The sequence below is a fragment of the Paraburkholderia sp. Ac-20340 genome (assembly GCF_017104965.1).
Classification (GTDB): Bacteria; Pseudomonadota; Gammaproteobacteria; order Burkholderiales; family Burkholderiaceae; genus Paraburkholderia.
The window spans coordinates 57,672-114,925 of the sequence record NZ_JAAGPR010000001.1 but is presented as its reverse complement, the minus strand read 5'-3'; the positions used below and the strand labels follow the sequence as shown (position 1 = coordinate 114,925).

Sequence of the window (57,254 nt, the reverse complement as noted above, 5' to 3'; positions counted from 1 at the left end):
ATCACACGCACGCGGCCGTATTCGTCGACATCGACGCTGCCTGCGTCGCTGTTACCGGCAATCGTCGCCGTTTGAGGCGCCTGGATGCGCAGCGGCTCGCTGTTCTGGCCGCGTCCTGGACGCCACGGCGTATCGCGGCGCAGGGCGATGAAGCGGTTGCGGTACTCGGGTTTGCCCCCATCGGCCTGCAGATAGTTATTCGAAGCTTCGTGATGCGCTTCGAGAATCAGATATTCGTGGTCCTGCGCGCGCGCCGACGCGGCACTAAAATGATCGGCCAGCTCGAACCAGCGCCCCGGCATAATGCCGTGATGGTTGCCGACGGCTTCGAAGCGCTGTGACGCGGCCTCGATCTCTTCCATGCGTAGCCGCGTGACGGCGTCGCCCGCCTGGGCTTCTTTGCTGAAGCCGTAATGCCCAACGTACTCGTGATGGTCGACCGCAGGCGCCACCCCGGAGGCTTGAAGCGTCGGAAGTTGCGCATGAGCCGCGCGTGGCGATTTGAAATCGAACGCCGTGGCGCTATAGCTACCGGCCGACAAAACCCGCTTGCCCGACCAGCTGGAAATGGCGTCTTCCTCTTGAGGGCCGCCATGCGACTGGAAGCGGATCTGCGCAGACGCGCCATCGACCGGATTGCACTGCACCGTGCTGTCGTCGCCGATGACGAGCCGCATGCCCTGCTCGCCGTGCTCCCACCAATATAGATAGCCCGCAGCTTCGAGATGACGAACGACGTAATTCCAGTCGCTTTCGCCAAGGCCACCGCCCTGCACGTTCATCGTTCGCGACGGATCGTCGCCGCGCACGCGCCACTCCCACGCGGGAGCGAGAGCCGGATAGTCGGCGAGGATCGTGGCGATCTGCTGCTGCAACGGCTGCGCGAGAAACAGGCGATTGTTGATACGGGTCTTGAGGAATTCGCTCCAGGGACGCAGCACCGCGCGATATTGCGCAATCGAAACGTCACTGCCAACGAGCGCAAATTCAGTGCAATAACCGCTGAAATAGCGCGCACCGCCATCGGGGCGCACGAGCGCAACGGCCAGCAACTTGCCGAGCATGTCGTCGAGCATCACGCCGGCTTCGTTGCCGAGCAACGTCAGCTCGAAACGAAAGTCGATACCGAGACCTTCATGAGCGACGAGCCTCTCGACAACGAACGCGACCGTGCGACGCCGGCCATACGAATCAACGGCTGAAGGGGCGTCGTCGTGTGGAAAGCTCAAGGCGAGCAGGCGCTTGTCCTGCATGAAAAACGCACCGTGCGCAAACGCGGACAGATCATTCATGGTTGCATCAAGAGTGGTCAGGCTATGCCACAGCGAACTGCCAAGGCGCCGTTTATTAATGCGCCGAGAATATCTTACGAATCTGATTACAGCAATGCAGAAAGTCTTTTTAGTGTAAGAATTAAATCAGGCATTGGAAGCACAGGCTGGAAACTCTTGATCGGGAAAGTAAATAATGCCGCAATACGGAAAAGAATAAATCCGTCCGGAAACTATGACCGGCATTCTGATGCACCATGAATTAGCGCTTCAACAATGAAAGCGCATGTTGATCTTCTGGATTGAGTGCGCCTTTTGTTTTGATATGGCAGCTTGCGCCTGGATAAGCACCATTCCGTGTCATCGAGCCGCAGCACCAAAGCACCAAAAACAAAAAGCCCGCTCCGGCATCAAACCGGAGCGGGCTTTTTTAAAACTACGAGACTGCCTTATTCCTTATCGGTCTTCAGCAGCGGCAGCGCCGAATCATCGCCGCCTTTCAGCAGACCAACCTGCGAGTACACGCGCAGCTTGTCGCGCGTGTCGGTGATGTCGAGGTTACGCATCGTCAGCTGGCCGATACGGTCGCGCGGCGAGAACGTCGAGGCCACCTTCTCCATCGACAGACGTTCCGGCTGGTACGTCAGGTTCGGCGACTTCGTGCTCAGCAGCGAGTAGTCGTTGCCGCGGCGCAGTTCGATCGTCACTTCGCCCGTGATCGCGCGTGCGACCCAGCGTTGCGCCGTTTCGCGCAGCATGATCGCTTGCGGGTCGAACCAGCGGCCCTGGTACAGCAGACGGCCCAGACGGCGGCCGTTTTCGCGGTACTGCTCGATGGTGTCTTCGTTATGGATGCCCGTCACGAGACGCTCGTAAGCGATGTGCAGCAGCGCCAGACCCGGGGCTTCGTAGATGCCGCGGCTCTTCGCTTCGATGATGCGGTTTTCGATCTGGTCGCTCATGCCCAGACCATGACGGCCACCAATGCGATTGGCTTCGAGCAGCAGTTCCACGGCGTTCGGGAAGGTCTGGCCGTTCAGGGCGACCGGCTGGCCTTCTTCGAAGCGGATCGTCACTTCTTCGCGGTCGACCTTGACGTCGTCGCGCCAGAACGCCACGCCCATGATCGGGTTGACGATCTTGATGCCCGATTCCAGGCTTTCCAGATCCTTGGCTTCGTGCGTCGCGCCCAGCAGATTCGAGTCCGTCGAGTAGGCCTTTTCAGCCGACATCTTGTACGCGAAGCCTTGCTGGTTCATGAACTCCGACATTTCGGCACGGCCGCCGAGTTCGTCGATGAAGGTCTGGTCGAGCCACGGCTTGTAGATCTTCAGATCCGGGTTGACGAGCAGACCGTAGCGGTAGAAGCGCTCGATGTCGTTACCCTTGTAGGTCGAACCGTCGCCCCAGATGTTCACGCCGTCGTCCTTCATCGCGGCGACGAGCATCGTGCCGGTCACGGCGCGGCCCAGCGGCGTCGTGTTGAAGTAGGTGACGCCGGCCGTCGAGACGTGGAATGCACCGCTTTGGAGCGCGGCGATACCTTCGGCGACGAGCTGCGCGCGGCAGTCGATCAGACGTGCGCCTTCTGCGCCGTATTCGGTCGCGCGGCGCGGGATCGCGTCGTAATCTTCTTCGTCGGGCTGGCCGAGGTTGGCGGTGTAGGCGTAGGGCACGGCGCCCTTCTTGCGCATCCAGACCAGTGCGGCGCTGGTGTCAAGGCCGCCGGAAAACGCGATGCCGACTTTCTGGCCGGTCGGAAGAGATTCGAGAATCGTGCTCATGGTTGTTCATCCAGTCGATGCATTGACCCGCCGCCACGATACCGCGACGAGTGTGAAAAGTGGTCGTGCCGCGCAGGTCGAGCCGCGCCGGTGCTGCCTGTGCCGGACATCGCGCAGAGGCTGCGGAAACCGGTCGCGCAAGCCTTCTAGTTTAGCCGATCGCGCCCTGCCCTCCAGCGCCAGGCCTGGCGCCCGGGCGGTCCAGCCGCCGCGTCGATGCGTCCCCATCAGGCCTTCCGCGCCAGCGAAGGCAGCGGAAAAAGGCCGGGATCGGCACGGCGATCCTGCACGGAACGGGAGATTTTAAAGCCTTTCGGGATTTTCCCGAACCATTTCAGCGGATTTCGGGGAAAACAGGCGCTCTGGAGGGTCTTTTCCAGCCCGAAACGGGCCGATTCGAGAAGGGGCGCGATCGCCGCACAATGCAAAACGGCCGACGCTCAAGCGCGCCGGCCGTTCATTTCCCCTGTTTTACCTGCGCAAGCGCGGCTTACTCGGCGTACTCGCGCACACCCTGCACCGAACGCATGCCAGCCGTCTCGTGTTCGTCGCGCTGATGGCCGGTTTTCGTCACGGCTTGCGTCACCACGCGCGCCGTCACCGGCGTCACCTTCGCCGCCGCTGCAGCCTTGCCGCCGCGCACGAAGCGTCGGCCTTGCGGACCGTAGACGCCATCGGGTTCCGGGAACATCCACAGCAGCGCCAGATACAGCAGACCGCCCACCACAAACGACACCGGCACACTCAGATCGCAGCCGCCCGCAAGATTGCCCAGCGGTCCGACAAACTGGTCCGGCAGGTTCACGAACGACAGACCCAGGAACGCCGCCGGCAGCCACGCGCCCATCGCGCGCAGGTTCCAGCCATGCGTGAACCAGTAATGACCGCCGCGGCCGCCACGATTGAACACCTGCAGATCGTCGCCGAGATAGAAGCCGCGGCGCTGCATATAGCCGATCACCATGATCGCCATCCACGGGCAGCTGAACGTGCAGATCAGCGTCGAGAACGTCGACACGCTCTCCACCAGATTGAACGCGAAGCGGCCGATAAAAATGAACGCAATCGCCAGCGTACCGATCAGCAGCGTGGCGCCCACGCGGTTGAGGTACTTGGGGAACATGCTCGACATATCGAGGCCCGTGCCGTAGAGCGCGGTCGTGCCCGTCGACATCCCGCCGATGATCGCGATCAGGCACATCGGCAGCAGGAACCAGCGCGGCGACACGGCCAGCAAACCGCCCACGTAGTCGTTCGAAGTGATGAAGCTCGGTGCGTGCGTGGCGATGATGGTCGCCGTCGCGAGGCCGAAGAAGAACGGCACGAAGGTGGCGATCTGCGCGGCGTACACGGCGCCCATCACGCGATAACGCGGCGTGGTCTGCGGAATGTAGCGGGCCCAGTCGCCGAGCGTCGAGGCGAACGACACCGGGTTGCTCAGCGCCACCAGCACCGCGCCGATAAACGCGGCCCAGAAGCCCGCGCTGCCCTGATGAAGCGTGCCGGCGTAATGCACGTCGAACGTGCCCTTGAACGCAAACGCGCCGACCACGAACATCAGGCTCGCGGCCCACACGGCGATCTTGTTCACCCACAGCATGAAGCGGAAGCCGTAGATGCACACGACCAGCACGAGCACGGCAAACACCATGTAGGCGATGCCGAGCGTCCAGCCGTTCTGCGGCAGGCCCACCATATTGTGCGCGCCACCCACGAGCGCATCACCCGAACTCCACACGGCGAGCGAGAAGAACGCGACAGACGTAAGAATCGCGAGGAACGAACCGACGATCCGGCCATGAATGCCGAAGTGCGCGCCCGACGAAACCGGGTCGCTGGTGCCGTTGCGCGGGCCGAACGAACTCATCGGCGCGAGGATAAAGGTGCCGGCCAGCACGCCGATCACGATCGACCACAGGCTCGCCTTGAACGACAGGCCGACGAGCACCGGGAACGCGCCCAGCACCGAAGTCGAAAAGGTATTGCAGCCGCCGAACAGCAGCCGGAAAAGATCGATAGGTCGTGCATAGCGCGACTTGTCGGGAATACGCTCGAAACCGAAGGTCTCGATCTGCGTGATGCTGGTGTTGTCTGCCATGGTGTCTCACTCCTTGGGGCTTGGCTCTGGCGTTCTGGTGTCTTGCGCCTTGCCGGTATCCCGTCGCGCGGTCAGGGCCGCGCACTGTCCTCATCTCTGGCGGTCACTCTAATTCACTCGAATGCGCGCCATATTGCGTATTTCAAACGTTCACTTCATGCGCGGCCAATGTTTTCCCGGCCGCTTTTTTTATGGTTGCACGCACATCGATATCGATCAGGCACACGCGCGTTCTTCCTCCACGCTTTGTGCGCCATACACGTTGAGCAGGTCTTCGCAGAATGCGCGCACGATGGGTTTATCGGCGGCGCCGCGTTTGACGGCCAGATGCAGCGGCACATCGAAACCGAAAGCCGTGCGCCCCAGCACGCGAATCAATCCGCGTTGTTCGAAGGGTTGCGCGTGATGCTCGGGTAGATAGCCGATATGGCTGCCGGAAAGAATCAGCACCGTGGCGGCGTCGATACTGTCCGCAATCGCCGTGACCTGCCGTTCGCCGATACTCGCGAGTTCTTCGGGCACGGGATAACTGCGCCAGATCCAGTCGTGCACGCGCAGATCGTCGAGCGTCACATCCGGGCCTTCGTGAAAGAGCGGATGACCACGCCCGCAGCAGATCACCTGGCGTTCGCTGAAAAGCTCGGTATAGCTCAGCCCCGCCACGCGATGCCAGAAGTAGCCAATCGCCAGATCGAGCTGCTGGTTCACGAGGCTTTCTTCAAGCTCCTGCGGCGGCGCCACGCGCATCGCGAAGCGCACCGCCTGATCGCGTTTGCGAAACGCGCCAATTGACTCGGCAAGCCGCACGTTCTCCACATGCGAAGCCTGCCCGATCAGGCCGATCGACAGCGTGCCTACCAGTTTGCGGTCGATATCGCGCACCTGCGCGACGAACTGCGAAGTGGCGGACACCAGCGCACGCGCCGAACTCACGAAGCGCTCGCCCTTCGACGTCAGGCGAAAACCGCCGCGCCCGCGCTCGCAAAGCGTGAAGCCCACGCGCGCTTCCAGCGCGGAAAGCTGCGAGCTGATGGTGGACTGGCGTACGCCGAGCGTCGCTTCGGCGGCGGTAATGCCGCGCGCGTCCACCACGGCGAGGAAGACCCGCACGAGGCGCAGGTCGAGATCGGAAGTATTGGAAAACATGCCGCTGTCTACTCACTGCGGCGGCGCCCGTCGAATGCGAACGCCGCCTTGCGCTTCACATCACATCGGAAAGCCCAGGGCCTTGATGCCCTTGATCCAGGCCCGCTTCCAGCCGCCTTCGGCATCCGCGCCATCGAAGGCGTGGAAAGTGACCTTGGCCGCCAGCCAGCGCACCGGCTCCGGCGGAATATAGGTCGGGCTCAGTTTGGCGATGTCGAGATCGCGTTCCGGGCTCTGGCGATCGAACAGCAGGTTCAGACCCATGAAGGCGCCGAAGCGGCTCGCCGCCACGCCAAAGCCCGTATAACCGGCAACGAACACGGCCTTCTCGCCGAGATAACGCTTCGCAAACACCGAACCGCGCGAGCAGTAATCGATCGGGCCGCCCCACGCGTGCGAGAAGCGCACGTCGGCGAGCTGCGGGAAAGTGTTGTAGAACGCCTGCGCGAGCCGGTAATAGGTTTCGCGCTTTTCATCCTGAGGCGGATTGGGATCGCCATCGAAGTGATAGCTCACCAGACCGCCAAAGATAATGTTGTTGTTCTTCGTGAGGCGGAAATAATTGAGCTGCGTGCGCGTGTCGTAAATACCCTGACGATTCTTCCAGCCAATACGCGCGAGCTGTTCTTCGGTGAGCGGCTCGGTGGCCAGCACGTGATCGCGAACCTGCAGCACGCGGCGGTTGATATCGGCGATACCCACTTTGGCCGTGCCGCTGCCAAACAGCACGCGCGGCGCGCGCACGCTGCCTTCGGGCGTCTTGACGAAGACCGTCTGGCCTTCGTCGGTGACTTCGAGCAGCGGGCTGTATTCATACAGACGCACGCCCAGCGAAAGCGCCGCACGCTTGAGACCCCAGGCGAGCTTGGCCGGATGCACGATGCCGCTGCGATTGCGCGACCAGAGGGCGCCCGCGAACAGCGGCGAATCCAGTTGCTCGCGCGTGGCTTTGCCGTCGAGCAGTTCGACGTTATGGCCGTATTCGGTGTGCAGATCGTAATCGGCCTGCAGATGCTCGACGTGATCGGGATCGACGGCCACGGTCATCTCGCCGTTCCATTCGATATCGGCGTCGATGTTGTAGCGCTTGAGCGTCTCTTCGAAACCATCCAGATTGCGATGGCCGAATTCTTCGAGTTGCTTGATGTCGTTCGGGAACACGCGCACCGCATTGGGCAGGCCGTGCATCACCGAAGTCGAAATAATGCCGCCCGCGCGACCCGATGCGCCGTGTGCCACACGTCCCGCTTCGATCACCACGACATCCAGATCGGGCATCTGCTCCTTGGCCTGCACGGCAGCCCACAGACCCGTAAAACCGCCGCCGACGATCAGCAGATCGGCTTGCGTGTCGAAAGTGAGTTTCGGCTCGGCGGGCGGTTGCGCCGGATTGTCGAGCCAGTAAGGCGAAAGCTTCGTGCGCGACAGCGCCTCTTCGACGCCGAGTTCGACGGGCTTGCGCGACTTTTCGCGTGCGGCGGCGGGCGTGGAGGGCGGCGTGGCGATGCCGGCTTCGTAGAGTTGTGCGCTGTCACTCATGATGGCTTCACTGCATAAAGCGAGGGGGACGGCGCCGCGCCGTTCGCTATCGAAGCGGGGCGCGGCTTGCGATGAAAGTCGCGAGCGTGGCCGCGACGTTTATCGCAACGTTTATTGTTGCGGTTCGAGCAGGACGTAGAACTTCTTGGCGTCTTCGATGGTTTCCCACTTGCCTGCGAAGCCCTTCGGCAGCAGATAGCCCTGACCGGCCGAGAATTCCTTGCGTGCGCCATTGGCATCGGTCAGTGCGACCTTGCCCTCGACGAGCCAGCAGGCTTCGTCCGCGCCCGTCTCCGGGAATTCGACCGAACCGACCTTGCCTTCCCACCAGCCGATCACGTAGCCGCCGTTCTTGCCTTCGGCCGCGCGCCAGTCGCCTTCGTCCATGCCGTAGTCGAGCTTGGTGAAATCGCCCAGACCTGCGCCCAGTTCCTTGATGTCCTGAATCAGCTTGCTCATGTGTGTTCCTGTATCGGGCGTCGTTTTGACGCATTGATTGAATCGGTGCGGCCATGTTGCCGGGTCGCGCCGCGCCGGTATGCCCCCCCTCGGGGGGGGCAAGATGCGTTTTGCGTGATGCCGCCGATTCGATCTGGCGCTTTTTGGCGGCCTTTTCAGCAAACTTGCCGGGCAGCGCGAAAATCCCTGAAAACCCCGTCTAACGGGCGGTGCAGCCCTTCGGCTATAATGAATTCGCCTTCAATCTGGGGCACGCCATGCTGATTCCCGTACCCCTGCAAGAACACACCCAATTCCCGCTGTCGTTCAAAACGCTCGGCAACGTCATCGAAGCCGTCGGCACGCCGGATTTCGTCCCTCGCCTCACGCTTCTGCTCAATGAAGTCGTGCCGCTGAACGTCGTCCATATCGAGCGATCGCGCGCGGACAGCAACATGCCCAACGGCTATCGCTGCGAATGGGTGGGCAGCGGCGGCGTGGGCATGGATTCGGGCACGATTTCGGAAGTCATGACGCTCTACTACGATCGCTTTTACGAAAGCGATCCGTTGTTTGCGGGCATACGCGGCAAGATCGGCACGATGCTGGTGGTGCGCGACATCGGCGCGATCCCGCCGGGCGAATTCCGCCAACGACTGTTCGACGAAGCGCTGATTGCGCACGAATGCGTGCTCGCGCGCGGCACGCGGCACGCACAGCACTCCATTGCACTCGAACGCGCGCTGCATGCGCCGCCGTTTTCGCTCGCCGAAATGAATCGCTTTCGCCATGTGAGCGACTTTCTGTTTCCGCTGCTCGAATTGCACGCCTCCACCAGCGCGGCGCGGCGTGTGGCGCATCCCACCTCGTATCTGCATCCGCTTGCGCAATTCGACGCGCGTATTGCCGCCGATGGCGTGAAGCTCTCCAAGCGCGAATACGAAATCTGCGCGCACCTGATCACGGGCAAGACCGTGCCGGAAGCCGCGGAGATTCTGGGCGTGCGCACCGCCACGGCGGAGTCCTACGTCAAGCGCGCATTCGCCAAACTGGGCGTGCGCACCAAGCGCGAACTGATTGGCTGGGGACACGCTTCCCCCTGTCTCGCGGCGCTGTAAACGCCCTTTTGCATCGATTGCCATCGATGTGAACATCTCAACTTCGTGATTTGCGCGGCGCGCGCCTCGCCTACCATCGCCCGATCGCTTCAACTGCATTCCACTGCATTCCTCGCCTTACGCGAGAGCAATCAACGATCGGAGACACCCCACATGCAACGCGAACTTAACCAGCCGCTGGGCGGCAACGAAATGCCGCGTTTCGGCGGCATTGCCACGATGATGCGGCTGCCGCAAGCCGAAACGACGGACGGCCTCGACGCCTGTTTTGTCGGCGTGCCGCTGGACCTGGGCACCTCGAACCGCTCGGGCGCGCGCTTTGGACCGCGCCAGATCCGTTCGGAATCGGTGTTGCTGCGTCCGTACAACATGGCGACGCGCGCGGCGCCTTTTGATTCGCTGCAAGTAGCGGATATTGGCGATGTGGCGACGAATCCTTATGACCTGAAGGATTCGATCCGGCTGATCGAAGAGGCTTATGACGCTATTGTGGCCAATGGCTGCCGGCCGATTACGCTGGGCGGCGATCATACGATTGCGTGGCCTATTTTGCGGGCTCTGCACAAGAAGTACGGCAAGGTGGCGGTGGTTCATATCGATGCGCATGCCGATGTGAACGACACCATGTTCGGCGAGAAGATCGCGCATGGGACGCCGTTCCGGCGTGCGGTTGAAGACGGGCTGCTTCAGTGCGATAAGGTTACGCAGATTGGTCTGCGTGGGACGGGGTATCACGCGGATGACTTTGATTGGTGCCGGCAGCAGGGTTTTACTGTCGTTCAGGCCGAGGAGTGCTGGAATAAGTCGCTGGCGCCTTTGATGGCGCAAGTGCGCGAGCGTGTGGGCGATACGCCGGTTTATCTGAGTTTCGATATTGATGGGCTCGATCCGGCTTTTGCGCCGGGGACGGGGACGCCGGAAGTCGGCGGGCTTACCGTGCAGCAAGGGCTCGAAATCATTCGAGGGATGAAGGGGCTTAATGTGGTTGGGGCGGATCTTGTGGAGGTTTCTCCGCCTTACGATCAGGCGGGGACTACCGCGCTTGTGGGCGCTAATCTGGCGTTTGAAATGCTTTGCGTTATGCCTGGGGTTAATTACCGGTAAGCGATTTTTTTGATTTTTTTTGGGGTGGTTTTTTTTTGTTGTTGTTGGCATTTCCTTGAGTTCGTGTCGGTCTATTAGCGTTGCCCCTGTGCGGGGCGGCACCTACTTTCTTTGCGGCGGCAAAGAAAGTAGGCAAAGAAAGCCGCTCACACCGCCAATGTGACGCAGTCCACAACCAGCCTTACACGGGGAATGGTATAGGGGCATCCGGCATCCCGCACCTTCAAAGGTAGTGACAAAGCCGTCATTCATCCCGTTGCTCGCTACGCGCGCAACGGTTGGGTTTGCAAGGGAAACCAGCAAACCTTCGGTTTGCGTTATGCCCATCGGGGCGCATAGCGCCCCCGGGTGGGCGGGCGCCTTGTCACTAGCTTTGGTGGCGTGGGGGACCGGATGCTCCTATACCTTTCCCCCTAAAAGGCGGTTTGTGGACTGCGTCACACTGGCGGTGTGAGCGGCTTTCTTTTGCCTACTTTTCTTTGCCGCTGCAAAGAAAAGTAGGTGCCGCCCCGCACAGGGGCGACGCTAATAGACCGACACGAATTCAAGGAAATGCCAAAACAAAAAAAGAAACCAAACCAAACAGGAGACGAAACAATGACGACGACAACGACACATCAAGCAACCGCAGCAACCACCTTCACACTGCCAGCGGCAACAATATCGGGCACGCCCCATCAGATCGCAAACGCAGAAAAGACCCCCATCCACAACGCCGCCACAGGCGCCCTGATTGGCTGGCAAGAGCACGCCACAGCGACCGAGATCGACGCAGCGGTAAAAGCGGCACACGCATCCCTCCCCGCGTGGCGAGCCACATCCCCCACAACGCGCGGAAAGATACTAAAGAAAATCGCAGAACTAATAGAATCTGACCGCGACCGCCTGGCAGCAATGCAAATGCAGGTCAGCGGCAAACCGCCCTTCGAAGCGAACCTCGACGTCAGCGACGCCGCCGCCACGTTCTCCTACTACGCGGACCTGTGCGCCACCGCCAGCACCTTCGCCGCAGAGCCAATCGAACTCCCGGACAACACCGTCACCGGCGAACGCCACTATGAACCCGTAGGCGTCGCGGCCCTAATCGTGCCGTGGAATTTCCCGATGGTCACCACGGCCTGGAAAACGGCCCCCGCATTGGCCGCAGGCTGCACCGTCGTGCTCAAGCCATCGGAATTCACATCGCCCGTCGAGCACATGCTGGCCGCGATCATCGCCGAAGCCGGCGTGCCCGATGGCGTCGTCAATATCGTCAACGGCGGCGGCGCCGTGGGTGCGCAACTCACCGCCCATCCGCTCATCGACAAGATTTCGTTCACCGGCAGCACCGCATCAGGCAAGAAAGTGATGCAGGCCGCCGCTGAAGACATGAAACGCGTAACGCTGGAACTAGGCGGCAAATCCGCGCTGATCGTGCGCGCCGATGCCGATATCGAACGCGCCGTCTCGCTCGCCATCGGCGGCGCTTTTGCCAATGCCGGGCAGATGTGCTCGGCCACGGCACGCATCCTCGTGCACGACGATGTCTATCGCAAGTTCATGGCGGCGTTCGAAAGCGCCGTGCGCGCCATCGTGGTCGCGCCGCCCCGGGGCGATGACGTGGCGATGGGGCCGCTGGTCTCGGCCGCGCAGCGCGAACGCGTGCAGTCGCTACTGGCGCAAGGCGTGGATGCGGGCGCATCGGTGGCGTTCTCGGGCCAGCTCGACGCGGCCTGCGGCGACGGCTTCTTCATGGCGCCCGTGGTCGTAGCCGAGCCCGCCGCCGACAACGTTCTCTGGAGCGACGAAGTGTTCGGCCCGGTCGCCTGCGTGAAGTCGTTCCGCACCGACGATGAAGCCATCGCGCTCGCCAACGATACGCGCTATGGCCTGGTCGCAACCGTCGTGACCGCCGATCAGGACGCCGCGCGCCGCTACAAGGCGCAACTTCGCGCGGGCCTCGTGTGGATCAACACGCCGCAACTGATCTTTCCGCAGGTCTGCTGGGGCGGCCTGGGTCTGAGCGGTATCGGCCGCGAGCTGGGCCTTGCCGGTCTGCGCAGCTATCAGGAACTGCGCCATTCGATCGCCGATGCAAGCTGACACCGGCGGCACTCGCTGATTGACTTCAGTCCCGCGCCAGACCCGTCTGGCGTACCGGCGCGGGCGTCACCAGCGTTGCGCAGCAGGGCACCACGCACAGAAGCGCGAGCAGCATCCAGAAGGACGTCTCAAGGCCCACGGCCTTGGCGACAAAGCCCACCAGCGCCGGGCCCATCAGCACGCCCGCATAGCCCGTCGTCGTGATCGCTGCAATCGCGAGCGCGGCGGGCATGGTGTGCTGCGCGCCTGCACGGCGAAACAGCACCGGCACGATGTTCGATGCGCCCAGGCCAATCAACAGAAAGCCCGCCAGCGCCAGCGTCGCGACCGGCGCGACCAGCAACACCGCAAACCCGCCGACGGCCACGAGGCCGCCCCACACCAACGTGGCGCGATCCCCTATGCGGGCCGTCACGGCGTCGCCGGTCAGGCGCCCCACCGTCATTGCGATGGCGAACAGCATGTAGCCGAGACCGCCCTGCGTCGCAGCGACCAACCCTTTGCCCGTGATCAGCAACGCGCTCCAGTCGAGCAGCGCGCCTTCCGCAAGGAACGCAATGCAGGTGAGCGCCGCGATCAGCAGTACGATGCCGCGCGGCATGACGAATAGCGGCCCGCTCGCGGCCTGTACTGCTCGCAGCAGACGCGGTGTCGCGACAAACATCGCGATCAGCATCAGCACCGAACAGAGCGCCGTGCTTTCCAGCGCGCCAAGATGCAGCGACAGCAGAAACGTCATCAACGTCGAGCCCGCAAAGCCGCCCACGCTGAATAGCGCATGAAAGCCCGACATCAGCGGCTTCTTCGCCGCGCGCTCCACTTCGACTGCATGCACGTTCATCGCCACATCGAGCGAACCGAGCGCCGCACCAAAGGCCAGCAACGCAGCGCCGAGCGTGGCAGGCGAAGCCGCGACGGTGAGCAAGGGCAGAATCAGCGCGAGCGCAATGCCGCTCGTGACGATAATCGGCTTGCTGCCGTAACGCGCACTTAGCGCGCCTGTTGCGAGCATCGCCACGACCGAACCCAGGCCGATGCAAAGCAACAACACGCCGAGCGTGCCGTCGTCGACGGCAAGGCGTTGCTTTGCGAACGGCACCAGCGGCGCCCAGCAGGCGATACCGAAACCACCCACAAAGAAGGCCAGACGCGTAGCGAGGCGCGTGGCGGGACGATCGGCGAACTCCATCGGCGTGGCTCCAGAATCAGATTGTGAAAACGAGCGTCATTCGCTCGCAGGACGTTGTGCTTGCAGAACGGTCGTGCCCGCTTTCCTGAGCGCGGCGATCTGCGCACGCGCGACATCGTGCTCGACCACCAGACACGCGACAGCATCCAGCGCCGCGACACGATGCGAGGCATGTGCTTCGATTTTGTCAGTCATGCTAAGGATGATCGTGTGACGACTGCGTGAAAGCACGATGCGTTTGAACGTGGCATCCGCGAATTCGTACGCACTCACGCCCTCTTGCGCCGATACGGCGCACGCGCCCAGAAAGCAGCGATCGATATGCAGGTTCTGCACGCTTGCGACGGCTGCGGCATCGACGCTGCCACCCACCACGGGGTTGACCTCGCCGCCCATCACAATGAGGCGGATATCGGCCCGCCGCAACAGCGCAGCGGCAATGTCGATGGAATTGGTCGCGACGGTCAGTTCGAAGTCTTCCGGCAGCATGTCGACCAGCGCGAGATTCGTGCTGCCGCTGTCGAGAAACAGCAGCTCGCCGCGCTGCACCTGCGTCACGGCCGCCGCTGCGAGCGCCTGCTTGCGCTCGCGCGCTTCGTCCATGCGCGCGGCCATGGGCGCAGACGCGGGCGAGACCGGCAGCGCGCCGCCATAGACACGCCGACACAGACCTTCGGCAGCCAGCGCGCGTAGATCGCGGCGGATGGCGTCTTCGGATACTTCGAATTCGGCAGCGAGCGTGGCCGCAACAACCGCCTGCCCGGCGGCCAGGCGCGAGGCAATCAGTTCGCGACGGGCGATGGGAATATCATCAGTCATGCACCATCATAACGTGCACAAACGAGAATGTAAACGTGCACAAACGTGCACGATATGGGGTCACAGGCGGAGATGCGCCCTCATGGCGGCATCAGGATTTTTCGTCGACTCAATCCGTATTCGCGATTTGTGATTTTTGATGTCTCGCGACTTGATAACAGGATCGGCCCTGCGCTCTAAGTTGGAAAAACGCGGGCCGCTTAGTTAACGCAACCCGCGCAATTACCCCGAAGCGCCGATTTTCAGCGTATTCACCGCCGCCGAATAGACCGCTTCATTCGCCACGAAAACAATCAGCGCATCGCCGCTATTGAGTTTTTCACTGCGCGCACGCAGTTGTTCGGCGACGCGCTCGATCGAATCGAGCACAACGATTTCAATTTCACCGGCTGTGTGGATGTGGTCGAGGTCACTCAGTCTCGTCACGCCATCGCCATAGCGAATATCGACGAGAACTTCCCCGCACGGAAGGCTGCATAGGCGAGTTCGCTCTCCGCCGCCAGGGCGGGAAACAAACTTGTCGGTCATTGTAGGTCTCTCAGGTTCTAGCGCATCGCCGTTCATGATCGACGGCGTGAGAGCACGGTAAACGACCGTAACATTTGCTTCAACTATGCTAAATCGCTACAGCCAACACTTCGTTCAAGAAAATGCTAGACGAATCATTCGACGAAGAAAGCGGTAGCGCGAAAAGCGCGAATCAGGGTGATTGCGGATAGTGAGGAATCGATTGACTCAGGCAAACCCATGGTTGGGCGCTGGATGTCCAGATATCGAGCATCGGCTGAAACTGCGATGGATTGTCCAGCGTGGCGAAACGGATGGACATGACTTCTGGAGCCGCCTCGCCGCTAGTGAATAGTGGCGATCCGCAATCGGCACAAAAGCTTCGGGTTGCGAGTTTGCCGCTGCTGGCGTGAACGGAATAGGTTTTCGGCGAGCCGGAAATGGTGACGTCCGCTGCGCGCACAATGAAACCGGAAGCGAATGGCGCTCCGCTAGAGCGCTGGCAATCGAGGCAGTGGCAATTGAGTGTCGCCACTGGCGCGCGCGAGCAGACATAGCGGACCGATCCGCATGCGCACCCGCCAGTCAATGGGGTAATCACGTCGCTATCTCCTCCTGTGCGTATCGCTTTCAGTCGTCGCGCGCCGATATCTCACGGCGCGCAACATCAGCGTCTTAGCGCGACGACGCCAGGACGTTCGCGATGACGCCCGTAGCGATCGCGGCGAGCACGTAGTCGCCATTCACACCAACCCAGTGATAACCGCGCGGCGGCGAGGAAAGGCCATGACCGCGCCAGTCGTCGACGACATAGTTGCGATCGCGGTATTCAGAAGGCAGGCGCTCGCCTTTGTGCCAGTCGTTATGAGGAACGGGGCCACCCGGACGCGAGATCGACGCATCGTGCATCGGCGCGCCATGGCCTTTATTGCCGTGCGGAGCGCCATGATTCGCACCATGATTTGCGCCCGGATGATCAGGACCGCCGGGGCCGCCAGGGCCGTCCTGATGCGGCTGGGCGAAAGCAGCGGCAGACGCGCCGAGCAACGAAACAATCAGAGCATTCGCGATAACTTTGCGATTCATAGTCATTCCACCTTGGAGATAGCCGGGTTATTTCAGCGGCCGCTCAAAGGCTGAACGGCCGTCGACGATAATCTGGGTTGCAGCATGCCATTGACGCGGCGCGATCAGTGCTCGATAGGCACTCGATGCACGCGATACGACGCAGGCCGCGACAAAGGTTAGCAGAGGTGGAAGGCAGGTGCAGGGAAGCTGGCGTGCGATCTCTATGCAACATGTCGATGGCGCAGCCGGATCTGCAAGTTTGGTTTAACTTGCTCGCCTACATCATCCGGTAAAAAAAGGCGAACAGGCCAATTGCCAGCACACCCCACAAAACAGCCAATCCATTGACTGCCGCCCGGCTAGCGCCAAAAACACGAACCCATAGCGTGGTCAAGCGATTCGACGCAAAGTACATGGCCAGAAACGCTATTAACGTTACTCCCGCGCCGTAAGCCTCTATTTTCCCCGTTCGATGATACTGGAGCACAAGCGTGACAAATAGCGCAGGAAACAAGCAGATCAAGATCCGTTTGAAGCGGGCAGCGAGCATGGTCGTTGATTTTAGTGGGAGTCGTCGGATTATATAGCGTATTTTTCGATTGATTCGTGACGCTACACTAACATCTCAAGGCGCATGGGCTCACGCATTTTCTGCTCTGGTGACATTGATCGGCCACTTGCATTCAAGTTTTTCCGCGCGTGGTCGACATTACATTTCGATGCCACGCCAGATAGAACGCTAAACAGGATAAGAATGACGGAAGATAAACTGATCAAACTGCTTCAATTACTCGCGAGCGGCCTCGCGTGCTCCCTTCTGATGAATGGATGCTCCACTGCCCATATTGTCTCCGCAGATTATTCCGCAGAGTTCCGTGGAAGGTATGCCATATCCGACACATCGGGTGATGACGCAATGATGGGCAAGACTATCGATCTGGCTTTTGACGATGGCGGAAATGCAACCGTGACGATTGAGGAAAGCCATCGCGTGTTGCATCTGGATACTTGCAAGTCGCTTGCCGGATCGTACGCAAATTTGCTTGCGAATGCCGACTCCAATTCAATCCTTCATGGAGTTGAGTGCCTGGACGAAGACGATGAATCCTGGAGTTTCGTCCACGCTGCTCCCGGCGCAAAGACGAGCGCAGGATACACACTGTTCCGATACGTCACTTCGCGCTCGGGGTATGTTGTTCGCCGGAGTAAGCGCGGTCGCTACTCCAGCGATCTAGCCTTGGAGCCGATTACTCAATAGCGCAGGGGATCGCGCGATGAAACTTGAATATGCCCGTACAAGGCCTGGCTTTATCCTTGCGCTTCCCGGCTACTCGGTGCAAAAGGGTCCGCTCTCGCTCAAGGGGCGATGCCATTTACGGTCTTCTTTCGCCACAGCCTTTGGCGGGACATATTCATCGCCAGGCTTGCCCGCATCGTTGAGCTCCAGATGGCACGTAGTGCCATGTCCCTTCACCTGTGCCAGGTACCGGTGGTTTGGCACTGGGGTGAAGGTGGCAGTAACGACGCAACCATCTCCAAGATAGCCTTCCGTGCGCGAAAGCGAAAACGAAATCGGCTGGCCCGCCGCGATCTTTCTTACCACTTCGCCATCATCGGGAATGGGCGGCAGGCGCGTGCGGTCTGTGCATTCGGCCGCCCCGGTGTAAATATTGGGTATCACCAGCATGTGGCCGCCCTTGCTGAAAACAAGCGTAGCAGCGTCGTCGTTCGCCGGCTCTTTATATTCCGAAGGCCCCAACACGCCGCATCCAGATAAAGCCGAAACCACAAGCAACGTGGACAAACAACCGATTTTTCGCATATTCGTTCCCATCGTATTTATTTTCTAATCGTCAGGAGCGTAAACGGCACCTTGGCGTGGAAACTTTAGAATGAGTCTGAAAGCCTGTCTAAAGCCGATTTAAAACGGTCGTACAACAAGCGCAGTCTGGCTGCCATTCCCACCCACACAATATCGAACTCACTCCCCGCGCCCCTCGCGCTCCAGCCACGCGCAAAACACTCCCACCCGTTCATCGTCCGCCTTCTCATCCGGCACGTACGCGCAATAACTTCGCGACGGCAAACGCGGCCCGGAAAACGGAGCGACCAGACGACCCGCAGCAAGATCATCCGAAACCAGCGCGGTAGGCCCCATTGCGATACCAATCCCATCGATCGCTGCCTGCAAGGTCAAATAGAAATGATCGAAGGTCAGCGCCGCCGCGGGCTTGAGCGCAGGAACCCGCGCACGCGCCAGCCAATCCGGCCATAGCCGCGGAAGACTCGAAGCGTGCAGCAGCGTATGTTGGCGCAAGTCGTCGGGCGATTGCAGCGGCACGCGCTCCAGCAGCGCCGGGCTACAGACCGGCAAGCGCTCGTCGGATAGAAATGGCCGCGCCGAATAGCCATAAAACGTATCGGGGCCGCCGCGAATGATCACGTCATAACGGGCTTCGAGACTTTCCAGCGGCCCGTTCGACGTGTCCACCTTGACCTCGATCTCAGGATATTCAGCGCGAAATCTCGCGAGCCGCGGCACCAGCCAGCGCAGCGTGAACGTCGCCAGCGCGCTCACAGAAAGCGTTCGCGAAACCGCGCGAGGCACGCCATATCGTGCGCTCGCCAGCGAAAGCTGCTCGAACAGCGGGCCGATTTCCTCCAGATAGACCTGCGCGGCCGGCGTAAGCGCCACATGCCGGTTGTGCCGCTCGAACAACGCCGCGCCCAACCACTCCTCCAGCACCCGCACCTGCTGGCTTACCGCGCCAGGCGTGACATGCAGTTCCGCCGCGGCTTCCTTGAAGCTGCCCAGCCGCCCCGCAGCCTCGAAGGCCCGCAAGGCGTTGAGCGGAGGCAATATCGGTTTCATTCGGGATAGATTATCTAATTCGACATCGCAATTTATCTGGTTTGTCGGTCCCAGACAAGATAGATATTCTTCCAACTATCCGATTAACCGACGCATTTTCTTTCCTCTCCAAACCGATATGCTCAGCTACACCGGCGGCATTGTTCTCCTTGCCGCTCTGCTCCACGCAAGCTGGAACGCGATGCTGCATGGCAATCGCGATCGTTTTCTCTCCCTGACGTGGATGAGTATCGCCATTGCGTCGGCCTCTTCATTCGTCATCCTGATCAATCCGCTACCGGCGGTTGCCTCTTGGCCTTACATCATCGCTTCGGGCCTCGTGCATATTTTTTATAACGTTAGCCTTGTCCGGTCGTATCGACGCAATGATCTCGCGCTCGCCTATCCGATCGCGCGTGGTTCGTCGCCGCTGCTCGTCGCGCTCGGCGCGGCTCTTTTCGCGCACGAAGCAATCGGACCTTTGCATGCGCTCGGGAACGTCATGATTTCCGGCGGCATCATTGCCATCGCGCTGCTGGGGCGGCATGTCACGCGCGGCGGTTTGCTGGCCGCGCTCACGACCGGCGCGACCATCGCGCTGTACACCGTCATCGACGGCATCGGTGTGCGTTTGTCCGATGGTCAATCGCTCGCCTACACAGCATGGATGTTTCTGTTTTATTGGCTGATGCCGGTGCTGTTTGTGGCCATGCGTGGATTCGGATCGCTCTGGCAACCTGTACGCGCCGAACCGCTGTCGATTGTCTCGTCGATAGCGGGCGGCCTGGTGTCGATCGCGGCCTACGGCATTGTGATCTGGGCGCTTCAGTCCGGCGCGATGGGCGCGGTGTCGGCATTGCGCGAAACCAGTGTGGTGTTCGCGGTGCTGATCGGGCGCATGGTGTTGCGCGAGAAAGTCAGTGCAGCACGCTGGCTCGCCTGCCTGATCGTTGCGGCTGGAGCCGTCTGTCTGGGGCTTTGACAAATAAATCGCCGCTTTCCTTTCTGCGTATCGCGATTGAACCGGCTATATCAATTCGTCATAAAAATACGCTTAACTCCGGGTATGATTGCGGCCACTGGATAAAATCTGCCGCAATTCAGAAAATCATTCCGATAATACCCGCCTCGCATAAATATTTGGCGTGCGGGTAAAAAATCCCGAGGAGATCCGCGTTGAATACCATTACCGAAAGCGAAGATCGCTATACCGCCGTGATGAACGATCCCGAAACGAAGCCTAAATGGCGCGAGCGTTTCGCGTTTTTCGAAACGCATGGTCCGCTGACGTCACCCGCGGCGCGCGAGGTATTCAAGACATTGCCGCGCGGCAAAAAGCGCCTCATCAATATGAGTTACCTCGGGTTCTTTTTCGGTCCGTTCTACTTTATCTGCCTTGGCATGTGGCGCCGTGCGCTGACGTTGTGGGGCATCATGCTCGCGACCATCGTCATCGAAATACTATTCGAAGCGACGACGGGCATTGATGTTCCGAATGCCGTGGATATCGGCATTAATTGCGGCCTGGGTGCGCTCTATGCCTTGTGCGTGAACTACTCGTATTATCTCAAGCAAATTAAAGGCGACAACGGCTGGAATCCGTTTCAGGGCCTGCGCTGGCGTTAAGCCAAAGCGGAGGGGATTGGGCTATGGCTTTCGTATTCGTATGACCCGCTCCCCCGCCACCGCATACACATCGTCACGCGCGGCCGTCGTGTCGATTTCGAACCCACCGGTAAATGCGCCGAACGCCGGCAATACGCCCATACGCTCACCAAGCCGAAAGCACGGCACGCGCACGCGATCGAAACCCGTTGCGAGTCGAATCACAGGATGTTCGTGCCCGGCAAGCACATAGGCATCGTCGACATTCTGCGGATGATGACAAAGCGCCCACGGTCCCAGCCGATAAGGCTCCAATACCGTCTCTATGCCAAACTCATCCGCCAGCGCGCCCGCGTGTTTATCGTGATTGCCTTCTACCAGCACGAGGCGCAGGTCAGCGTGCATCAAGCGCCATCGGCGCAATTCATTGAGCGTTTCGTCTGCATGCGATTCGCGCGCGTGCAGCAAATCGCCGAGAAAAACGATCGATTCGGGCTGGTGCAAGGCAATCAGACCGGTGAGTCGCGCGAGCGTTTCTTTGCTCGATCCCGCCGGCACCGGAATACCACGCGCGCGAAACACCGCGTCCTTGCCCAGATGCACATCGGCGACAAACAGGGTTTTGAGCACAGGATCGAACGCCCCGCGTAACGCAGAAAGTATGAGCGCGTGGCCGTGAAGGTCGATCGTCAAGGTTTGAGAGGACATGGCTTATTCCGGGCGCTGCGCGGCCTTTTCGAGTTCTGCAAGCATACGCTCGACGCGATCGGCTAGTTTCTCTGTCGTGATCTTTTCGCGCAACCGTCCAACAATCAGGGGAAACGCAAACGGCGTGGGTTTGATCGGCTGCGTCAACACCAGCCGGCTTTCGTTCATCCGCACCAGTGCCGCGCGTATGCGCTGAAATTCGAGTTCCTGCAACATGACTTCGCGATCGGCCTGTTCAAGCAACAGATTCGCGCTGTCGTGCTTGCGGAACACTTCGTAAAAGAGGCCGCTGGACGCCTGCAATTGCCGCGCGCTTTTCTGTTGCCCCGGATGCCCCTGAAAAACCAGCCCCGAAACGCGCGCGATTTCGCGAAAGCGGCGCGCGGAAAGCTCGGAGGCATTGAGACTCGCGAGAATATCGTGTTCGAGATTGTCAGGCGAAAGCAGACCCTTGTCGATCAAGGCCTGCCATTCAAATGATTGCGCAGACAACAACTCGAAACCATAGTCGTTCATCGATATCGAAAACGTACCAGGCTGCTCGCGCGCGACACGCCATGCGATCAAGGAACCCAGCCCGATATGCGCCATGCGCCCGGCAAACGGGTAACAAAAGAAGTGATGTCCTTCGCGCGAACGCACGTGCTCGGCAACCAGCACGCCAGGACCTGGCAGCGCCGACCAGCGCGCCTGTATCTCCAGCAGCGGCTTGATCGCACGCATCTCCGGTTCGTCGTAAATGCCATCGCTGGCGCGTGCGAGCATCACCAGTGAAGCCTCGGCCAGTTCGGACGACAAGGGCATCTTGCTGCCCGCCCATTGCGGCATGGCTCCACGCGATGAAGTGGCGCGCTTCACATAAGCGGTCATCTCGCGTACACGCACCAGTTCGAGCGAGCGGCCGCCAAACGTAAAGACATCGCCGGGCTTCAGACGCGAGATAAACGATTCCTCCATCGCACCAATCCGTCCGCCGCTCATATACGCAACGTTTATCGTTGCGTTAGCAACGATTGTGCCGACGTTGTTACGATGTCTGCGAACCAGATCGTCGCGCGGAACGCGATAGACACCCTGCGCGTCCACAACCACACGATGAAAGTCGGGATACGCCGCCAGCGACGCACCGCCGCGCTCGACAAAGGCCAGCGCCCAGTCGAATTCGGCCTGCGTGAGATCGCGGTAAGCATAGGCCGTCCGTACTTCGTCGAATAATGCAGCCGGCGTGAAGCCGCCGCCAATCGCCACCGTCACCAGATGCTGGACCAGCACATCGAGCGGTTTGAGCGGCATTTCGCGGCCCTCGATTCGCCCGGATTCGATCGCCCATCGCGCGGCAGCGGCTTCGACCAGTTCGAGCGCGTGAGTCGGCACGATGGTGACGCGCGACGTGCGCCCCGGTGCGTGGCCGGATCGGCCAGCGCGCTGCATGAGTCGCGCAACACCTTTGGGCGAGCCAATCTGGAACACCCGCTCCACAGGCAGAAAATCCACACCCAGATCGAGACTCGATGTGCACACAACCACTTTGAGTTGCCCATTCTTCAAACCCAGCTCGACCCATTCGCGCACCTCCTGATCGAGCGAACCATGATGCAGCGCGATCAGCCCCGCCCATTCGGGACGCCGTTCAAGCAGCGCGCGATACCAGATCTCCGACTGCGAGCGCGTATTCGTAAACACCAAAGCACTTTGCACAGCGTCGATTTCGTCGGCGACGGCACCCACCTGGCGCGTGCCCAGATGGCCGCCCCACGGAAAGCGCTCGATGGTCTCGGGGATTAGCGTATCGACGATCAGCGTTTTAGGCTGCGCGCCGCGCACGACCACGCGCGGCGTACGCACCGCATGCAGCAACGCATCGTGGGCCAGCGCAAGATTGCCGAGCGTGGCCGACAGGCCCCACACCTGCAACTCCGGCCGCCAGTGTGCGAGGCGCGCAATCGCAAGTTGCGTCTGCGTGCCGCGCTTGTTGCCCAGCAGTTCATGCCATTCGTCGACGATCACGAGCCGCACGTGGGCGAGCGCTTCCTGCGCGTCCGCGCGTGTGAGCATCAGCGTCAGGCTTTCGGGCGTGGTGACGAGCGCCGACGGCATGCGGCGGTTCTGGCGCGCCCGCTCGGTGGATGAGGTATCGCCCGTGCGCAGCCCGACCGTCCACGGCACGCCCAACTCTTTCACCGCCAGTTGCAAGGCACGCGCGCTATCGGCGGCAAGCGCGCGCATCGGCGTGATCCAGAGCACGGTGAGCGGCGCAGGCAATAGTGTGCGCCCCGGCAGCGCAGGTTTGCCCTCATAGGCCGCCAGCGCGCCGAGCCAGACCGCCCACGTTTTACCGGCGCCGGTACTCGCATGCAGCAGCCCGCTCGCGCCGCGAGCGATTTCGCGCCATACCGTCTGCTGGAACTCAAACGGCTGCCAGCCGCGCGCTTCAAACCATTGCGCAATACGTTGTTCAATGGGCTTTTCTGCTTCGCTCGCGTCGTATTCGAATGGCGCCGGATTGAAGTGCGCGGCGGCGGCGGCATCATGTTTCGCCTGCGCCTCGCGTGTGCGCGGAACCCGGCGCGGACGCGGCGCATTCATGCCTGCGCCTCATGCAGAAAGCCTTTGAGCATGGCAAGCGTATCGGCGTCTTCGATGGTTTTATCGGTACGCCAGCGCAACATGCGTGGAAAGCGCACCGCGATGCCCGATTTATGGCGCGGGCTCGCCTGAATCCCCTCGAAGCCGATTTCAAACACCAGCGTGGGCGTCACGCTACGCACCGGGCCAAATTTTTCGATCGTCGTTTTACGCACCACGGCGTCGACCTTGCGCATTTCTTCATCGGTGAGGCCAGAATATGCCTTCGCAAAAGGCACCAGCGTGCGCACACCCGCGGCTTCGTCCCAAACCGCGAAAGTGAAATCCGTGTAGAGACTCGCGCGCCGGCCGTGCCCGCGCTGCGCGTAGAGCAACACCGCGTCGATCGAATACGGATCGATCTTCCACTTCCACCACGTACCCGCTTCCTTGGTGCGCCCAACGCCGTACATCGACGTGCGTTCTTTCAACATCAACCCTTCGACGCCGCGTGCCCGGCTTTGCTCGCGCAGTGCGGCGAGTTCGCTCCAGTTCGCCGCGCCCACCTGCGGCGAAACACGCAGCAAATCAAGCGATGCCGATAAGGAAAGCGCCAGCGCTTCAAGCCGCGCGCGCCGTTGCGCCAGCGCTTCGGTGCGCAAATCGCGGCCTTCGATTTCGAGCAGGTCGTAGGCCAGCATCGTGGCAGGCGATTCGGCGAGTACTTTTTTCGTCAGCGATTTGCGCGTGATACGCGGCTGCAAACGTGCAAACGGTAAAGGCGCATCGGCGCCCGGTTCCCACGCGAGAATTTCCCCGTCGATCACCGTGCCGTCGGGCAACGCCTCGCCTAGCGCCACGAGTTCGGGAAAGCGCTCGGTCAGCAGATCCTCGCCGCGCGACCAGATCCACACACGCCCCGCACGCTTGACCAATTGCGCGCGTATGCCATCCCACTTCCATTCGGCGATCCAGTTCGAGCTTGCGCCCAGCGTCGCGGGATCGGCCTGCAAGGGATGCGCGAGAAAGAACGGATAAGGCAGACCGATATCGCTTTCGTGCGGGGTGAGCGCATCGTCGCCTTCGGACAGCGGCGCGATCAGCCGCAGATAGCGCGCGGCATCGGGTGCCTGACGCGAATCGGTCCAGCCGACCATGCGCTGCGCGATGCGTTTGTGATCGACATCCGCCACGCGGGCGAGCGCGCGCACCACCAGTTGCCGCGATACGCCCACACGAAAACCGCCGCCGATCAGCTTGGTCAACAGGAAGCGCTCGCTCCAGTTCAATTCGTCCCAATAGCCCAGCAGACGCTCGCGCAACGCATCCACGTCGAGGCCGCGCAAGGTCAGCACGCGGTCCTCGATCCATTGAGCAAGACCCAGTCCGGTTTCGCGCGTGGCGGGCGGCAGCACGTGCGCAATGGTCTCGGCAAGATCGCCGACAGCTTGATACGACTCCTCGAACAACCATTGCGGCAAGCCCGCGCGTTGGCGCGCGCAGTCGACCAGCAGCCGCGTGGGCACCGACTGGCGCGGCTTGCCGCCTGCCAGAAAATACGCGGCCCATGCGGCGTCTTCGGGCTGGGCGCTCGCGAAATACGCAATCAGCGCCTCCAGCTTGTCGTTCGTGGAGGTGGTCGCGTCCAGCGCGGAATAGAGCGCAGCGAAGCGTTTCATTGCGGCGTTTCCGCAGCATCGGCGTCACTCGCTTCATCGCCGTATTCCGTGGTGAATGCGCCCGCTTCCAGGCCCTGCTCCGTGAGCCAGCGCACCATCGGCTCGATCTGTCCATGCGTGACGATCACACGCTGTGCGCCACTCGCGCCGATGGCGTATTGCAGCCCCGGCCAGTCGGCGTGATCGGACAGCACGAAACCGCGGTCCACACCGCGCCTGCGCCGCGTGCCGCGCAAGCGCATCCAGCCCGATGCGAACGCATCGCTATAGTCGCCGAAGCGCCGCATCCACGCGCTGCCCTGCGCCGAAGGTGGCGCAATCACCAGCGCCTCACGAAACGCGGCCTTGTCGCGCGCGGGCATCTCGCTGACCAGCCGCGTATCCGGCAGATCAATCCCCGCATCGCGATAGACACGATTCAAAGTCTCCACCGCACCGTGACAGAAGATCGGGCCAATACCGCGATTCACGCTCGCCAGCACGCGCTGCGCCTTGCCGAACGCATAGCAGAACAGCACCGAAGCACGGCCTTGCGCGGCATTGTGCTGCCACCAGGCATCGATACCGTCGAACACGCTTTGCGCGGGCTCCCAGCGATAAATCGGCAAACCGAAAGTGGATTCGGTGATAAAGGTATCGCAGCGCACGGGCTCGAACGGCGCGCAGGTGGGATCAGGCTCGACCTTGTAGTCGCCGGACGCCACCCACACGCGCCCCGCGTGCTCGACTCGCACCTGGGCGGAACCGAGCACATGTCCGGCCGGATGCAGCGACACGCGCACGCCGTCGATATCGATGGTTTCGCCGTAAGCGAGACCCTGTACGTCGATCCCCGGCAGACGCGAAAGCAGCACACCGAGCCCCGGCTGCGCGCAGAGATAACGCCTATGGCCAAAGCGCGCGTGATCCGCGTGCGCGTGCGTGATGACGGCCCGCTCGACCGGCCGCCACGGATCGATATAAAAGCCGCCAGGCGGGCAATAGAGGCCCTCGGGCCGGGCGATGATCAGATCGGAAGAATCGTCCACCTCGGTCTACTCGTCGTTGATCGCGCAACCCTGCGGATCGAGTCTAGCCGATGCCGTGCGCAGAGACTCGTCGAAGGTCGATAAACAAACGCAGTAGCGAAAGCCGTGCCCGGCGGCAAACAAGGTGGAAAGTACGAGTAGACGAAGCGCTTTCGTCCGATGTTTGCAATCGGTATTTACAAAGTCGCTTATCGACTCGCAGGCGCATTGCCGCCGTGCAATGTGCCGAAATGCCGTGCCATGAAGAGGCCCATGGCCAGCATGCCCGCGCCGAATGGCACGACATCGGCGGTAATGTCCAACGCGAATTCACCCACGCGGCAAACCAGCAAATAAGCGATCACGAGATTGAAGAAACCCCACACCACATTGACCGTAGACGACGACAACCCTTTGCCAGGCGGATTTGCAAACGGGCTCTGAAACGGCTGCCCTGACACGCCGCGCACGAAATGCGGCAGCGCATTCGTGAGAAACGCACCGCCAAAAAAATATCCAGCAAGGTGCAGCCATTCCATATTCGACACTCCCATGCGATGTTGATCAGAAGTCCGCGAGCCGTTGCAGCAAACCCACCGTGGCGGCGAGTTGCGCTTGTTCCTTTGCGGATAATTGCGCCTGCAACGCGCGCACCAGCCAGTCCTCGTTGGCGGCGCGATTCGCTTCGAGCGCCTTGCGGCACCGGGGCGTCAAGTCGATGAGGGTTTGCCGGCCATCGGCGGGATCGGCCTTGCCTTTGACGGCGCCCTGCGCTTCCAGCGCCGCCACGGTGATCCGCATGGATTGCGGCTTCACGCCTTCCGCGCGCGCCAATGCCGAAACCGTAGCGGGACCGCTACGTTCCAGTTGCAGAAGCACGGACTTCTGCGCCGCAGTCAGATCGTCGGATTGGGAATGTTCGCGGACGCGGCGCAACAGCTTGCCGACGGAAACGCGCAGCTCGCCGGCCAGCGCGTCGAGATCGACAGGTTCGGAAGACGATGGACGGTTCATCGCCGATACCATATCATATGTACAGTTAAACTGTACATATAGACTGTATTAAACTTAAGCGTCCCTTCGCGCTGACTGCAACCGGATCGCTGCGACAAACGCCGCTTCGCTCCACGATTCGAGCAAGGCCCGGCGAAGCAGCGCCTGCTGGCTTTGCGGCGCAAGACCGCCCAGCGGCGGATCGCGATCGAGATTGGTCGGGAACGGATAACCTTCGGCACAGGAGGCGATCACGGCGTCCATTTCCGGCTCCGTCAATTCGCCGCTGGCGAGGCGTGCGATCAACACCGGATAGAGCGTTTCGCACATCGCCGTGCGATCGAGCGATTCCATCGCCCTTCCATATGCCGATGAAACCTGCAGCAGATTCGCCATGCGCTGCACGTCGGCGGTACGGTTTGCTCCGGCCGCATGAAACAGCGCGGGATTGAAAAAGATCGCATCGCCCTTTTCCAGCGGCAATTGCACCTGATGCGCCTCGAAATAATCGCGGAAGTCCTGTCGCCGCCACGCCAGATAACCTTGCGCATAACGCTGCGAAAACGGTAGCAATTGAGTCGGGCCGCTTTCGATGGGCATATCGCTGTGCGCGACCGCGCCCTGCAAGGTGAGAAACGGCGACATCTTATGCACGTGGGACGGATAGTGCTGCGCCTGCTCGACGGTCTGAAACCCAAGGTGATAATCGCGATGCGCCTGCTGCGCCGCGCCGCCTGGCCGCACCACATTGATCTGGGCGGTCATCTGGTAACACGGGCCGAGCCACGCCTCGGACGCGGCCACCAGCATCGCATTGGCGTAATAGCGCGCGAACACTTCGGGCGCGCGCAAACAGAGTTTTTGCTGTGCATTCCAGATGCGATCGTTCGCGCCGGCCTTCGCAAAGTGATCGGCTGCTGCGCCACCCGCAGCGCGTTCGTCGTGAATGATCGCTTCGAATACCGCAGTGGCTGCATCGATTGGCGTGGTGTCTGCGTAAGCGCGCTTGAGTACGAACACGCCTGCGCCGTGTTCGAGCACATCGGCCCATTCTTCCTGCAAGGTCGTGCGGTGCGCCGCATCGTCGAGCATGTGCTTTAGCGCGGCGCAATCGTAGAGCGGCACATCCTCGCGCAATTCAGCCGCATGCGCGGGCCGCACGGCATCGCGCCCGCCCTGCACGACGTCGATGAAATCGCGCAGCGAACACGTGTCTTCGCGATAGTGCAGGCTGCGCGGGTTCAGTTCCGAATGCGGGCGATGCAGATTCATGGCGTCTCCTGGTCTTTGCATCGACAATACCCCGTTTGAGCGCGCTGTGTTCATCAAAAATACGTCAGAAACACCTCAGATCGGGCCTGCTGCGGGTGATTTTGCATCTGCTGCTGTTTTAAATGTCGAGGTTCATCTAACTTTGAACTTCGTTCGCTTAAGTCTGAATCTTGCACTGCAGCAAATTGAGGCCAGCAGTTCTTGTGGGCGACACGGGGGAAGCGTATTGGAGAGCATGCGGCCACAATCATCCATTCGTCATCGCGACCCGAATCTTCGACAATCGCGCATCCGCCCATAGCGACGGACTGTGCGCCGAACTCTTCGCTGGTATGCAATAGCAGGCTCATAGGCTCGCATCGACTTCCGATGGGTACGAAATTCATGAAACGCATATATTTTTTGCAACGAAGATCGATATCCTGATAGTCGCGAATGCGGTAGAGGAGAAGACTTTACTAGACGGCGCCATGTAGATCGCTAACAATCGACGTCGATCGACTTATCCAGACGACATCGCGGTCGCTACAGCCGCAACAGGTACAATCGTCCCATCAAATCAGCCATTCAGTGCAAGTGAACGAACTCGTCGTCGGCCTTAACTCGTGGATTATCCAGGACGGAAATTACGGTGACTTTCAGGTCGGGGAATCGTACAAACTTGCCCTCGAATTCAATGGCTCGGCGCTTGTGCCTTCTTCCACGCGTGTAATGCAATGCGAGAGAAAACACGCTTCCGTCTACAACGTCATTGCAGAAGTAATCTTTGCGACGCCGGAGGTGTGGGCCATAGACTTCGGAATCAAGGTCTTTTGCGAGGCCAGGCCCCCGAGGTTTGTACGCAGCGGAGATTGGGTCGAAGGTGAGATATGGATCGGAGTAGATCCGTTCTTTTACAAGGAGCACTTGCATCGAATTGCTGGGATGCCGGATCTCTTCACTGACTGGCTCGTCACCAGGGTTCAACTGGAAACCACGCCATGGGTCCAAGATGTCTCGGCGGGCCGGAAGCGATTGAAGCGCAACCTTGAGCACGAAGCATGGGTAGACAATGACGCAACGGACGCGTGGACCGACGACGAAGGCCGAGGCGACTATCTGCTGTCGCTATCGAAGTCAGCGCCTACCACTTAGGTAACGCAGTAGGCAGCGACATTGCCACGCGACGACTCGCTTACTACGACATCCGTGAACAGCCAACCGAACACCATGGCGAAACCAATACTGACCATATTGTTGAAGGGTACATTCCCGGAAAATTTTCGCTTTGTCGAAACTTTGCTCCAGCCTCTTGGACTTCTGCTTGCGAACCCTGATAGTGGGCGAATAACGCATTGGAGCGACGATGGCAGGCAGATCGCGAATCTGGTCTAGAGTCGTCTCGCTACATCCAACGACCGCTTCCGGGTCAATTGAAGAGCTCCTCAAGGTCGGGCAGAGTCGGTCGCCTGTTCTCACCAATCGGCGCAGTCATGCAAGCGCATGAGTCAGTAATCGGCCACGAACTGCCGCTCGCAAAGCGCACGTCTTAACAATCGAGCGGCAGCATTGCACCGGCGGATTCAACCGCTCGATACAGCACTAGTCCGGGCGAACAGTAACTCGCGGCAACGCCCCTCAAGCTCCCGGTGCGACCGACGCGCCTTCAATTCCATGCCGCACAAGCGCCTCGGCGACGAAGCCCGATGCTTTCTTCTGCTCGACGAAATCCGCAAGAACTTTTGCCGCCTGCTCACCGCGACTGCGCGCAACACCCATCGCCTGCCGGATCACCATGAAGCGTTCGTCGAGCAGACGCAGACCGCCGACCTGGTCCGCATCGGCCTGCAATTGCTGCTTCACACCCGCAGCCACCTCAAGGTCCTGTTCGATGAAAGTCTTTACGACCGTTGGCGATGTCGGAGCACGAACGATCTGCGCGGCCTTCAGTTCGCGCGTAAGGAACAGATCGTAGGCACTGCCCTTGCCAACGGCCACGCGATTGTGCGCAGCGTCGACGTCGGCGTTGGTGCGAACTGGCGAATCCTCGCGAACGAGATAGAAACCTTCGATCAGCACATAAGGCGCGGTGAAAGCGATGGTTTCGCCTCGTTTTGGATCGACCGCGAAAAAGCCGAAATCTGCGCGCTCGTCGCTCACGGCTTCGACCGACTTGCCAGCGGCGTCAAACACGACCAGCTCAAGCGGCAAACCCAGATGCGCCGCGAAATCGCGCGCGAGATCGACCGACACCCCAAACGGTTCGCCCGTGGCAGGATCACGGTTTGCCAGAATCGGGTTGCCAAGATTGATAGACGCGCGCAGCACGCCTGTGGGCGCAAAAGCCTTAACGACAGCGGAATCGATTTTCATAATGTGTAGGCGACGCCGCATGCCGGGCGCCATTTCAGGGTTCAAAAATCTCGCGGATATTCGACAGTGCGTCGAGCGTATGCAGCAAATGCTGGCGCAGTTCTTCCGACGCTTCCTCGTTGCGCTCCTTCTCCAGCAATTCGAGCACATGAAGATGCTGCTTCGCGTGTTCGGCATAGCGCTCGCGATGCTGCATCGAGCGATAGGAAAGCAGCCGCCGCACGCGATTCACGCGCCGGACGGTGTCGATGAAAAAGCTGTTGCCCGACGCCTCGACCAGTGATTCGTGAAAACGCACGCCGCGTTCATGAAGCTGGTCCGCGGTATCGGTCTCGATGCCACCTGCGAGTAGATGCTTTTCCACGTCGCGGCAGCGTTCGAGCACCTTGCGATCGAGCTTGTAACCCGGCTCCAGCAAGGCGGCCGGCTCCAGCGCGAGGCGCAGGCGATACGACTTGAGCAGGCTGTCCGGCGTCGTGAGCATCGGCGAAAACTCCCAGCCGTACCCAGGCTTGCGCTCGGCCCAGCCTTCCTGCGCGATGCGTCCGAGCACCGTGGTCAGTTGCCCGCTCGTAAGACCGTAACGCGTGCGGATCAACTGCTCCGAAAACGTATCGGGCAGCTCACCTTTGAGGCGATCGTCGGCGATCTGGAAATACACCCGCGTGACAAGATCGGTTTCAGAAAGACCGAGTTCGTCCACCACGTCGGACAGCGATGCGATCACCGGCCGCGCCACAAAAAAGCCGCGATTCTTTTCGCGCGTGAGCACGCCCTTCTCGTGGAGCAGCGCAAGCGCTTCGTTCACCGGCGAGCGCGATACGCGCAGGCGGTCGGCAAGCATCTGCGCGGGCAGATGCGCGCCGGCCTCCATGCCCTCGGTGCGGATCAGGTCGATAATCTGTGTCGCAATGGATCGGTCGATCATTTTCTCAGCCAGCCACGCGGCGAAGGGCTTCGTCAACGGCCCCCTGCTGCGAGTGTGTTTTGCAGGATCAGCGGAATCACGCCACCCGAGCGCAATAATCTGCATTCGAGCTGCGTTTCCACGGCGGCGCGCACGTCGATGGCCTCGATACGGCCATCGGCGCGCACGATGCGTACCGGCACCGTGCAACGCGGTGAAATCGTCGCGGCGTCCGCCTGGACGTCGAGCATATCACCCGGCCCGAGCGCGAGCGTATCCGGATGGGTGCCCGGCGCGAAGCGCAGCGGCAGAATACCCATGCCGATGAGGTTCGAGCGGTGGATTCGCTCAAAGCTCGCAGCAAGCACCGCGCGAATACCCAGCAAACGCTGGCCCTTCGCGGCCCAGTCGCGCGACGATCCCGTGCCGTAACGCTCTCCCGCCACCAGCACAACTGAGTCGCCTGCATCGGCGTAACGTTGTGCAGCCTCGAAGATCGGCATCACGTCGCCGCTCGGCACATGCAGCGTGTGGGCAACCGGCATGCCGGGCTTGAGACGGTTCAACAGCGTCTTGTTATAGAACGCTGCGCGCATCATCACTTCCCAGTTGCCGCGCCGTGAAGCGAACACGTTCAGATCGTCGCGATCGTCGCCGCGGGAGACGAGGAAGTCGGCCACGAAGCTGTCCTTCGGGATCGCACTGGCAGGCGAGATGTGGTCGGTGGTGATGTCATCGCCGAGAACAAGCAGGGGATACGCGCGATAGCTGCCGAGCTGGCTGCCCTGGTCGGCAGCGGCGAACGGCGGCCGCCGCAGCGCAGTCGAGTCCGCATCCCATGGGAATCGAGCCGAAGACGGCGCGTCCAGGTCGTGCCATGCGGGATTCTGACTCGCCACAGCAAACGCCCGCGGATAGTCTTCCGGATCGGCCGATTGCGCCACCAGCGACGCCACTTCTTCTCGCGTGGGCCACAGGTCGGCCAGAAACACCGGCGTACCGTCAGCCGCAATCTGCACCGGTTCGCGGCTCAAATCCACTTCCGCATTGCCCGCAAGCGCAAACGCGATCACGAGCGGTGGCGACATGATGAAGCCCAGATCCAGATCGGGGTGAATGCGGCCCGCGAAATTGCGGTTGCCAGACAGCACTGCCACCGGATAAATGCTGCCTTCCGCTTGCGCCGCGCGCACGCTCTCCGTAAGCGGCCCCGAATTGCCAATGCAGGTCGTGCAGCCATAACCGACGATATCGAAGCCCACCGCCGCGAGGTCGTCGAGCAGCCCGACACGTGCGAGGTACGTGGCTGCGGCGGGCGAGCCCGGCGCAAGCGAAGTCTTGATCCACTCCGGCACGTTCAGCCCTTTCGCGCGCGCCTTGCGCGCTACCAGGCCGGCTGCAATCAACAAGGCTGGATCGGACGTGTTCGTGCAGCTCGTGATGGCAGCGATCGCCACAGGATGGCGCGGCATGCGCACATTAGGTGTTGCGGGCTGGAAATCAAGCGTCGCCAGCGTTGCCGGTAGCGCCGTGTAATCGAGCAGATCCTGCGGTCGGCGCGGCCCGGCCACATGCATGCCGATACTCGCCAGCTCGATCTCGATCGTGCGTGTGTAGCGCGGCGTCGCGTCGGGATCGAACCAAAGCCCCGCCGCGCGCGTGAACGACTCGACGAGTTGTATGGCGTCTTCGTTGCGATTCGTCGCGCGCAGGTAGTCGAGCGTGCGTTCATCCACCGCAAAAAAACCGGTCGACGCGCCATATTCCGGCGCCATGTTGGCAACCACCGCGCGATCGCCTGCGCTCAAGGTCGAAACGCCGGGACCAAAGTATTCGACAAACTCACCCGACACGCCAATCGCGCGCAGCCGTTGCGTGACCGTCAGCGCAAGATCCGTCGCCAGCACGCCAGGCTTGAGCGCGCCCGTAAGCCGCACGCCGATCACATCGGGAATGCGCTGCATGACCGGCATACCGAACATGACCGTCTGCGCTTCGAGGCCGCCAACACCCCACCCCAGCACGCCGATGCCGTTAATCATCGGCGTGTGGCTGTCCGTGCCGATCATCGTGTCAGGCACCGCCCACGTCTGCCCTTCGCGCTCGACGCGCGTGACCACCGTCGCCAGTTGCTCCAGGTTGATCGTATGCATGATGCCCGTGCCAGGCGGGTGAATCCGCACGCCTGTAAGCGCCTTCGATGCCCAGCGCAGAAAGCGGTAACGCTCAGCGTTGCGGCGCAGTTCCAGAGCGAGATTCTCTGGCGCAGCGTTTTGCTTGCCGAAATATTCCACGGCGAGCGAGTGATCGACCGACGAATCGACCGGCAGCACCGGATTGAGCGCAGCAGGGTTGGCGCCGGCCTCGGCCAGTGCATCGCGCATTGCCGCGATATCGACCAGCGCGGGCGTGCTGGTCGTGTCGTGCATCAGCACGCGATTGGGCTGATACGCGATTTCGTGTTCGCTCGTGCCGCGCTCGCACCACGCGAGGATGGCGTCGACCGCGGCGCGGCGTTCATCGCCGTCCGTGTTGCGGATGACGTTCTCGAGCAGCAGTCGCAGCACGAAGGGCAACTCGCCGAGCTTCGCGCCGAACATCGCCGGCAGATCGACATACCGCAAGCGGGCCCCGGCGACATCGAGGTGGCCGGTCAGTGGGGTGTCAGTGTTTTCCATGACTGTATTTTTGCACTTTTCCAGGACAAAATGCAATCATAGTGAAAACCCCAAACATAACAATCCGGAGACGACCATGGAGAAAGCCGGCGACGATGCGACCAGCGGGCCTCAGTTGGGGCGACGCGAATTTATCCAGAGAACGTTATCGCTGACTGCGATCGTGGTTTCGGGATGCTTTCAATTGCCGGCTCTATCCGCTGAAACGGCCCATGGCCAAATCGCTTTAAAAGGAATGAACCCCATGTTTGCTTATGTCGGCTCGCGTACCACGCGAGAACGCAACGCCCGCGGAGATGGCATCAGCGTGTATCGCGTTGATACCCAGACCGGCGCACTCACGCTCGTCCAGCTCGTGAAGGATCTCGTCAACCCATCGTTCCTTGCGCTCTCGCGCGATGGTGAGCGGCTTTACACGGTGCACGGGGACCTGAGCGACATCAGCGCGTTCAAGGTCGACAGGGCCACCGGCAAGTTGACGTTTCTGAACCGGCAGAGCACCGAGGGCAAAAACCCGGTGCATCTGGCGATCGATCCGAGCGGGCGCTACGTGGTGGTGTCGAATCACATTGGCGCGAGTCTCGCCGTACTGCCGATTGCCGCCGACGGCTCGCTCCAGCCGCTCACACAACTTGTCAAGCTCGATGGCCCGATTGGCCCACACCGCATCGAGCAAAAGCAGGCGAAACCGCACTTCAACCCGTTCGATCCGGCCGGGCGCTTCGTGATCGTCCCCGACAAGGGACTCGACCGCACATTCTCGTTCCGCTTCGAGAACGGCACGCTCACGCCTGCGGCGCAACCCTTCGTAGAGTCCCGCGAAGGCGCTGGGCCGCGCCACATCGCGTTCCACCCCAGTGGTGCATACGCGTGGGTTATCAACGAACTCGATTCGACGGTGACCTCGTACCGTTATGACGTGACGACGGGCGCACTCACGCCACTGCAGGTGCTCTCCAGCCTGCCTGACACGTATACAGGCAACAGTCGTGCATCGGAAATCGAGGTGGATCGCAGTGGCCGCTTCGTCTACGCCTCGAATCGCGGCGACGACAGTATCGCGGTCTTCAGCATCGATCCCGCAAACGGACATCTGCGTTTCGTGAACGCCGAACCTTCGCTAGGCAAAACACCCCGCTTCATGACAAGCACACCGGACGGCCGTTTCATGTACGCGCTCAACGAGGACAGCGACACCATCGTTGCCTTCGAGATCGACTCGCATACCGGTCGCCTCGCGCCTACCGGTTTCGTCGAAAAATCGGGCAGTCCAGTATGCATGGTGTTCTCAAACACGCAGGCCTGATCAGACGCCCCTAACGTCATTCCGCTTTTCAGAGGCACGCGGCGGGTAATCCCCGCCGCTGGAGACATATGCATTCCCCCATTGCTACCCTCGACGAACGCGCCGTCGTGCGCAAGATCGCCTGGCGCATCATCCCGTTCGTGTTCGTGCTGTACATCATTTCCTACCTCGACCGCGCCAATATCGGCTATGCGGCGCTTCAGATGAACCGGGAGCTGGCACTGAGCAGCGAGGCGTTCGGCTTCGTTTCGGGCATTTTCTTTATCGGCTATTTTTTGTTCGAAGTCCCAAGCAATTTCATGCTCTCGAAGTTTGGTGCGCGTGTCTGGATTGCACGGATTCTCGTGACATGGGGCGCGATCTCGGTCGTCTCTGCCTTCGTGCATACCGCTACGCAGCTTTATATCGTGCGCTTTCTGCTGGGCGTTGCCGAAGCGGGCTTTTTCCCTGGCATCATCGTCTATCTGACCTACTGGTTCCGTGCCAGGGAACTGGCCACCACGGTTGCGCTGTTTACAGCCGCGATTCCAGTTTCGTATATCGTGGGCGCGCCCCTGAGCACGTGGATCATGGATCACGTGCACTGGTTCGAATGGAGCGGCTGGCGCTGGATGCTGGTGCTGGAGGGCGCACCGGCTGTCATCGGCGGCATTGTCTGCTTCCTGTTCCTTAGCGACCGGCCGGCCGACGCGAAATGGCTCACACCCGCCGAGCGTGAATGGCTGCAAGGCCAACTTGCCGCCGACGCCCGCGCGCGGCCCAACGCGCGACACTTCGGTTCGCTCAAGGCAATGGCTAACCCCAAAGTGCTGTATCTCGCGTTCATTTACTTTGTGTACCAGTGCGGCAGCCTCGGGGTGGGTTACTGGATGCCCCAGATCATCAAGGGATTTTCGAGCGCGCTCACGCATACCCAGATTGGCCTGATTGCGATGGTGCCGTATATCTTCGCGACGATCGTCATGGTCCTGTGGTCCAGACATTCCGACCACCGCAACGAACGACGCCTGCATTCGGCGGTACCGCTGGGCGTTGCTGCACTGGCATTGCTTGGGGCGGGTGTTTCGACCAACCCTTATGTGTCGATCTCGATGATCAGCCTGAGCCTCGCTGGTCTCTACGCATTCAAATCCCCATTCTGGGCGCTCCCGACCCTGTTCCTTTCGCGCTCGACAGCGGCCATTTCCATCGCCGTAATCAACTCGATCGGTAACCTCGGCGGCTTCGTGGGGCCATTCGCGATCGGCTATATCAAGGGCTCTGGCGCGAGCGCCACGCCAGGTCTTTTGTTTCTCGCTGGCCTGCTCGTGCTCGCCTTCCTGATGACGTTTTTCCTGCGTCTGTCTGAACAGGCCGATGGGGCCGATCCGGTGGCATCGGGTCAACAGGCAAATCGCTAGACTGCATCGACGGCGCTTCGTATAGAAGCGCCGATAAAACAACCTATATCCCGGAGACATCGCAAATGAAGAAGTCAGTTAATTATTTTGGCATCCTTACAATTAGCATGATGTATTCGACTGCGAGCCATGCTCAAAGCAACGTCACGTTGTACGGCGTGATCGACAGCGGCGTCAACTACACGAATAATATCCAGAAGGGTAAAACCGCCAACGGTTTTACCGGAGGTCATCAGATTGCCATGATTGAAGGTGGCTCGGCTGGCCTGCAAGGCAGCCGCTGGGGCATCACGGGATCGGAAGACCTGGGCAATGGCATGAAGGCGATATTTCTCCTGGAAAACGGCTTCTACAGCAACAATGGTGCCCTCAACCAGGGCGGCGCAATGTTCGGACGCCAGACCTGGGTCGGTATCAAAAGTGATCTCGGCACTGTAACGCTTGGGCGCCAATACGATCCCGTAGTGGATCTGTTCCGCTCATACCTCGCGTCGCCACAATGGGGCGGTTATATGACGGCGCACCCCGGCGACCTCGATAACGCCCAGAACACCCGACGCATCAACAATTCGATCAAGTTCCGCAGCGGCACCTGGAACGGACTTACCGTTGAAGCGATTCTGGGTCTTGGCGGCGTTGCCGGTTCCTTTGCACAGAACTCGATCTGGGGCGCAGGCGCGTCGTACGCTGCCGGGCCATTTTCCGCGGGCGCGGCTTACCTCAATATCAGCAACCCGAATCTCTCGTTTTTCGGTGCGAATCCGAATGCCGGGTCTGCTACGAGCAACAACCTGGGCAGCTTCGGTAGCGCAACCACTCCTGAATCGAATCCGGTCTTCGCGGGCTACGCATCGGCAAACCGTCTGGAGATCGCCGCGGCCGGTGTTGGTTTGACGCTTGGCGCACTGAATACGAACATTGCGTATTCGAATACGCGCTTCGACAAACTGGGTTCTGCTGCTGGTCCGAATCCACTGCACTACGCGGGCACGGCCGCCTTCAACAACATCGAAGTGAACCTGCAATACCAGATCACACCATCCCTGCTCGCGGGCACTGCATACGACTACACGCGCAACGGTGGCGCGGGCGGCAAGGAAGGCGCCAACTACCATCTCTTTAGCGCCGGACTCGACTGGTTCCTGTCGAAGCGAACGGATCTGTACACGATCGCCGTCTACGAAAAAGCGAGCGGCGTCGACTCGACGGGCGGCAGTCCCGTTGCACAAATAACCGGCCTCACGCCCTCATCGACCGATAAGCAGGTCGCGTTGCGTGTGGGCATGCGGCACAAGTTTTGAGCGCCTGTGATGCAGTAATGCGCTTGACAATGACCACTTCCGCGAATGCCACACCCAACAATCAACGCCCCCAACGAGAGCTAAACTCCCGTTTCACTTGCAACGACAAATGCCGATGGCGAACATCCAAACTGCTTTTTGAAAGACGTGGCATACGCGCTGTGGCTCTCATAGCCGCTACTCAAAGCGACCCGGGTGATCGGCGTTCCCTGTAGCAGCATCGCCAGCGAAGACATCAGGCGCATCTGCTGACGCCATTTTCCGAATGTCACACCGGTGCTTCGCTGAAAGCGGCGATGAAATGTCTTCGTGCTCATAGCAAGCTGAGCCGCCCAAATCTCGGCCGTAGTCGGGTCGCCTGGATCGTGAGCTAGCGCCTGGCAAACCTGCTGCATTTCGGCATCCACAGGCCAGGGCAAATGAAAGGGAAGACGCGGCTGGGAACGCAATTCCTCTACAAGTAAATCACCCAGCAGCGCGCTGCGTCTCGATTGCGTGTGCTGATCCTCAAGATGCGTGACGGCGTTGATCAATTCCCGCAGCAATGGCGAAACATGGAGGACACCCTCCTCGAAGGGCAGATCCCGTGCAACGTCTTCGCGAATATAGATGCCCTGCGCCTGAACCGAAGCCGGCATGATCAGCCGATGAGGCGTCTCGGGTCGCAGCCAGACTGCCGCCGTTGGCGGTACCAGCCAACGGCCCGTTGCCGCTTCGATTCGCAGAACGCCTTCGGCGGCATAGATCAGGTGCCCGCGGCGATGCCGGTGCTCCGGCACGACCTGCCCCGCCTCGTAGCGCGCAACGATACCCACCACGGCCAAGGCAGAGGCTTCGAGATCGGTCAGATCTAGCAGTTTGCGGTCTGTCGTCGCGGCAGTCGCAACCATGGTGTCCATCCAAGTAAAAAGACTGTCCATTTTTATGTAGATGGACGAAGCAGGTCAACCGTATAGTGAGGCCGACACCGCTGCTTTGCTCGATCTATTCATGCGCACCGCTTCTTCCGCCTCGCGACTGCTACTAGCCCTGCCTCCCGGTCGGGGTCGGTACGCGTTCGCGCGCGTCACGATCCAACCTGATTCCCCCTGACCCCGACCTCAGTCAGCCTCCTTTGAGCAGGGGAATCAGAACATCGTTGATTCCCTTTTCGAGGTCGTAATGCTGACAATGCCTTCCACAAAATATCGCGCGTATCCGGTCGTCGAGATGCCGGATCGCCAGTGGCCATCGCGAACGTTGAACGAAGCGCCGATCTGGTTATCCACGGATCTGCGCGACGGAAATCAGGCGCTCTTTGAACCGATGAACAGGGAGCGCAAGCTTCGGCTGTTTCATGAGCTGGTGCGTATCGGGTTCAAGGAGATCGAAGTGGGCTTCCCTTCCGCGTCCCGGACCGACTTCGAGATCGTGCGCCATCTCATCGATGCCGACCTGATACCTGCAGACGTGACGCCCATGGTCATCACGCAATTACGTGATGATCTGATCGCGGAAACGGTGCGCAGCGTACAGGGTGCGCGGCGTGTCATCGTGCATTTCTACAACGCCATCGCACCAGCATGGCGCGAGATTGTGTTCGGTCTGAGCGTGCCGCAGATAATCGACATGGTTGAGCATCACATCGGCTTGCTCAAGCAACTCACGGCACGACATCCCGAAACGGAATGGGTGCTTCAGTATTCTCCCGAAACTTTCTGTATGGCGGAACTCGATGTTTCGCTCTCGGTGTGCAATGCGGCGATCCGGGCGTGGGATGCAGGCCCGCAACGGCCCATGATCATCAACCTGCCTACGACGGTCGAGGTCTCCACGCCCAATGTCTTCGCCGATCAGATCGAATGGATGCACCGTCGTCTGGAGCGCCGTGAACACATTGTTCTGTCCGTACACCCGCATAACGATCGCGGCACCGGCGTGGCCTGTGCCGAGCAGGCATTGCTTGCGGGCGCACAACGGGTCGAGGGCTGCCTGTTCGGCAATGGCGAACGCAGTGGCAATCTGGATGTCGTGACGCTCGCGCTGAATCTGTACACGCAGGGCATCGCACCGGGTCTGGACTTCTCCGATATCGCTGGCGTGGCGCGCATTGCCGAAGAATGCACGGCGTTGCCCATTCACCCGCGTCATCCTTACGTCGGCGATCTGGTCTTTACCGCATTTTCCGGCTCACATCAGGACGCCATTGCCAAAGGTTTTGCCGCGCAGGACGCCCATGCATTGTGGCGAGTTCCTTACCTTCCCATCGACCCCCATGATATTGGGCGAACCTATGACAGCATCGTGCGTGTCAATAGTCAGTCCGGGAAAGGCGGAATTGCGTTTCTTCTCCAGCGGGATCACGGGGTGGTCATGCCGCGCCGGATGCAAATCGAATTCAGTGCGATCGTGCAGGCGCTTGCGGATGCCAGCGAGACGGAATTGAGCAGCGAACAGATCTGGGCCACCTTCGCGCAAACCTACTTTTCCGAGAATCAGGAAGGCGCTCGTCTCACCTACCGGCGACATCGCTTATTTGACGCGCCCGAAGGTCAGGCTATCGAACTGGAACTGGCGACGCCGGATGGCGCCGTTAAGACCTTGCGCGGTGCGGGGAATGGCCCCATTGCCGCAACCGTCGCAGCGCTGGGCTTGCCATTGCGGATCGATAGTTATGAGGAGCGTAGTCTTGGCGGCGGTGCGCAAGCATCGGCAATGGCCATTGTGGAAACGGCATGGTCGGGTTTGCCAGGCACACGCTTCGGTGTGGGTATCCACCCGAACATTGTGACCGCATCGATTCTGGCCGTTTTGAGCGCTGCCGCCCGATTTTCCGTAGCGGAAACATCCATCGTTGAATAGCTATACTGAGCAGCGGCGCGAGCGCTATCGACTGTAACACCGCTGACCTTTTATGCCGAATCGGCAACGTTTCTCGTTGCCGTCAACGCATCCATTTTCGGCGTTCGTATCGAGCTTGTATGTTTGAGTCTAACCATCGCTGGAGTGTGCTCAGATGATCACGATCATTACGTCGTTTCAGTTCCCTACGCCCGTTACCCGCGATGAAGCACGACGCCTTTTCCTCAAGGCAGCACCGAAGTATCGGGAAGTGGCGGGGCTTTTGCGCAAATACTATGTTCTGTCCGAGGACGGAACCGCAGGTGGTGGCGTCTATCTCTGGAATTCCCGTGCGGAAGCTGAAGCAATGTACACAGAGAGCTGGAAGGCGTTGGCGCGGGAAACGTATGGCGCGGATCCTTCCGTCACGTACTTTGAAAGCCCCGTCGTGGTTGATAACGTTATGGACGAAATTTTGTCTGACGAGTAGTTCAAACATTGACATTGCTGATGCTCGCCTCAGCGATGCAAGCGCATGCCTTCGAGAGAATACATTTACGTCCGCCGTGTATCGGCCCAGTTCGCTTTCCCACGCAAAAAACCCGGAGCCTTTGAATGGAAAGTCGACACTTCAAAGCCATCATGTTCGACTTCGATCTGACGCTGGCCGACTCGTCCACGGGAATCGTGGAATGTACGCGCTACGCGTTACGGACAATGGGCGTCACGGAAGTCGAGTATGCGAATATCCACTCGGTGATTGGCCTATCCTTGCAGGCGATGTTTCAAACGTTGACCGGCAATGGAGAAATCGAACGCGCAGAAGAATTTGCACGTCTGTTTGTCGAGCGAGCCGATGAAGTCATGGTGCCATCGACAAAAATCTATCGTGAAGTTCCTGGATTGTTTGAGAAATTACGGGGCCACGGCATCAAAGTGGCGATCGTGTCGAATAAATTTCGCTATCGCATTGAGTCGATCCTGGATGCCGCGCGGTTGCGGCCGCTTGTTGACGTGATCGTAGGCGGAGAGGACGTGCATCGCCACAAACCGCACCCCGACGCGATTGCGCTGGCATTGACCCATCTTCGCGTGCCTGCCGCGTCGGCTATGTATGTGGGTGACCATGCTGTCGATGCGGATGCTGCGCGGGCCGCTGGTGTGAGTTTTATCGGCGTATTAAGCGGCGCGATGTCGGGCGAACAGTGGTCCGCCAGAGGCGAACGTTGTGTAAAGGAACATATCGGAGAAGTGGCGCAACTGGTGCACACAACAGAAGGTATCAGGGTTTGAGTCGCTGGTGTCTCGCCACAAAACCGTGTGTCTTTGCACCCCACGCAACCGCAAGGCCGAGCAGCAACATGCCGAACGTCACCCACGGAATCACGTCTATCCCAACCGTGGCGAGCAGTACCCCACCCAGCGCACCGCTCCCCGCGTAGCTAAGGTTGAATACGGTAACCAGCATTGCTTGCGCGACATCGGCCGAATCTCCGGCTGCGTCGGCGAGTGCGGTCTGCAGCAGAGTCGGCTGACCGCCGAAGCAAAATCCCCACGCAGTGACACCGAAACTGATTGCGACCGCAGAGCTTCCGCAAAGGCCGAACATCAATGCGACTGCGGCGAAGGTGCCGATTCCGATGAGCACCAGCGCGCGCAACCACCGATCGACGAGCACACCGACAACGCCGATGCCGATCAAGGAGGCGACGCCAAACAACAGCAGAATCGTGTCGAGCCGAACGCCTGGCACGCGCGACGCGAGAAACGGCGCAATGTATGTGAAGAGGATGTAGTGCGGCAGTATCCACATCATTAACACGAACAGGACAGGACGCACGCCTGGGATGCGTAGCGTCCGGCGAAGCTGCAGCGCTTGCCGGTCGTTCTGCCCGCTGAACTCCGGCAAGGTCCTGCGTGACCACGCCATCAGTACGACACTCGCAGCGGCCATGCTAGCGAAGATGATGCGCCAGCCAACCCGCGGCCCGAGAAACGCACTCAGCGGCACACCCAACGAAAGCGCGAAAGGTATGCCCATCATGGCGATCGCCAGCGCGCGCCCCTGCTGCTCCGGCGTGACCATGCGCCGCGCGTAGGTTGCGAGCAGACTCCATGCGAGGCCGGTCGCAAGCCCGACGGTAAGGCGCGCTATCAATGTCAGCGCGAACGAAGTCGATACAGCAGTGATCGCATTGCAAACGAAAAATCCCGCGAGTACGAGCATCAGCACGCGCCGTCGCGGCCAGCTGCGCAAAGCGGCACTGAGCGGAATCGCAGCCAGCCCGGAGCCGAGCGCACACGCCGTAACGAGTTGCCCCGCCCACGCCTCTGTCACGCCAAAACCTTCAGCAAGTTGCGGAAGCAAGCCGGCGGGCACGCTTTCGTTGGCAGTCGCAATCGCACTGGCTGCCGTTAATGCAAGCAAGCCAGCGAGCGGTAAGGCACCGGCGGATTCAAGGGAAGTGTTGGCTAACGCAGGACGGGTATCGACAGGATTCATTGGATTCACTATGGCCTCAAAGAACGATCTCAGAGGCACGTAGGATGCTGGAATCTGCTAGATTTGATAATTGGTCTTGTTTTTGAAATATATTCAAATCCAGATTAAATATGGCAACGGATCGACTCGGTGACTTGCAGCTCTTTGTGGAAGCGTCGACGCTTGGCAGTCTCTCGGCAGCGGGACGCAAGCTCGGCCTGTCGCCCGCCGCAGCAAGTGCGCGTCTGGGCAAACTGGAGACCGTGCTGCGGACCAGACTATTCGACCGCACAACGCGGCAATTGCGTCTTACCGACGAGGGCCGCGTCTACCTCCACCATTGCCAGATCGCATTGCAGGCACTCGCCGATGCTGAAACGGCAATCGAAGTCGGTCGAACGTCCGTGCAGGGGAAACTGCGCATCTCGGCGTCGACCGACTTCGGGCGCAATCTGCTCAGCGACTGGCTGGATGAGTTCACGCATACGCATCCACAAGTCCGGATAGCACTGACCTTGACCGACTCCCTGTCCAACCTGGTTCAAGACGATATTGATTTGGCGATCCGCTTCGGCGCCCCGGATACGTCGTCTGGCCTGATCACGCGCCGGCTTGCGCCGAATTGGCGCGTCCTGTGCGCGTCGCCCGACTACCTTGCGCGCAACGGTGAGCCGAGCACACCCGACGATCTTTCGGGACACGAGTTTGTTGTGCTCGTCACCAACAACGGGCCGCTCAACGAATTCCACTTCGCTCGCGGTGAGCAGCGGTGGACACACTCGGTCGAAATGGATCGCGCGTGGGAAACCAACGACGGCGCTCTCGTACGTCGCTGGGCGCTGGCCGGGCATGGCATTACGCGCAAGACCATTTGGGACGCTGCTGCCGACTTGCGCGAAGGATCGCTCAAGGTTCTACTGCCCGACTTTATTCTTCCCGAACAGGGCGTCTATGCGGTTCTGCATCGTACGCGCTACACGGTGCCCCGAGTGCGGCTATTGATCGACTTTCTAATTGAGCGATTTGCTCAAGCCAGTGCCGAATTTGCGGGCAGCTTTAGCACGGCTTGAATCCGCAGCGGGCGAGTCAATTTCCATGACCTATCTTCGCCCCTTGCAGAAAGTGTGAGTCGGTAGCCACCTCGAACTCGGATGACCTATCGCGTTGCATAGCGTCGGGTTGCGGTATCAAAGCACCGAGATCGACAAACTCCGCCATCTTCCGGTTGCCTGCATCGCCGGGATGCAAATGATCGCCGGAATCGTAACGCTCAGCCAATCGCTGCGGATGAACGGGGTCGCGCAAAGCTGCATCAAAATCGATCACCGCATCGAATACGCCGCTATGACGAATCCAGTCGTTCACGCGCTGGCGCAGGGCGTCCTTATCGGCGTCGTAGTAGTTGTCCAGCGGCGTGCCTGGCAGTGCTCCTTCGAACGGCGTGAGCGTTGCGCCGATCACACGAAGACCGCGTCGATGCGCCTGCTCGATCAACTGCCGATACCCCGCGGTCAGATCGTCCAGTGATGGCCGGCGCGCCGTCCGCGCGAAGGCGGTGCCAGGCCAGGCAATATCGTTGATGCCCAGCATCACGATGACGCTGCCTACCCCAGGTTGCGTCAGGACATCCCGATCCAGCCGCGCCAGAGCGCTGACGCCCATGCCATCGGAAAGCAGTCGAGCACCGGAAATGCCGGCGTTGACAACAGCAACACCGTCAGGCGCCAGACGAGCGGCAAGGAAATCGGGCCAGCGACTATCCTGGTTCAGGCTAGCCGCCGCGCCATCGGTGATCGAATCGCCGATCACAACCACTGCGCGGGCAGCACTCTCCGTTTCGACGTCGATTCCTGTCAGTAGCAGCCGAGCCGTGGTGCTCTGCATGACGCCGCCTGCCTTCGTCAGCGCCAGGGCCGAACTCTGGTCTCCCGGCACGATCCAGGCGCTCTGCCGGCCGTCCCAGTGGAACGTAGTCATCGGCGTTGTATCCGGGAGATAAATGCTCACGGTCACCTGCGCCAACGCGGACACCGGCAACGCCACAGGGTCGCTGACTAACGAGGCGCCTGGCGCGATGCTCGCCATTTCCCGGCCGCCGAACGTCACCGGCCGCGCGCTGCTGTCCGTCACGCCATCCTGCTGCCCGGCCCTCGCGACCGTGGCCTTACCGACGGTCACCGGCTGACTGCCATAGGCGTTGCTGAGCACGATGCGCAAGCGTCGACCACCCACGCTGATGCGCGCCACCTGACGCACGGTCTGGTCCCGCAATACCTGCGGGACATTGGCAGGAAACAGGAAATCCGATCCCCAGACAGGCTGCGGACTGGCTTGCCAGGTTGCAACCCACGTCGATGAATGCGCTTGCGCAGGCGTGGTAATCGAAGCACCGCTAGCCGCCAGCGCCACGACCAGTGCAGCCGAAGCCTTGGCGCGCGATTTTTTGAGTATCGTCATGTCAGTGAATTCAATAGCAATGTGTCGACTAATGATGAATTCAAAGAACAGACTGGCATAGACTAGCCAGAGGACAAGGATCTGTGAATTCAATTCACTGAGGGAATGCGATGGCTCGTCTGGACATCAACCGATCTGGCGAACTGGAAGTGTTCGTGCGCGTCATCGAATCGGGCGGCTTCTCCGCCGCCGCACGGGCTTGCGGTATGACGCCCTCCGCCGTCAGCAAGCTGATCGCGCGTCTGGAGCAACGCCTGGGCACGCGCCTCGTGAACCGCTCCACCCGTCAATTGCAACTCACGCCCGAGGGCTGCGCGTTCTATGAACGCGGCGTGCGCATCCTGGCCGACCTGGCAGAAGCCGAGCGCTGTGCGAGCGATCACACTGCTCCTCACGGCCGCCTGCGCGTGAATGCCAACGTGCCTTTCGGCCATCACTTCCTGCTGCCGCTGGCACCGAAATTCCTGGAGATGCATCCCGACGTGACGCTCGACATCGTGCTGACCGACGAAGTCATCGACATCCTCGAGCAGCGTACCGACGTCGCCGTTCGCGCCGGGCCGCTCAAGAGTTCGAACCTCGTCGCGCGCAAGTTGGGCGACACTCGCATGCTGATCGTCGGCGCTCCGGGCTATCTCAAGCGCCACGGTATGCCTGTTACACCGGAGCAATTGCTCTCACACAATCGCCTGGGCGCAAACTATGTGCGAGCCAGTTCGGGATGGCCGCTGAGGCATGAAGGAAAGGACATCCAGGTGCCCGTAACCGGGAACGCGCAAGCCAGCGATGGCGAAGCGTTACGTCGACTGGCTCTGGCCGGTCTGGGCCTCGCTCGTGTGGCGGCGTTTCAGGTACAGCGCGATATTGCTGACGGAACGCTGCTGCCGGTTCTTGAAGACTGCAATCCAGGCGACGTTGAGGATATTCATGCGGTCTATGTCGGCCAGGGTGGTTATATGCCGTTGCGCGTGCGTGCGTTTCTGGATTTTCTGGTGGAGCACGTGGACACCCATGCAAGTTTGCAGGCTCTGCAGTCATTCACTTGATGCGTGAGCTTCGGCAGTGCCTGTCGATCCCGCCGATACACAATACGGACAAGGCCGTGGTTTCGGCGAGTAAGCCTCCAACACCTGCACCAACGCCCCGCTGGCCAGATCATTCGCCACCAGCACTTCCGGCTGTAGCAGCAATCCTGCGCCTGCGATGGCGGCCAGGTGAAGTTGCCTCCCTCCACCACGGCAATAAAGGTTTTCATGCCACGCAGTTTGTCCGTATCACTAACTGTGAGTTAGTAGTGTCAAAAATTTGAGCATATTTATTCAAGATTCGGTTCGGTAAAGAATGGTGACCTCGACCCTGAACTCACAGAAGGAGCGTTCCATGAAAATCGTCTTGATCGGCGCCAGCGGGGACGTAGGTCGTCCCGTAGCGGACGAACTTGCGCGTAGTGGCAAACACGAAATCATCCGCGTTGGACGTAGCCGGGGGGACCAGACGGTTGATATCCGCAGTGATGAAAGCGTCGCTGCGCTGTTCGAGACCGTTGGAAAAATCGACGCCATTATTGTTGCCGCGGGCAACGTTATTCTGGCTCCAGTCGAGACGATGACCGTCGCCGACTTCAACAAAGGCTTGCAGGACAAACTGATCAGTCAGGTGCGAGTCGCACTCGTTGGTTTGCACTACCTGAACGACAAGGGGTCGATCACGCTTACGTCGGGTATTGCAGTCGATGATCCGATTGCACAAGGCTCCAATGCCGCAGCCTCAAATGCTGCGATTGAAGGGTTCGTGCGCGCCGCCGCCTGCGATCTTCCACGGGGTATTCGGATCAATGCCGTCAGCCCCACCGTACTGACTGAATCTATGGAGCGGTTCGGTCCGTACTTTCCTGGTTACGAAAGCGTACCGGCGATACGTGTGGCAATGGCCTATCGACGGAGCGTAGAGGGCGTGCATAGCGGCCGCGTATATCGGGTTGGCCATTGACGTGAGTGACTCGCAGCGCTTTGTGATTCACCTGATGTCGCGAGCGCTGCCATGAACTGTCACTCCGCGACTCGACGCGCGAGTGCCGATCGGGCTTCCTGGCGACGCAGCAGTGGCGATCGTGGCTTGCGTAACGGCCGGGGCCGCCACAAACTCTGCCGACCAGGCGCGAAGGCGGACTGGCTGCTGAAACGGCTGCACTACTCCGCTAACGGCCATTGCTCGTGCACAGCAAACAACAGCTGAGATGAGGCGCCAACAGCCTCTCGTATCGACCAACCCCAGAAACAACAGGGCAAGTCAGCCCTTCCCTGGCGAATATCGAAGCGCCTCTACGAGAAGAGCGAACGCAGGCGTAGGCTGACGGCGACTCGGATAATAAAGGTGATATCCCGAGAAAGGCTCGCACCAGTCTTCCAGGACGCGCAGCAACCGTCCGTCTGCAAGGTACGGAGCCATTTGCCCTTCCGTTAGATAGGCAAGCCCACGCCCTTCGAGCGCTGCATGCAAAATCAGGCTGCTGCTGTTGAACACGAGTTGGCCGTCCACTCTGACGTTGAGTTTTCTCCCGCGCTTCTCGAACTCCCACGGATACAGGCCGCCGTGACTGGACAGCCGAAGATTGATGCAGCTGTGTGCCGTGAGATCCTGTGGCTTGCGTGGCGCCTTGCGCTTCGAAAAGTATTCCGGTGAGCCGACCACCGCCATCCGCGTCGGCGGTCCAATCCGCACAGCAATCATGTCTTTTGCAATGGTTTCCCCCGGACGGACACCGGCATCGAAGCGATCTCTCACGATGTCCGTCAACCCATAGTCCGTGAGCACTTCGACCTTGATATCCGGATACTCGTCGACCAGCTTCGCGATGGCGGGCCACAGCACCGCTTCAGCTGCGTATTCGGTGGCCGTGAGGCGGATAACCCCAGAGGGCTTGTCGCGCAGTCCACTCAGCACCATCAACTCACGCTGGATTTCCTCGATCCGCGGACCAATCGACGCCATCAGACGCTCACCGGCTTCGGTGGGGACGACGCTGCGGGTTGTACGCGTGAGCAGACGAAGCCCTAGCTGCGCTTCCAGCGCGCGGACCGTCTGACTTAACGCCGACTGGGAAACACCAAGCCGTTTGCCAGCACGCGTGAAGTTTCTCTCCTGCGCGACGACCATAAAGGCCGCCAGATCATTGAGGTTGTCACCGGCCATTGAGAAGTTCCGCTTATAGGTCCAATCTCATTCTAGCAGCTAGTTTCTTACTGCTACGTCGCTTACATTGCATGCATGGACGCTTCACCATTCGTCACGCGAAAGACAGCGTACCCATCGCGCCTCGCGCAGCTGATTTCCCACTCCAGTAATCCGGGTTGCCGCCTTCATCCGGTTCGCCCGTCATCGAGGTCATTCATGAAACATGCATTTGCGGCGGCCGCGTCCGCGGCCAGTATTGCGTCGACTGCAGCAATGGGCAGCGGGATTGAAATTCGCAATGCCGCCGAAGTTGCCGTCGTGGCCGGCAAACCGGACAACTTCACGGGCAACGCAGGTGTCAGGCCGCTTCTGCCGCCAAACGACTCCACGCGCGCCAGCGTGGGACTGGTGGATTTCGCGCCGGGCGCGCGCACGACATGGCACAGCCACCCAGCGGGTCAATTGTTGATCGTGACTGCGGGTATGGGCTGGATACAGGAGGCAAACAAGGAGCGTCGCGTCATCGAATCCGGAGACGTCGTCTGGATCCCCGCCGATGTAAAGCACTGGCACGGCGCGACCGATACGACCGCGATGAGCCATGTCGCTCTGACTTATTGGGCGGACGGCAAAAACGTGGACTGGCTCGAGGCTGTTTCCGATGCCCAGTATCGATAGTTGTCGCGGTGGATTGAGCGTCTGGAAAAGCGAATTCCGATCGCAAAGTTGCCAAATTTAAAGGAGTTGAATCATGTCATCAGGAATCGAAAACAAAGTCGTCGTCATCACCGGCGCAAGTAGCGGACTGGGCGCGGAAACCGCCCGTCATCTCTCGAAAGCAGGCGCACATGTCGTGCTTGGCGCCCGCCGCCTTGAGCGCCTCGAATCGCTGGCACGCGAACTCAATCTCCCCCCTGACGCCATTCAGAAAACCGACGTCACTGACCGCAACCAGGTGAAGTCGCTCGTCGATCGCGCAGTTGCGCTCCATGGCCGCGTCGATGTGCTGCTGAACAACGCCGGGCTGATGCCCAGTTCCATGCTCGACAAGCTGAAGATCGACGAATGGGACCGAATGATCGACGTGAACATCAAGGGCGTTCTCTATGGAATCGCAGCGGCGCTGCCACACATGCAGAAGCAAATGTCCGGTCAGATTATCAACGTCTCCTCGGTCGCAGGTCACAAGGTGGGTCCGGGAGGTTCGGTTTATGCGGGTACCAAATGGGCAGTACGAGCAATTTCTGAAGGACTGCGACAGGAAGTCAAACCCTGGAATATCCGCACGACCATTGTGTCGCCGGGCGCGGTCGCGACCGAACTCACCGACACCATTACCGACAGCGACGTCGCTGCCAATATGGCCAGGACTTATGAGAAGGCCATTTCGCCCAGTTCGTTTGCGCGCGTCGTCGAGTTTGCCATCAGCCAACCGGACGACGTCGATATCAATGAAGTGCTCTTCAGGCCCACCAGTCAGGCATCTTGATGAAATCGGGCAGCCTTCGCGGCTTGGCCCGACCTTTGTTCAACCCATGGAGATTCAAGCAATGCCACATGTCATTGTAAAAGCATGGCCCGGAAGGACCGAAGCGCAAAAGCACAAACTGGCGGATGCGATTACCCGTGAAGTGATGGCGATCCTCGGTTACGGAGAGGAGTCGGTTTCGGTCGCATTTGAAGAGATTGAAGCAAATCGATGGAAGGACGATGTGTATGTTCCCGACATTCAGAAACGTCCTGAGATTTTGATAAAGAAACCGGGTTACCGGATGTAAAGGCGCAATTCAATGTCTTATTTACCCTCCGTGAAGAAGGCGGACGGCTCCGTTCTGGTGACGCTACTCCCCATCATGGCCGCCGTGCTCGTCGGCTTCACGATTATCGGCGTCGCACTTCCAGTGCTCCCGCTACATGTCCATCGCGACCTTGGGTTCAATACGTTTGTCGTGGGGCTTGTGGCGGGCGCACAGTTTGCAGCGTCACTGGTCTCACGCATCTGGTCTGGAGCCTACTCGGATCGGCATGGTCCCAAACGAGCCGTCGTAGCCGGACTGATTGGCGCCATTGCGGCAGGGTTGCTTTATCTGCTATCGCTGGCATTCGTGAGGCTACCCGTTCTCTCCGTCGTCATTCTGATTGCCGGGCGTGCCGTCCTTGGTGCAGCGGAGAGTTTCATCATCACAGGCGCGGTTTCATGGGGACTTGGGCTCGTGAACAGGGAGCACGCAGGAAAGGTCATCGCCTGGATTGGCACGGCCATGTTCGCGTCGATGGCATTTGGCGGCCCGGTTGGAACGATGCTCTACTCGTGTGCTGGCTTTATCGCCATTGCGTTGATGACAGCCCTACTGCCGCTGGTCGTTCTGCTATATCTCGTCAACATGCCCGCCGTGCATCCACATCCACACGCAGAGCGTGCTTCGATGAAGTCCGTCCTCCGTGCGGTCTGGTTACCCGGCGTGGCGGCAGCGCTGGCGAGCATAGGGTACTGCGCGATCCTCGCCTTTAGCTCCCTGCTCTATATTGACAGGCACTGGCATCCGGTCTGGATGGCGTTCACGTGCTTCGGCTTCGCGTTGATTCTTGCGCGCACAGTAGCAGGCCATCTGCCGGACCGCTTCGGTGCTGCGAAGGTCGCTCTGGCGTTCGTGGTCGTTCAGGCCGCGGGGCTGGTATGGATAGGGTTCGCCAACACGGCGCTCATCGCATCGGTAGGCGCATTCATTTCGGGCCTTGGCTATTCGCTTGTCTATCCGGCGCTAGGTGTGGAAGCGGTCAGGGCAACGCCACAGAACAACCGTGGGCTGGCGATGGGCGTCTACACGGCTTTCCTTGACGTCGCAATGGCCGTCGGCAGCCCACTGCTGGGCTGTCTGGGCGGACTTGTCGGTCTGGGCGGAGTATTTCTGGCGAGTGCCGCGGTTGTCGCCTGCACTGCAGGCATCGCAGGACGATTGGTTTGCAGACGGTAGCGCTCGCGCTCATTTTTCTGCTGCAAATTGCGTTTCGACGCTCGGTTTGATGGAAGGTAAGCACCGCTCCGTGTAAATGGGATAGATCCACAGTCGGCCAGGAACAGCCATTACGGAAAGTGGGGATGGCCACGTTTAAATGTCCGCTGCGCTCCTTACAACGGGCATTCATTTGCCAGCGATGCTTGGCGCCCTTTGATCGGCGTCTAGAACCCGCAGGGATTTGGTCGGAATCTCTGCAACGCCCCCCTTGGCGGATTTTGACCAGAATGCGGCTCCTTGAGGTACATCGCATTGATTGTCGGGCAATGTGCATCGACGTACGCGGAGATGCCTTCCAAATCTGCCTGGCTGATTGAGGGACCACCATGTGCGACGCAGTAGTCATGCTGTTCTTCTGCAACGCATACCTGGTGCCCCCAAAGCGCCCGCTGAAATCGAAATCCGTCTTCTTGCGATTGTTGAATCTCCGCCTGTACGGCGCACGGCGAATTTGAGCGAAACGTGAACGTGAGCCTGGTCCCGATGTCATCGTTGGTTCGGCCCGAATAGCCGACGAATGAAGTCATCACGGGAATGCCCATGCCGCCACCCGCAGGATGCGCAGCGGGCAACGCGCGATAGACATCCGATTGCGTGATACACGCGTACGCCGGCAACGAAGTAAATTGCAGATGGGCTTCCGTACCGTCTTGTATCAAGTACCGGTCTGTGCATCGAATCGTGTGGTCAACGGTATATCGGATCGACGGTGGACTAACTGCGAGTGCTTGTGCGGTGGTCCACTTGCTTTCGCCGAAATTGGTGCTTCTGTACCAGCTTCGCTCATCCGCAGTAACTGTCGTTTTCGTTTCTTGTTTCGGATCCGAATACGTGCGGCACTCCGCCGGTAACGGTATCGCATCGGACGTCTGAGCACGATAACCGATGTCGAGCACGTGCATTGTGGCACTGACGTCAAACATTGCACCAGCATCCGCGACAGCGGCCAGTCGCTGCACGAATCGGTCAACCATCAATATTCTTTTTCCGCCGGAGGCCTCCGGAGAAGGATCCGCGCTGCTCGCCGAACTCGGCTTCAGGGGGGGAATTTCTGCTCGGGGATGGGAGTCTCCCGTAATGCCAGAACATGCCGCAAGTAGTATTGCCGCTGTAACGATCAATACGGAAAATCGCATAGACAGGACCAAGCAAACTAGGTCAGGCGATCATATCAGTATGTCGACTTCCGCGAGCCTTCGTGCTCAATGGATTGCGAGATTCGAATGACGGCTATATTCACCGAAGCAGACAGCAATGCCGACATGGTCGGACGACCGGTTCGGGTCGCACTCTCCCGGTCGGCTAACTCTGATGCCGCAACGATTCATGCGACGCGCGTCAGGCGGTGATTGGCCAGCTCCTCTCATTGCATGATGATAGTGCGCCGACACTCGAAAATGTCTTCTACTTTCGAATGCAGCCATTTGCGAAGCGCCTACGTACGACACCATTCGCAAGTGCGAATGCGAAAATCGATAAAATAAAAAAAGCACTATGGTCGAGCAGACTCTTCCGGGGAGACAGGTGTGATCGATACGCGCCAAGACGAGGTCCTTATGCCGCGCAGACACGTCAAGCTGCAGTCCGGGAGACACCGATCCCGGATCAGCACGCCGTGTAATGTGCGGGGTGCATTCAGCCTCAAGCGAACAAGCGATATTGACGGTAAGTCGCGCATTCTGAAGTTACTTGATCTGATGCCCCCGAAGGCACTGTTCCGCAACATAATCGCATATGGGTCACGCGACGTAGTCGCATATGGTCTGGACGATGTCATGATCCGGAAGTTTCAGCTAGACGAAAAATTTCGCCTGGCGGCAACTGCATTACTGGCACACGGTTCCAGCCTGTCGCTTGGCGAACGGACTCTCGAACTGACCATGGGCGGGTGCATACCCAAGGACTCACGCAAAGAACTCACAACTCAGATCGCTGAAACCGCGAGCCTCCTTGAGACGATCTTGGGCAGCAAGCTCAATGCGGAGAAGAGTTTGCGCTGCCTGCGTCGTCCCGGGGCATGGGCTTCCGTTCTCGCTGTCGTTGTGTTTCCCTTCTCCGCAGTTTTCACAAGAGAATCAATTAATCCGTTTTTGCTGGTTCCACCAGCGGTCGTCGGGTGGTTATTGTTGTCAGTGGCGGTGTTTTTTGTGTTACGCGCCCGCCTCAAAGATCACGCGCTCGCGGGAGCGGTCGCATCCGAAATGATTCCGCTGAGCGTGGTGAGTTCGCTGTTTCTCGGCTTCGTAGCCAGCACGTTCCTGAACAATTATGTGGGTGACATATTACTCACACCACAAACATTCCAGGTCGAAGGGGACGTACACATTTATCACGGGAAGGGAACGGGTTGTTCGCTTGGAATTGATCCGGCGCGTCCGCTGATTTTCAATGGCCACAACTTTCATTCCCTGCCAATGCCCTGCTCACTCGCAAATAACCAAAAGGATCGCAAAAGTGAGCATTTCACGGTAGAACTGAATCCCGGCCTGCTAGGTGCGCCATTCGTCAAGTCGCTTTCGCCAACCGATCAATCGGGCAGACCTTACCGCGATTGACCACTTACCGCAGCGATAGAATCCACCTTGACCGTCTGTTCGTGCGAACATCGGACATTCAGTTTTCGTAGATCCAACTCACTGCTTAGGTCGAACTCCGCCGGTCGCCCAACTCCGATGCCGCAACGGTTCATGCGAAGCGCATCGGGCGGTGGTCGGCCATGAGCGGCCATTCACGAGATTCGTCACAAAACGCTACTATTTAGACCACGGACATTGATCGATGTTATTCGGTTCAAAATCTGAGTTTGCCATCGAAGCCATGATCGAACCTGGTCTGGTCCCGCCTTCCGCCGTCTACGGGCGAATGCAAGTATGGTGCGCGAATACGTCGATAGGCGATTTTTCTAATCCTCGATGTTCTTTGTATCCGGCATATCTAGGATTCAAGCAGCTCGTGACGGCCCTTCCAGATCTTTGGCGAGGTGATCTGGACAATCTGAGCGACGAACAGTTAATCGATCGTCTTGATCGCTTACTGTACGGGGCTCAAGGCGATCGACTACTTGAAGATGACGTTCGAACCGTCTTCGAATGCGAGCGCGATTGGGAGAAATATGGCATTTTCAATTTCTTGACGAATTGGGGCGAGCAATTCGACCGGGAAGGTAAGGCTTTCATTTTCTGCCCACCGGCACACGCGGCGAAGATTGTTATTCTGCGACGTGGTTCCGACACCATTCTGCCCTTGCATGCAACAATACCCGCCGTCGCCGACGCTATCGATAAGTTCCTAAAATGGTTTGATGAGTCAGCAGCGCTGCTTGCCAACCCAAACCCTATCTAACCGCACACGTTGAACGGCCGCTTTGGGGAAAGTCGAAGGTCCCCCATGGCTCGCTCAGCGACGTTCGCCCGCCGTATCGGCGCGCTCGACGCCTCGACAATCGATGTACCATCACGACCACCGTGGCCGGAAAGAAAGTTCAAACGTAAATGAACCGTGCTTCTGAACGTGCAAAGTTAAGTGGCGCGCGGGTTCAATGCTAAATGACCATATCGCCCGCAAAGCCTTTTGCCGTCGACGTCGGCGGTTCAACGTTCAACGAATGCCGACATTAAACGCGCGCCGCGCCGCAGATTGAACGCACCGGCTCTCCCAGCTCTGTTCTCAACCTGCTAGCGTTCCGTCCACTCCGGGCTCAACCGCTGATCTTCGTCGTGCACATCCGTAGCAGCGCGATGTCGCGCAGCGAACCAGCGACGTATGCCACGATTCAATGGCTCTGCGTAGAAGCGCGCAATGGCCATACTCACGATCGCCGAACACAGCAGGTAGACCGCCAGCAATATCAGCTTTGATTCCGCCGTCGCCAAAGCTGGCACAAAGAACGTACGCAGCAAACCGAGCACGATTAGATGAAACAGATAAAGCTCGTAGCTCAATCTACCCAGCCACGAAAAGCCCAACCACCCTGCGCTTTTATCACGCGCGGTCAGCAGCAAAACCGCCGTACCTGACGCAATCGCCGTGACACCAAAAACGTTGCTCTGCGAAATGGGCCAGCCAAGATAAAGCCAGATCATGAGCACGATGACACCCCAACGCAAAGCACTTTGCGCTCGACCGCCCGACAAACGACGCCGGGCGAGCAACGCTGCGCAGCAGCCCGTTGCGATGCCGTCGAAGCACGCGAAATACGCGTACAGGAACTGCTCTTCCTCGCCTTGATGACCCAGCCGGTACAGCGGCCCGATAACGATAAACGCAGCCCAAACCGCGAACAACCACGCTTCACGCCGTAGCACGAGACAGAGAAGCGGGAACGAGAGATAAAACACTTCCTCGACAGATAGCGACCACAGCACGCCCAGCGCATAGTTGACCCAGCCGTGCGCGCCAATCAACACGTTCATCCAGAAGGTCAACGATGCGAGATTCACCAGCCAGAACGACAATACCGGCTCGCCCTGCTGCGCATGGTTCATAAAGATCGGAATACCCGCCCAGGCCAGCGAATT

Annotated in this window: 51 protein-coding genes and 2 pseudogenes (2 of these 53 cut by a window edge); 22 read left to right on the top strand and 31 right to left on the bottom strand. The window is 59.9% G+C overall.

All coding sequences use genetic code 11. The features are described 5' to 3' along the window. From G3N59_RS00520 to G3N59_RS00495, 6 genes are all read right to left on the bottom strand, one after another. Positions 1–1,292, bottom strand: partial view of a type VI secretion system Vgr family protein gene (locus G3N59_RS00520; protein WP_205980517.1) — the 5' portion only. Its footprint begins 1,216 nt before the window's first position; 1,292 of the gene's 2,508 nt are visible here — the first part of the coding sequence; its start codon is at positions 1,290–1,292; its stop codon lies beyond the left edge, outside the window. Between the two features lie 428 nt (positions 1,293–1,720). After that, a complete protein-coding gene (gene argG / locus G3N59_RS00515; protein WP_205980516.1) occupies positions 1,721–3,055 on the bottom strand; it encodes an argininosuccinate synthase in 1,335 nt (444 codons plus the stop codon). 490 nt (positions 3,056–3,545) lie between these two features. Beyond that, complete coding sequence (locus G3N59_RS00510; RefSeq protein ID WP_205980515.1) at positions 3,546–5,153, bottom strand: cytosine permease; 1,608 nt, start codon at positions 5,151–5,153, stop codon at positions 3,546–3,548. A 216-nt stretch (positions 5,154–5,369) separates the two neighbouring features. Then, positions 5,370–6,299 carry a LysR family transcriptional regulator gene (locus G3N59_RS00505; protein ID WP_205980514.1) on the bottom strand — a complete coding sequence of 310 codons (930 nt, stop codon included), beginning with the start codon at positions 6,297–6,299 and terminating at the stop codon, positions 5,370–5,372. 60 nt (positions 6,300–6,359) lie between these two features. Then, a complete protein-coding gene (locus G3N59_RS00500) occupies positions 6,360–7,838 on the bottom strand; it encodes an FAD-dependent oxidoreductase (RefSeq protein ID WP_205980513.1) in 1,479 nt (492 codons plus the stop codon). A gap of 111 nt (positions 7,839–7,949) precedes the next feature. Continuing rightward, positions 7,950–8,297 carry a cupin domain-containing protein gene (locus tag G3N59_RS00495; protein WP_205980512.1) on the bottom strand — a complete coding sequence of 116 codons (348 nt, stop codon included), beginning with the start codon at positions 8,295–8,297 and terminating at the stop codon, positions 7,950–7,952. Positions 8,298–8,554: 257 nt separating this feature from the next. Between G3N59_RS00495 and G3N59_RS00490 the strand changes: the two genes are divergently transcribed. The 3 genes from G3N59_RS00490 to G3N59_RS00480 all read left to right on the top strand — a co-directional run bounded on the left by G3N59_RS00490 (position 8,555) and on the right by G3N59_RS00480 (position 12,580). Beyond that, positions 8,555–9,394: a helix-turn-helix transcriptional regulator gene (locus tag G3N59_RS00490; RefSeq protein WP_205980511.1), complete on the top strand. Its 840-nt coding sequence runs from the start codon at positions 8,555–8,557 to the stop codon at positions 9,392–9,394. Between the two features lie 153 nt (positions 9,395–9,547). Then, positions 9,548–10,498 (top strand): agmatinase, encoded by a 951-nt coding sequence (speB, locus tag G3N59_RS00485; protein ID WP_205980510.1) that lies wholly within the window; start codon positions 9,548–9,550, stop codon positions 10,496–10,498. Between the two features lie 597 nt (positions 10,499–11,095). Then, complete coding sequence (locus G3N59_RS00480; protein ID WP_205980509.1) at positions 11,096–12,580, top strand: aldehyde dehydrogenase family protein; 1,485 nt, start codon at positions 11,096–11,098, stop codon at positions 12,578–12,580. A 25-nt stretch (positions 12,581–12,605) separates the two neighbouring features. On the opposite strand, the gene G3N59_RS00475 is transcribed toward G3N59_RS00480, so the two are convergent. The 5 genes from G3N59_RS00475 to G3N59_RS00450 form a co-directional block, all read right to left on the bottom strand. Further along, a complete protein-coding gene (locus G3N59_RS00475; protein ID WP_205980508.1) occupies positions 12,606–13,769 on the bottom strand; it encodes an MFS transporter in 1,164 nt (387 codons plus the stop codon). Between the two features lie 36 nt (positions 13,770–13,805). Then, positions 13,806–14,588 carry a DeoR/GlpR family DNA-binding transcription regulator gene (locus G3N59_RS00470; RefSeq protein WP_205980507.1) on the bottom strand — a complete coding sequence of 261 codons (783 nt, stop codon included), beginning with the start codon at positions 14,586–14,588 and terminating at the stop codon, positions 13,806–13,808. 222 nt (positions 14,589–14,810) lie between these two features. Further along, the gene (locus G3N59_RS00465) at positions 14,811–15,116 is read right to left on the bottom strand and encodes a hypothetical protein (protein WP_205980506.1); all 306 of its coding nucleotides are present in this window, start codon (positions 15,114–15,116) and stop codon (positions 14,811–14,813) included. A 654-nt stretch (positions 15,117–15,770) separates the two neighbouring features. Next, positions 15,771–16,181, bottom strand: coding sequence for an RcnB family protein (locus G3N59_RS00455; protein WP_205980504.1), 411 nt, complete (start codon positions 16,179–16,181; stop codon positions 15,771–15,773). Between the two features lie 259 nt (positions 16,182–16,440). Then, positions 16,441–16,713: a hypothetical protein gene (locus G3N59_RS00450; RefSeq protein ID WP_205980503.1), complete on the bottom strand. Its 273-nt coding sequence runs from the start codon at positions 16,711–16,713 to the stop codon at positions 16,441–16,443. 204 nt (positions 16,714–16,917) lie between these two features. Here G3N59_RS00450 and G3N59_RS00445 point away from each other — a divergent pair, with 204 nt between their 5' ends. Further along, positions 16,918–17,421 (top strand): hypothetical protein, encoded by a 504-nt coding sequence (locus G3N59_RS00445; RefSeq protein WP_205980502.1) that lies wholly within the window; start codon positions 16,918–16,920, stop codon positions 17,419–17,421. 69 nt (positions 17,422–17,490) lie between these two features. On the opposite strand, the gene G3N59_RS00440 is transcribed toward G3N59_RS00445, so the two are convergent. Then, positions 17,491–17,997: a hypothetical protein gene (locus G3N59_RS00440; protein ID WP_205980501.1), complete on the bottom strand. Its 507-nt coding sequence runs from the start codon at positions 17,995–17,997 to the stop codon at positions 17,491–17,493. Between the two features lie 147 nt (positions 17,998–18,144). Further along, entirely contained in the window at positions 18,145–19,035 is an 891-nt protein-coding gene (gcvA, locus tag G3N59_RS00435) for a transcriptional regulator GcvA (RefSeq protein WP_205980500.1), read from the bottom strand. A 118-nt stretch (positions 19,036–19,153) separates the two neighbouring features. Here gcvA and G3N59_RS00430 point away from each other — a divergent pair, with 118 nt between their 5' ends. Beyond that, complete coding sequence (locus tag G3N59_RS00430; RefSeq protein ID WP_205981050.1) at positions 19,154–19,996, top strand: DMT family transporter; 843 nt, start codon at positions 19,154–19,156, stop codon at positions 19,994–19,996. A 194-nt stretch (positions 19,997–20,190) separates the two neighbouring features. Continuing rightward, positions 20,191–20,640: a DUF2628 domain-containing protein gene (locus G3N59_RS00425; RefSeq protein ID WP_205980499.1), complete on the top strand. Its 450-nt coding sequence runs from the start codon at positions 20,191–20,193 to the stop codon at positions 20,638–20,640. Positions 20,641–20,661: 21 nt separating this feature from the next. On the opposite strand, the gene pdeM is transcribed toward G3N59_RS00425, so the two are convergent. The 8 genes and pseudogenes from pdeM to G3N59_RS00385 form a co-directional block, all read right to left on the bottom strand. Beyond that, positions 20,662–21,327, bottom strand: coding sequence for a ligase-associated DNA damage response endonuclease PdeM (gene pdeM, locus G3N59_RS00420; RefSeq protein WP_205980498.1), 666 nt, complete (start codon positions 21,325–21,327; stop codon positions 20,662–20,664). 3 nt (positions 21,328–21,330) lie between these two features. After that, positions 21,331–23,907 (bottom strand): annotated as a pseudogene (locus tag G3N59_RS00415) (ligase-associated DNA damage response DEXH box helicase); the annotation flags it as partial. A 2-nt stretch (positions 23,908–23,909) separates the two neighbouring features. After that, entirely contained in the window at positions 23,910–25,571 is a 1,662-nt protein-coding gene (locus G3N59_RS00410) for an ATP-dependent DNA ligase (RefSeq protein WP_205980496.1), read from the bottom strand. Further along, positions 25,568–26,599: a ligase-associated DNA damage response exonuclease gene (locus G3N59_RS00405; protein ID WP_205980495.1), complete on the bottom strand. Its 1,032-nt coding sequence runs from the start codon at positions 26,597–26,599 to the stop codon at positions 25,568–25,570. The genes G3N59_RS00410 and G3N59_RS00405 overlap by 4 nt, the downstream gene beginning before the upstream one ends. 188 nt (positions 26,600–26,787) lie before the next feature. Then, entirely contained in the window at positions 26,788–27,117 is a 330-nt protein-coding gene (locus G3N59_RS00400; RefSeq protein ID WP_205980494.1) for a hypothetical protein, read from the bottom strand. A 25-nt stretch (positions 27,118–27,142) separates the two neighbouring features. Next, complete coding sequence (locus tag G3N59_RS00395) at positions 27,143–27,592, bottom strand: MarR family transcriptional regulator (RefSeq protein ID WP_205980493.1); 450 nt, start codon at positions 27,590–27,592, stop codon at positions 27,143–27,145. A gap of 54 nt (positions 27,593–27,646) precedes the next feature. Then, entirely contained in the window at positions 27,647–28,843 is a 1,197-nt protein-coding gene (locus tag G3N59_RS00390; RefSeq protein ID WP_205980492.1) for a phytanoyl-CoA dioxygenase family protein, read from the bottom strand. Positions 28,844–28,896: 53 nt separating this feature from the next. Next, on the bottom strand, positions 28,897–29,193 hold the full coding sequence (locus G3N59_RS00385; RefSeq protein ID WP_205980491.1) for a hypothetical protein: 297 nt from the start codon (positions 29,191–29,193) through the stop codon (positions 28,897–28,899). 226 nt (positions 29,194–29,419) lie between these two features. On the opposite strand from G3N59_RS00385, the gene G3N59_RS00380 reads away from it, so the two are divergent. After that, positions 29,420–29,977 (top strand): hypothetical protein, encoded by a 558-nt coding sequence (locus G3N59_RS00380; RefSeq protein ID WP_205980490.1) that lies wholly within the window; start codon positions 29,420–29,422, stop codon positions 29,975–29,977. A gap of 483 nt (positions 29,978–30,460) precedes the next feature. On the opposite strand, the gene G3N59_RS00375 is transcribed toward G3N59_RS00380, so the two are convergent. Genes G3N59_RS00375 through acnA form a run of 3 tightly spaced genes read right to left on the bottom strand, consistent with a single transcriptional unit; the run spans position 30,461 to position 34,780 of the window. Further along, positions 30,461–31,195, bottom strand: coding sequence for an ABC transporter substrate-binding protein (locus G3N59_RS00375; RefSeq protein ID WP_205981049.1), 735 nt, complete (start codon positions 31,193–31,195; stop codon positions 30,461–30,463). A 34-nt stretch (positions 31,196–31,229) separates the two neighbouring features. After that, positions 31,230–32,123 carry a GntR family transcriptional regulator gene (locus tag G3N59_RS00370; RefSeq protein ID WP_205981048.1) on the bottom strand — a complete coding sequence of 298 codons (894 nt, stop codon included), beginning with the start codon at positions 32,121–32,123 and terminating at the stop codon, positions 31,230–31,232. A gap of 32 nt (positions 32,124–32,155) precedes the next feature. Then, positions 32,156–34,780, bottom strand: coding sequence for an aconitate hydratase AcnA (gene acnA / locus G3N59_RS00365; RefSeq protein ID WP_205980489.1), 2,625 nt, complete (start codon positions 34,778–34,780; stop codon positions 32,156–32,158). A gap of 244 nt (positions 34,781–35,024) precedes the next feature. Here acnA and G3N59_RS00360 point away from each other — a divergent pair, with 244 nt between their 5' ends. From G3N59_RS00360 to G3N59_RS00350, 3 genes are all read left to right on the top strand, one after another. Next, positions 35,025–36,086 carry a lactonase family protein gene (locus G3N59_RS00360; RefSeq protein WP_241023133.1) on the top strand — a complete coding sequence of 354 codons (1,062 nt, stop codon included), beginning with the start codon at positions 35,025–35,027 and terminating at the stop codon, positions 36,084–36,086. Positions 36,087–36,154: 68 nt separating this feature from the next. Then, complete coding sequence (locus tag G3N59_RS00355; protein WP_205980487.1) at positions 36,155–37,486, top strand: MFS transporter; 1,332 nt, start codon at positions 36,155–36,157, stop codon at positions 37,484–37,486. 65 nt (positions 37,487–37,551) lie between these two features. After that, positions 37,552–38,787 carry a porin gene (locus G3N59_RS00350; protein WP_205980486.1) on the top strand — a complete coding sequence of 412 codons (1,236 nt, stop codon included), beginning with the start codon at positions 37,552–37,554 and terminating at the stop codon, positions 38,785–38,787. A gap of 80 nt (positions 38,788–38,867) precedes the next feature. Here the strand turns inward: G3N59_RS00350 and G3N59_RS00345 are convergent, their stop codons facing one another. Next, on the bottom strand, positions 38,868–39,677 hold the full coding sequence (locus tag G3N59_RS00345; protein WP_205980485.1) for a helix-turn-helix transcriptional regulator: 810 nt from the start codon (positions 39,675–39,677) through the stop codon (positions 38,868–38,870). 271 nt (positions 39,678–39,948) lie between these two features. Between G3N59_RS00345 and G3N59_RS00340 the strand changes: the two genes are divergently transcribed. The 3 genes from G3N59_RS00340 (at position 39,949) to G3N59_RS00330 (ending at position 42,900) form a co-directional block, all read left to right on the top strand. Next, the gene (locus tag G3N59_RS00340) at positions 39,949–41,628 is read left to right on the top strand and encodes a 2-isopropylmalate synthase (RefSeq protein ID WP_205980484.1); all 1,680 of its coding nucleotides are present in this window, start codon (positions 39,949–39,951) and stop codon (positions 41,626–41,628) included. Between the two features lie 154 nt (positions 41,629–41,782). Beyond that, entirely contained in the window at positions 41,783–42,097 is a 315-nt protein-coding gene (locus tag G3N59_RS00335; protein WP_205980483.1) for a YdhR family protein, read from the top strand. 125 nt (positions 42,098–42,222) lie between these two features. Then, positions 42,223–42,900 (top strand): HAD-IA family hydrolase, encoded by a 678-nt coding sequence (locus G3N59_RS00330; protein WP_205980482.1) that lies wholly within the window; start codon positions 42,223–42,225, stop codon positions 42,898–42,900. On the opposite strand, the gene G3N59_RS00325 is transcribed toward G3N59_RS00330, so the two are convergent. Next, positions 42,890–44,110 (bottom strand): MFS transporter, encoded by a 1,221-nt coding sequence (locus tag G3N59_RS00325; RefSeq protein WP_205980481.1) that lies wholly within the window; start codon positions 44,108–44,110, stop codon positions 42,890–42,892. The genes G3N59_RS00330 and G3N59_RS00325 overlap by 11 nt on opposite strands. A 110-nt stretch (positions 44,111–44,220) precedes the next feature. Here G3N59_RS00325 and G3N59_RS00320 point away from each other — a divergent pair, with 110 nt between their 5' ends. Continuing rightward, positions 44,221–45,159 carry a LysR family transcriptional regulator gene (locus tag G3N59_RS00320; protein ID WP_205980480.1) on the top strand — a complete coding sequence of 313 codons (939 nt, stop codon included), beginning with the start codon at positions 44,221–44,223 and terminating at the stop codon, positions 45,157–45,159. A 16-nt stretch (positions 45,160–45,175) separates the two neighbouring features. Here G3N59_RS00320 and G3N59_RS00315 read toward each other — a convergent pair whose 3' ends face one another. After that, positions 45,176–46,546, bottom strand: a complete 1,371-nt coding sequence (locus G3N59_RS00315) for an SGNH/GDSL hydrolase family protein (protein WP_205981047.1) — start codon at positions 46,544–46,546, stop codon at positions 45,176–45,178. A 110-nt stretch (positions 46,547–46,656) separates the two neighbouring features. Here G3N59_RS00315 and G3N59_RS00310 point away from each other — a divergent pair, with 110 nt between their 5' ends. Next, complete coding sequence (locus G3N59_RS00310; protein ID WP_205980479.1) at positions 46,657–47,592, top strand: LysR family transcriptional regulator; 936 nt, start codon at positions 46,657–46,659, stop codon at positions 47,590–47,592. Here the strand turns inward: G3N59_RS00310 and G3N59_RS36855 are convergent. Further along, positions 47,499–47,760 (bottom strand): annotated as a pseudogene (locus G3N59_RS36855) (LysR substrate-binding domain-containing protein); the annotation flags it as partial. The gene G3N59_RS00310 and the pseudogene G3N59_RS36855 overlap by 94 nt on opposite strands. 166 nt (positions 47,761–47,926) lie before the next feature. Between G3N59_RS36855 and G3N59_RS00300 the strand changes: the two are divergent. After that, a complete protein-coding gene (locus tag G3N59_RS00300; RefSeq protein WP_205980478.1) occupies positions 47,927–48,535 on the top strand; it encodes a short chain dehydrogenase in 609 nt (202 codons plus the stop codon). 300 nt (positions 48,536–48,835) lie between these two features. Here G3N59_RS00300 and G3N59_RS00295 read toward each other — a convergent pair whose 3' ends face one another. Further along, positions 48,836–49,738 (bottom strand): LysR family transcriptional regulator, encoded by a 903-nt coding sequence (locus G3N59_RS00295; RefSeq protein WP_205980477.1) that lies wholly within the window; start codon positions 49,736–49,738, stop codon positions 48,836–48,838. 198 nt (positions 49,739–49,936) lie between these two features. Between G3N59_RS00295 and G3N59_RS00290 the strand changes: the two genes are divergently transcribed. The 4 genes from G3N59_RS00290 (at position 49,937) to G3N59_RS00275 (ending at position 52,695) form a co-directional block, all read left to right on the top strand. After that, positions 49,937–50,398, top strand: coding sequence for a cupin domain-containing protein (locus G3N59_RS00290; RefSeq protein ID WP_241023103.1), 462 nt, complete (start codon positions 49,937–49,939; stop codon positions 50,396–50,398). A gap of 73 nt (positions 50,399–50,471) precedes the next feature. Further along, positions 50,472–51,209, top strand: coding sequence for an SDR family oxidoreductase (locus G3N59_RS00285; RefSeq protein WP_205980476.1), 738 nt, complete (start codon positions 50,472–50,474; stop codon positions 51,207–51,209). A 61-nt stretch (positions 51,210–51,270) separates the two neighbouring features. Beyond that, positions 51,271–51,498 carry a tautomerase family protein gene (locus tag G3N59_RS00280; protein WP_205980475.1) on the top strand — a complete coding sequence of 76 codons (228 nt, stop codon included), beginning with the start codon at positions 51,271–51,273 and terminating at the stop codon, positions 51,496–51,498. A 12-nt stretch (positions 51,499–51,510) separates the two neighbouring features. Continuing rightward, positions 51,511–52,695 carry an arabinose transporter gene (locus tag G3N59_RS00275; protein WP_205980474.1) on the top strand — a complete coding sequence of 395 codons (1,185 nt, stop codon included), beginning with the start codon at positions 51,511–51,513 and terminating at the stop codon, positions 52,693–52,695. A gap of 206 nt (positions 52,696–52,901) precedes the next feature. Here the strand turns inward: G3N59_RS00275 and G3N59_RS00270 are convergent, their stop codons facing one another. After that, on the bottom strand, positions 52,902–53,711 hold the full coding sequence (locus tag G3N59_RS00270; RefSeq protein WP_205980473.1) for a hypothetical protein: 810 nt from the start codon (positions 53,709–53,711) through the stop codon (positions 52,902–52,904). A 552-nt stretch (positions 53,712–54,263) separates the two neighbouring features. Here G3N59_RS00270 and G3N59_RS00265 point away from each other — a divergent pair. After that, positions 54,264–55,292 carry a hypothetical protein gene (locus G3N59_RS00265; RefSeq protein ID WP_205980472.1) on the top strand — a complete coding sequence of 343 codons (1,029 nt, stop codon included), beginning with the start codon at positions 54,264–54,266 and terminating at the stop codon, positions 55,290–55,292. Between the two features lie 223 nt (positions 55,293–55,515). Next, complete coding sequence (locus G3N59_RS00260; protein ID WP_205980471.1) at positions 55,516–56,079, top strand: hypothetical protein; 564 nt, start codon at positions 55,516–55,518, stop codon at positions 56,077–56,079. A gap of 332 nt (positions 56,080–56,411) precedes the next feature. On the opposite strand, the gene G3N59_RS00255 is transcribed toward G3N59_RS00260, so the two are convergent. After that, positions 56,412–57,254 carry the 3' portion of an acyltransferase gene (locus tag G3N59_RS00255; protein ID WP_205980470.1) on the bottom strand. Its footprint extends 357 nt past the window's final position, so 843 of the gene's 1,200 nt are visible here — the last part of the coding sequence; its start codon lies beyond the right edge, outside the window; the stop codon is at positions 56,412–56,414.

What these genes read in the sequence shown, in the direction of transcription:
- speB (WP_205980510.1), top strand. Translation starts at nt 9,548, where the DNA reads ATGCAACGCGAACTTAACCAGCCGCTGGGCGGCAACGAAATGCCGCGT.
- G3N59_RS00390 (WP_205980492.1), bottom strand. Translation starts at nt 28,843, where the DNA reads ATGAATCTGCATCGCCCGCATTCGGAACTGAACCCGCGCAGCCTGCAC.
- G3N59_RS00430 (WP_205981050.1), top strand. Translation starts at nt 19,154, where the DNA reads ATGCTCAGCTACACCGGCGGCATTGTTCTCCTTGCCGCTCTGCTCCAC.
- G3N59_RS00290 (WP_241023103.1), top strand. Translation starts at nt 49,937, where the DNA reads ATGAAACATGCATTTGCGGCGGCCGCGTCCGCGGCCAGTATTGCGTCG.
- G3N59_RS00510 (WP_205980515.1), bottom strand. Translation starts at nt 5,153, where the DNA reads ATGGCAGACAACACCAGCATCACGCAGATCGAGACCTTCGGTTTCGAG.
- G3N59_RS00385 (WP_205980491.1), bottom strand. Translation starts at nt 29,193, where the DNA reads ATGAGCCTGCTATTGCATACCAGCGAAGAGTTCGGCGCACAGTCCGTC.
- G3N59_RS00295 (WP_205980477.1), bottom strand. Translation starts at nt 49,738, where the DNA reads ATGGCCGGTGACAACCTCAATGATCTGGCGGCCTTTATGGTCGTCGCG.
- G3N59_RS00315 (WP_205981047.1), bottom strand. Translation starts at nt 46,546, where the DNA reads ATGACGATACTCAAAAAATCGCGCGCCAAGGCTTCGGCTGCACTGGTC.
- G3N59_RS00355 (WP_205980487.1), top strand. Translation starts at nt 36,155, where the DNA reads ATGCATTCCCCCATTGCTACCCTCGACGAACGCGCCGTCGTGCGCAAG.
- G3N59_RS00400 (WP_205980494.1), bottom strand. Translation starts at nt 27,117, where the DNA reads ATGGAATGGCTGCACCTTGCTGGATATTTTTTTGGCGGTGCGTTTCTC.
- G3N59_RS00330 (WP_205980482.1), top strand. Translation starts at nt 42,223, where the DNA reads ATGGAAAGTCGACACTTCAAAGCCATCATGTTCGACTTCGATCTGACG.
- G3N59_RS00410 (WP_205980496.1), bottom strand. Translation starts at nt 25,571, where the DNA reads ATGAAACGCTTCGCTGCGCTCTATTCCGCGCTGGACGCGACCACCTCC.
- G3N59_RS00340 (WP_205980484.1), top strand. Translation starts at nt 39,949, where the DNA reads ATGCTGACAATGCCTTCCACAAAATATCGCGCGTATCCGGTCGTCGAG.
- G3N59_RS00445 (WP_205980502.1), top strand. Translation starts at nt 16,918, where the DNA reads ATGACGGAAGATAAACTGATCAAACTGCTTCAATTACTCGCGAGCGGC.
- acnA (WP_205980489.1), bottom strand. Translation starts at nt 34,780, where the DNA reads ATGGAAAACACTGACACCCCACTGACCGGCCACCTCGATGTCGCCGGG.
- G3N59_RS00275 (WP_205980474.1), top strand. Translation starts at nt 51,511, where the DNA reads ATGTCTTATTTACCCTCCGTGAAGAAGGCGGACGGCTCCGTTCTGGTG.
- G3N59_RS00395 (WP_205980493.1), bottom strand. Translation starts at nt 27,592, where the DNA reads ATGAACCGTCCATCGTCTTCCGAACCTGTCGATCTCGACGCGCTGGCC.
- G3N59_RS00490 (WP_205980511.1), top strand. Translation starts at nt 8,555, where the DNA reads ATGCTGATTCCCGTACCCCTGCAAGAACACACCCAATTCCCGCTGTCG.
- G3N59_RS00310 (WP_205980479.1), top strand. Translation starts at nt 46,657, where the DNA reads ATGGCTCGTCTGGACATCAACCGATCTGGCGAACTGGAAGTGTTCGTG.
- G3N59_RS00335 (WP_205980483.1), top strand. Translation starts at nt 41,783, where the DNA reads ATGATCACGATCATTACGTCGTTTCAGTTCCCTACGCCCGTTACCCGC.
- G3N59_RS00260 (WP_205980471.1), top strand. Translation starts at nt 55,516, where the DNA reads ATGTTATTCGGTTCAAAATCTGAGTTTGCCATCGAAGCCATGATCGAA.
- argG (WP_205980516.1), bottom strand. Translation starts at nt 3,055, where the DNA reads ATGAGCACGATTCTCGAATCTCTTCCGACCGGCCAGAAAGTCGGCATC.
- G3N59_RS00375 (WP_205981049.1), bottom strand. Translation starts at nt 31,195, where the DNA reads ATGAAAATCGATTCCGCTGTCGTTAAGGCTTTTGCGCCCACAGGCGTG.
- G3N59_RS00465 (WP_205980506.1), bottom strand. Translation starts at nt 15,116, where the DNA reads ATGACCGACAAGTTTGTTTCCCGCCCTGGCGGCGGAGAGCGAACTCGC.
- G3N59_RS00345 (WP_205980485.1), bottom strand. Translation starts at nt 39,677, where the DNA reads ATGGTTGCGACTGCCGCGACGACAGACCGCAAACTGCTAGATCTGACC.
- G3N59_RS00480 (WP_205980509.1), top strand. Translation starts at nt 11,096, where the DNA reads ATGACGACGACAACGACACATCAAGCAACCGCAGCAACCACCTTCACA.
- G3N59_RS00475 (WP_205980508.1), bottom strand. Translation starts at nt 13,769, where the DNA reads ATGGAGTTCGCCGATCGTCCCGCCACGCGCCTCGCTACGCGTCTGGCC.
- G3N59_RS00280 (WP_205980475.1), top strand. Translation starts at nt 51,271, where the DNA reads ATGCCACATGTCATTGTAAAAGCATGGCCCGGAAGGACCGAAGCGCAA.
- G3N59_RS00320 (WP_205980480.1), top strand. Translation starts at nt 44,221, where the DNA reads ATGGCAACGGATCGACTCGGTGACTTGCAGCTCTTTGTGGAAGCGTCG.
- gcvA (WP_205980500.1), bottom strand. Translation starts at nt 19,035, where the DNA reads ATGAAACCGATATTGCCTCCGCTCAACGCCTTGCGGGCCTTCGAGGCT.
- G3N59_RS00470 (WP_205980507.1), bottom strand. Translation starts at nt 14,588, where the DNA reads ATGACTGATGATATTCCCATCGCCCGTCGCGAACTGATTGCCTCGCGC.
- G3N59_RS00450 (WP_205980503.1), bottom strand. Translation starts at nt 16,713, where the DNA reads ATGCTCGCTGCCCGCTTCAAACGGATCTTGATCTGCTTGTTTCCTGCG.
- G3N59_RS00505 (WP_205980514.1), bottom strand. Translation starts at nt 6,299, where the DNA reads ATGTTTTCCAATACTTCCGATCTCGACCTGCGCCTCGTGCGGGTCTTC.
- G3N59_RS00350 (WP_205980486.1), top strand. Translation starts at nt 37,552, where the DNA reads ATGAAGAAGTCAGTTAATTATTTTGGCATCCTTACAATTAGCATGATG.
- G3N59_RS00300 (WP_205980478.1), top strand. Translation starts at nt 47,927, where the DNA reads ATGAAAATCGTCTTGATCGGCGCCAGCGGGGACGTAGGTCGTCCCGTA.
- G3N59_RS00270 (WP_205980473.1), bottom strand. Translation starts at nt 53,711, where the DNA reads ATGGTTGACCGATTCGTGCAGCGACTGGCCGCTGTCGCGGATGCTGGT.
- G3N59_RS00495 (WP_205980512.1), bottom strand. Translation starts at nt 8,297, where the DNA reads ATGAGCAAGCTGATTCAGGACATCAAGGAACTGGGCGCAGGTCTGGGC.
- G3N59_RS00455 (WP_205980504.1), bottom strand. Translation starts at nt 16,181, where the DNA reads ATGAATCGCAAAGTTATCGCGAATGCTCTGATTGTTTCGTTGCTCGGC.
- G3N59_RS00360 (WP_241023133.1), top strand. Translation starts at nt 35,025, where the DNA reads ATGTTTGCTTATGTCGGCTCGCGTACCACGCGAGAACGCAACGCCCGC.
- G3N59_RS00370 (WP_205981048.1), bottom strand. Translation starts at nt 32,123, where the DNA reads ATGATCGACCGATCCATTGCGACACAGATTATCGACCTGATCCGCACC.
- pdeM (WP_205980498.1), bottom strand. Translation starts at nt 21,327, where the DNA reads ATGTCCTCTCAAACCTTGACGATCGACCTTCACGGCCACGCGCTCATA.
- G3N59_RS00500 (WP_205980513.1), bottom strand. Translation starts at nt 7,838, where the DNA reads ATGAGTGACAGCGCACAACTCTACGAAGCCGGCATCGCCACGCCGCCC.
- G3N59_RS00285 (WP_205980476.1), top strand. Translation starts at nt 50,472, where the DNA reads ATGTCATCAGGAATCGAAAACAAAGTCGTCGTCATCACCGGCGCAAGT.
- G3N59_RS00325 (WP_205980481.1), bottom strand. Translation starts at nt 44,110, where the DNA reads ATGAATCCTGTCGATACCCGTCCTGCGTTAGCCAACACTTCCCTTGAA.
- G3N59_RS00440 (WP_205980501.1), bottom strand. Translation starts at nt 17,997, where the DNA reads ATGGGAACGAATATGCGAAAAATCGGTTGTTTGTCCACGTTGCTTGTG.